The 55,421-nt window shown below is 70.3% G+C and carries 57 protein-coding genes (2 of these 57 only partly in view); 40 read left to right on the top strand and 17 right to left on the bottom strand.

What is annotated here, in order from left to right:
* The 4 genes from ACQCO7_RS29550 to ACQCO7_RS29565 all read left to right on the top strand — a co-directional run.
* A protein-coding gene (locus tag ACQCO7_RS29550; RefSeq protein ID WP_464074658.1) for a helix-turn-helix transcriptional regulator crosses the window boundary here: on the top strand, nt 1–58 show its final stretch. Its footprint begins 611 nt before the window's first position; 58 of the gene's 669 nt are visible here — the last part of the coding sequence; its start codon lies beyond the left edge, outside the window; the stop codon is at nt 56–58.
* 164 nt (nt 59–222) lie between these two features.
* Nucleotides 223–3,375, top strand: a complete 3,153-nt coding sequence (locus ACQCO7_RS29555) for a hypothetical protein (protein ID WP_464074659.1) — start codon at nt 223–225, stop codon at nt 3,373–3,375.
* Nucleotides 3,372–4,076, top strand: a complete 705-nt coding sequence (locus ACQCO7_RS29560; RefSeq protein ID WP_464074660.1) for a Pvc16 family protein — start codon at nt 3,372–3,374, stop codon at nt 4,074–4,076. The genes ACQCO7_RS29555 and ACQCO7_RS29560 overlap by 4 nt, the downstream gene beginning before the upstream one ends.
* A complete protein-coding gene (locus tag ACQCO7_RS29565; protein ID WP_464074661.1) occupies nt 4,073–6,262 on the top strand; it encodes an ATP-binding protein in 2,190 nt (729 codons plus the stop codon). The genes ACQCO7_RS29560 and ACQCO7_RS29565 overlap by 4 nt, the downstream gene beginning before the upstream one ends.
* A gap of 8 nt (nt 6,263–6,270) precedes the next feature.
* Here the strand turns inward: ACQCO7_RS29565 and ACQCO7_RS29570 are convergent, their stop codons facing one another.
* Entirely contained in the window at nt 6,271–8,043 is a 1,773-nt protein-coding gene (locus ACQCO7_RS29570; protein WP_464074662.1) for an eCIS core domain-containing protein, read from the bottom strand.
* 247 nt (nt 8,044–8,290) lie between these two features.
* Between ACQCO7_RS29570 and ACQCO7_RS29575 the strand changes: the two genes are divergently transcribed.
* The 12 genes from ACQCO7_RS29575 (at nt 8,291) to ACQCO7_RS29630 (ending at nt 20,673) form a co-directional block, all read left to right on the top strand.
* Nucleotides 8,291–9,832 (top strand): phage tail sheath family protein, encoded by a 1,542-nt coding sequence (locus ACQCO7_RS29575; RefSeq protein WP_464074663.1) that lies wholly within the window; start codon nt 8,291–8,293, stop codon nt 9,830–9,832.
* A gap of 34 nt (nt 9,833–9,866) precedes the next feature.
* Complete coding sequence (locus ACQCO7_RS29580; protein WP_010353296.1) at nt 9,867–10,307, top strand: phage tail protein; 441 nt, start codon at nt 9,867–9,869, stop codon at nt 10,305–10,307.
* Nucleotides 10,304–10,813: a hypothetical protein gene (locus ACQCO7_RS29585; RefSeq protein ID WP_464074664.1), complete on the top strand. Its 510-nt coding sequence runs from the start codon at nt 10,304–10,306 to the stop codon at nt 10,811–10,813. Before ACQCO7_RS29580 ends, ACQCO7_RS29585 begins: the two co-directional genes overlap by 4 nt.
* Nucleotides 10,810–10,968: a DUF6760 family protein gene (locus ACQCO7_RS29590; RefSeq protein WP_010353294.1), complete on the top strand. Its 159-nt coding sequence runs from the start codon at nt 10,810–10,812 to the stop codon at nt 10,966–10,968. Before ACQCO7_RS29585 ends, ACQCO7_RS29590 begins: the two co-directional genes overlap by 4 nt.
* A gap of 2,938 nt (nt 10,969–13,906) precedes the next feature.
* On the top strand, nt 13,907–14,245 hold the full coding sequence (locus ACQCO7_RS29595) for a hypothetical protein (RefSeq protein WP_464074665.1): 339 nt from the start codon (nt 13,907–13,909) through the stop codon (nt 14,243–14,245).
* Nucleotides 14,246–14,268: 23 nt separating this feature from the next.
* Complete coding sequence (locus tag ACQCO7_RS29600; protein ID WP_010353290.1) at nt 14,269–14,694, top strand: phage tail protein; 426 nt, start codon at nt 14,269–14,271, stop codon at nt 14,692–14,694.
* A gap of 36 nt (nt 14,695–14,730) precedes the next feature.
* A complete protein-coding gene (locus ACQCO7_RS29605; RefSeq protein WP_464074666.1) occupies nt 14,731–15,450 on the top strand; it encodes a CIS tube protein in 720 nt (239 codons plus the stop codon).
* Nucleotides 15,447–17,273, top strand: a complete 1,827-nt coding sequence (locus tag ACQCO7_RS29610) for a VgrG-related protein (RefSeq protein WP_464074667.1) — start codon at nt 15,447–15,449, stop codon at nt 17,271–17,273. The genes ACQCO7_RS29605 and ACQCO7_RS29610 overlap by 4 nt, the downstream gene beginning before the upstream one ends.
* Before the next feature lie 21 nt (nt 17,274–17,294).
* Nucleotides 17,295–17,612 (top strand): PAAR domain-containing protein, encoded by a 318-nt coding sequence (locus ACQCO7_RS29615; protein ID WP_464074668.1) that lies wholly within the window; start codon nt 17,295–17,297, stop codon nt 17,610–17,612.
* A gap of 57 nt (nt 17,613–17,669) precedes the next feature.
* Nucleotides 17,670–18,092, top strand: a complete 423-nt coding sequence (locus tag ACQCO7_RS29620) for a GPW/gp25 family protein (RefSeq protein WP_010353286.1) — start codon at nt 17,670–17,672, stop codon at nt 18,090–18,092.
* Nucleotides 18,092–20,062, top strand: coding sequence for a putative baseplate assembly protein (locus ACQCO7_RS29625; RefSeq protein WP_464074669.1), 1,971 nt, complete (start codon nt 18,092–18,094; stop codon nt 20,060–20,062). Before ACQCO7_RS29620 ends, ACQCO7_RS29625 begins: the two co-directional genes overlap by 1 nt.
* A 47-nt stretch (nt 20,063–20,109) precedes the next feature.
* Nucleotides 20,110–20,673 carry a phage tail protein gene (locus ACQCO7_RS29630; RefSeq protein WP_464074670.1) on the top strand — a complete coding sequence of 188 codons (564 nt, stop codon included), beginning with the start codon at nt 20,110–20,112 and terminating at the stop codon, nt 20,671–20,673.
* 582 nt (nt 20,674–21,255) lie between these two features.
* On the opposite strand, the gene ACQCO7_RS29635 is transcribed toward ACQCO7_RS29630, so the two are convergent.
* Nucleotides 21,256–21,603 carry a hypothetical protein gene (locus tag ACQCO7_RS29635; RefSeq protein WP_464074671.1) on the bottom strand — a complete coding sequence of 116 codons (348 nt, stop codon included), beginning with the start codon at nt 21,601–21,603 and terminating at the stop codon, nt 21,256–21,258.
* 445 nt (nt 21,604–22,048) lie between these two features.
* Here ACQCO7_RS29635 and ACQCO7_RS29640 point away from each other — a divergent pair, with 445 nt between their 5' ends.
* The 4 genes from ACQCO7_RS29640 (at nt 22,049) to ACQCO7_RS29655 (ending at nt 24,748) form a co-directional block, all read left to right on the top strand.
* On the top strand, nt 22,049–22,555 hold the full coding sequence (locus tag ACQCO7_RS29640; protein ID WP_464074672.1) for an NADase-type glycan-binding domain-containing protein: 507 nt from the start codon (nt 22,049–22,051) through the stop codon (nt 22,553–22,555).
* Between the two features lie 96 nt (nt 22,556–22,651).
* A complete protein-coding gene (locus ACQCO7_RS29645; RefSeq protein ID WP_464074673.1) occupies nt 22,652–22,927 on the top strand; it encodes a hypothetical protein in 276 nt (91 codons plus the stop codon).
* A gap of 23 nt (nt 22,928–22,950) precedes the next feature.
* Nucleotides 22,951–23,712, top strand: a complete 762-nt coding sequence (locus tag ACQCO7_RS29650) for a hypothetical protein (protein ID WP_464074674.1) — start codon at nt 22,951–22,953, stop codon at nt 23,710–23,712.
* A gap of 292 nt (nt 23,713–24,004) precedes the next feature.
* Nucleotides 24,005–24,748, top strand: coding sequence for an SDR family NAD(P)-dependent oxidoreductase (locus ACQCO7_RS29655; RefSeq protein ID WP_464074675.1), 744 nt, complete (start codon nt 24,005–24,007; stop codon nt 24,746–24,748).
* A gap of 143 nt (nt 24,749–24,891) precedes the next feature.
* On the opposite strand, the gene ACQCO7_RS29660 is transcribed toward ACQCO7_RS29655, so the two are convergent.
* Both ACQCO7_RS29660 and ACQCO7_RS29665 read right to left on the bottom strand, forming a co-directional pair.
* Nucleotides 24,892–25,086: a DUF397 domain-containing protein gene (locus ACQCO7_RS29660; RefSeq protein WP_464074676.1), complete on the bottom strand. Its 195-nt coding sequence runs from the start codon at nt 25,084–25,086 to the stop codon at nt 24,892–24,894.
* A complete protein-coding gene (locus ACQCO7_RS29665) occupies nt 25,083–25,949 on the bottom strand; it encodes a helix-turn-helix domain-containing protein (protein ID WP_464074677.1) in 867 nt (288 codons plus the stop codon). The genes ACQCO7_RS29660 and ACQCO7_RS29665 overlap by 4 nt, the downstream gene beginning before the upstream one ends.
* A gap of 164 nt (nt 25,950–26,113) precedes the next feature.
* On the opposite strand from ACQCO7_RS29665, the gene ACQCO7_RS29670 reads away from it, so the two are divergent.
* From ACQCO7_RS29670 to ACQCO7_RS29680, 3 genes are read left to right on the top strand one after another with little or no spacing between them, the layout of a single operon-like run.
* Nucleotides 26,114–26,533 carry an ATP-binding protein gene (locus tag ACQCO7_RS29670; RefSeq protein WP_464074678.1) on the top strand — a complete coding sequence of 140 codons (420 nt, stop codon included), beginning with the start codon at nt 26,114–26,116 and terminating at the stop codon, nt 26,531–26,533.
* On the top strand, nt 26,523–26,849 hold the full coding sequence (locus ACQCO7_RS29675) for a hypothetical protein (RefSeq protein ID WP_464074679.1): 327 nt from the start codon (nt 26,523–26,525) through the stop codon (nt 26,847–26,849). Before ACQCO7_RS29670 ends, ACQCO7_RS29675 begins: the two co-directional genes overlap by 11 nt.
* Complete coding sequence (locus ACQCO7_RS29680; protein ID WP_464074680.1) at nt 26,846–27,409, top strand: ATP-binding protein; 564 nt, start codon at nt 26,846–26,848, stop codon at nt 27,407–27,409. The genes ACQCO7_RS29675 and ACQCO7_RS29680 overlap by 4 nt, the downstream gene beginning before the upstream one ends.
* On the opposite strand, the gene ACQCO7_RS29685 is transcribed toward ACQCO7_RS29680, so the two are convergent.
* Nucleotides 27,393–27,980, bottom strand: a complete 588-nt coding sequence (locus ACQCO7_RS29685) for a TetR/AcrR family transcriptional regulator (RefSeq protein ID WP_464074681.1) — start codon at nt 27,978–27,980, stop codon at nt 27,393–27,395. The two genes, ACQCO7_RS29680 and ACQCO7_RS29685, sit on opposite strands and share 17 nt — an antisense overlap.
* 113 nt (nt 27,981–28,093) lie before the next feature.
* On the opposite strand from ACQCO7_RS29685, the gene ACQCO7_RS29690 reads away from it, so the two are divergent.
* Complete coding sequence (locus tag ACQCO7_RS29690; protein ID WP_464074682.1) at nt 28,094–29,437, top strand: MDR family MFS transporter; 1,344 nt, start codon at nt 28,094–28,096, stop codon at nt 29,435–29,437.
* A 75-nt stretch (nt 29,438–29,512) separates the two neighbouring features.
* On the opposite strand, the gene ACQCO7_RS29695 is transcribed toward ACQCO7_RS29690, so the two are convergent.
* The 3 genes from ACQCO7_RS29695 to mce all read right to left on the bottom strand — a co-directional run bounded on the left by ACQCO7_RS29695 (nt 29,513) and on the right by mce (nt 35,168).
* The gene (locus tag ACQCO7_RS29695) at nt 29,513–30,451 is read right to left on the bottom strand and encodes a coiled-coil domain-containing protein (protein ID WP_055720167.1); all 939 of its coding nucleotides are present in this window, start codon (nt 30,449–30,451) and stop codon (nt 29,513–29,515) included.
* Between the two features lie 214 nt (nt 30,452–30,665).
* The gene (gene scy, locus ACQCO7_RS29700; protein ID WP_464074683.1) at nt 30,666–34,514 is read right to left on the bottom strand and encodes a polarized growth protein Scy; all 3,849 of its coding nucleotides are present in this window, start codon (nt 34,512–34,514) and stop codon (nt 30,666–30,668) included.
* Between the two features lie 213 nt (nt 34,515–34,727).
* Nucleotides 34,728–35,168: a methylmalonyl-CoA epimerase gene (mce, locus tag ACQCO7_RS29705; RefSeq protein WP_464074684.1), complete on the bottom strand. Its 441-nt coding sequence runs from the start codon at nt 35,166–35,168 to the stop codon at nt 34,728–34,730.
* A 153-nt stretch (nt 35,169–35,321) separates the two neighbouring features.
* Here mce and ACQCO7_RS29710 point away from each other — a divergent pair, with 153 nt between their 5' ends.
* Nucleotides 35,322–36,509, top strand: coding sequence for an acetyl-CoA C-acetyltransferase (locus ACQCO7_RS29710; RefSeq protein WP_464074685.1), 1,188 nt, complete (start codon nt 35,322–35,324; stop codon nt 36,507–36,509).
* Nucleotides 36,510–36,617: 108 nt separating this feature from the next.
* Nucleotides 36,618–37,574, top strand: a complete 957-nt coding sequence (gene meaB, locus ACQCO7_RS29715; protein WP_464074686.1) for a methylmalonyl Co-A mutase-associated GTPase MeaB — start codon at nt 36,618–36,620, stop codon at nt 37,572–37,574.
* A 44-nt stretch (nt 37,575–37,618) separates the two neighbouring features.
* Here meaB and ACQCO7_RS29720 read toward each other — a convergent pair whose 3' ends face one another.
* A complete protein-coding gene (locus ACQCO7_RS29720) occupies nt 37,619–38,242 on the bottom strand; it encodes a PepSY domain-containing protein (protein WP_464074687.1) in 624 nt (207 codons plus the stop codon).
* Nucleotides 38,243–38,352: 110 nt separating this feature from the next.
* Between ACQCO7_RS29720 and ACQCO7_RS29725 the strand changes: the two genes are divergently transcribed.
* Both ACQCO7_RS29725 and ACQCO7_RS29730 read left to right on the top strand, forming a co-directional pair.
* Nucleotides 38,353–39,018 (top strand): response regulator transcription factor, encoded by a 666-nt coding sequence (locus ACQCO7_RS29725; RefSeq protein WP_464074688.1) that lies wholly within the window; start codon nt 38,353–38,355, stop codon nt 39,016–39,018.
* On the top strand, nt 39,015–40,376 hold the full coding sequence (locus tag ACQCO7_RS29730) for a sensor histidine kinase (RefSeq protein ID WP_464074689.1): 1,362 nt from the start codon (nt 39,015–39,017) through the stop codon (nt 40,374–40,376). Before ACQCO7_RS29725 ends, ACQCO7_RS29730 begins: the two co-directional genes overlap by 4 nt.
* Here ACQCO7_RS29730 and ACQCO7_RS29735 read toward each other — a convergent pair.
* The 4 genes from ACQCO7_RS29735 to ACQCO7_RS29750 form a co-directional block, all read right to left on the bottom strand.
* Nucleotides 40,373–40,849, bottom strand: coding sequence for a MarR family winged helix-turn-helix transcriptional regulator (locus ACQCO7_RS29735; protein WP_464074690.1), 477 nt, complete (start codon nt 40,847–40,849; stop codon nt 40,373–40,375). The two genes, ACQCO7_RS29730 and ACQCO7_RS29735, sit on opposite strands and share 4 nt — an antisense overlap.
* Before the next feature lie 88 nt (nt 40,850–40,937).
* Nucleotides 40,938–41,738, bottom strand: coding sequence for an AIM24 family protein (locus ACQCO7_RS29740; protein WP_464074691.1), 801 nt, complete (start codon nt 41,736–41,738; stop codon nt 40,938–40,940).
* Nucleotides 41,735–42,385 carry an AIM24 family protein gene (locus ACQCO7_RS29745; protein ID WP_464074692.1) on the bottom strand — a complete coding sequence of 217 codons (651 nt, stop codon included), beginning with the start codon at nt 42,383–42,385 and terminating at the stop codon, nt 41,735–41,737. The genes ACQCO7_RS29740 and ACQCO7_RS29745 overlap by 4 nt, the downstream gene beginning before the upstream one ends.
* Before the next feature lies 1 nt (nt 42,386).
* Complete coding sequence (locus ACQCO7_RS29750; protein ID WP_464077318.1) at nt 42,387–43,019, bottom strand: AIM24 family protein; 633 nt, start codon at nt 43,017–43,019, stop codon at nt 42,387–42,389.
* Nucleotides 43,020–43,230: 211 nt separating this feature from the next.
* Here ACQCO7_RS29750 and ACQCO7_RS29755 point away from each other — a divergent pair, with 211 nt between their 5' ends.
* Nucleotides 43,231–43,575, top strand: coding sequence for a DUF3817 domain-containing protein (locus ACQCO7_RS29755; RefSeq protein ID WP_464074693.1), 345 nt, complete (start codon nt 43,231–43,233; stop codon nt 43,573–43,575).
* Complete coding sequence (locus ACQCO7_RS29760) at nt 43,572–43,865, top strand: MTH1187 family thiamine-binding protein (protein WP_464074694.1); 294 nt, start codon at nt 43,572–43,574, stop codon at nt 43,863–43,865. Before ACQCO7_RS29755 ends, ACQCO7_RS29760 begins: the two co-directional genes overlap by 4 nt.
* On the opposite strand, the gene ACQCO7_RS29765 is transcribed toward ACQCO7_RS29760, so the two are convergent.
* Entirely contained in the window at nt 43,862–44,317 is a 456-nt protein-coding gene (locus ACQCO7_RS29765; protein ID WP_464074695.1) for a hypothetical protein, read from the bottom strand. The genes ACQCO7_RS29760 and ACQCO7_RS29765 overlap by 4 nt on opposite strands.
* A gap of 64 nt (nt 44,318–44,381) precedes the next feature.
* A complete protein-coding gene (locus ACQCO7_RS29770; RefSeq protein ID WP_464074696.1) occupies nt 44,382–45,134 on the bottom strand; it encodes a matrixin family metalloprotease in 753 nt (250 codons plus the stop codon).
* A gap of 174 nt (nt 45,135–45,308) precedes the next feature.
* Here ACQCO7_RS29770 and ACQCO7_RS29775 point away from each other — a divergent pair, with 174 nt between their 5' ends.
* The 3 genes from ACQCO7_RS29775 to ACQCO7_RS29785 are packed head-to-tail and all read left to right on the top strand — an operon-like array spanning nt 45,309 to nt 47,367.
* Nucleotides 45,309–46,049 carry a hypothetical protein gene (locus tag ACQCO7_RS29775; RefSeq protein ID WP_464074697.1) on the top strand — a complete coding sequence of 247 codons (741 nt, stop codon included), beginning with the start codon at nt 45,309–45,311 and terminating at the stop codon, nt 46,047–46,049.
* Nucleotides 46,046–46,726, top strand: a complete 681-nt coding sequence (locus ACQCO7_RS29780; protein ID WP_464074698.1) for a DUF4166 domain-containing protein — start codon at nt 46,046–46,048, stop codon at nt 46,724–46,726. Before ACQCO7_RS29775 ends, ACQCO7_RS29780 begins: the two co-directional genes overlap by 4 nt.
* The gene (locus ACQCO7_RS29785; RefSeq protein WP_464074699.1) at nt 46,723–47,367 is read left to right on the top strand and encodes a TetR/AcrR family transcriptional regulator; all 645 of its coding nucleotides are present in this window, start codon (nt 46,723–46,725) and stop codon (nt 47,365–47,367) included. The genes ACQCO7_RS29780 and ACQCO7_RS29785 overlap by 4 nt, the downstream gene beginning before the upstream one ends.
* 243 nt (nt 47,368–47,610) lie before the next feature.
* Here the strand turns inward: ACQCO7_RS29785 and ACQCO7_RS29790 are convergent, their stop codons facing one another.
* A complete protein-coding gene (locus ACQCO7_RS29790; RefSeq protein WP_464074700.1) occupies nt 47,611–48,813 on the bottom strand; it encodes a helix-turn-helix transcriptional regulator in 1,203 nt (400 codons plus the stop codon).
* A 188-nt stretch (nt 48,814–49,001) separates the two neighbouring features.
* Between ACQCO7_RS29790 and ACQCO7_RS29795 the strand changes: the two genes are divergently transcribed.
* The 7 genes from ACQCO7_RS29795 (at nt 49,002) to glxA (ending at nt 55,151) form a co-directional block, all read left to right on the top strand.
* A complete protein-coding gene (locus ACQCO7_RS29795) occupies nt 49,002–49,250 on the top strand; it encodes a hypothetical protein (RefSeq protein ID WP_464074701.1) in 249 nt (82 codons plus the stop codon).
* Nucleotides 49,247–49,459, top strand: coding sequence for a hypothetical protein (locus tag ACQCO7_RS29800; protein WP_464074702.1), 213 nt, complete (start codon nt 49,247–49,249; stop codon nt 49,457–49,459). The genes ACQCO7_RS29795 and ACQCO7_RS29800 overlap by 4 nt, the downstream gene beginning before the upstream one ends.
* The gene (locus ACQCO7_RS29805) at nt 49,446–49,637 is read left to right on the top strand and encodes a hypothetical protein (RefSeq protein ID WP_464074703.1); all 192 of its coding nucleotides are present in this window, start codon (nt 49,446–49,448) and stop codon (nt 49,635–49,637) included. Before ACQCO7_RS29800 ends, ACQCO7_RS29805 begins: the two co-directional genes overlap by 14 nt.
* A 178-nt stretch (nt 49,638–49,815) precedes the next feature.
* Nucleotides 49,816–50,715, top strand: coding sequence for a radical SAM/SPASM domain-containing protein (locus ACQCO7_RS29810; protein ID WP_464074704.1), 900 nt, complete (start codon nt 49,816–49,818; stop codon nt 50,713–50,715).
* 27 nt (nt 50,716–50,742) lie between these two features.
* Nucleotides 50,743–51,090, top strand: a complete 348-nt coding sequence (locus ACQCO7_RS29815) for a hypothetical protein (protein WP_464074705.1) — start codon at nt 50,743–50,745, stop codon at nt 51,088–51,090.
* 342 nt (nt 51,091–51,432) lie between these two features.
* Nucleotides 51,433–53,199, top strand: a complete 1,767-nt coding sequence (locus ACQCO7_RS29820) for a glycosyltransferase family 2 protein (protein WP_464074706.1) — start codon at nt 51,433–51,435, stop codon at nt 53,197–53,199.
* Nucleotides 53,200–53,201: 2 nt separating this feature from the next.
* Entirely contained in the window at nt 53,202–55,151 is a 1,950-nt protein-coding gene (gene glxA / locus ACQCO7_RS29825) for a radical copper oxidase GlxA (protein ID WP_464074707.1), read from the top strand.
* Between the two features lie 76 nt (nt 55,152–55,227).
* Here glxA and ACQCO7_RS29830 read toward each other — a convergent pair whose 3' ends face one another.
* Nucleotides 55,228–55,421 carry the 3' end of a glycoside hydrolase family 6 protein gene (locus ACQCO7_RS29830; RefSeq protein ID WP_464074708.1) on the bottom strand. 793 nt of this gene lie beyond the right edge of the window, so 194 of the gene's 987 nt are visible here — the last part of the coding sequence; its start codon lies off the right edge, out of view; it ends in the stop codon at nt 55,228–55,230.

The following is a 55,421-nucleotide window of genomic DNA, read 5'->3' on the forward strand; positions in this document are numbered from 1 at the left end:
CCAACTGCGCAACCGGGCCCACGCGGTGGGCTACGCGCTGCGCAACGGGCTGATCTGACCGCACGCGTGGCGGGCCGGTCCGGCGGCCCGGTACGCGGGCGGTGCCCGAAAGCGCAGGGGGAGTTTCCCCCGGGTACGGCTGCCAGGACCTGGTGCGGCCGAGGGCGGTGGGAGCAGGCTGGCGGCGGGAGAGCCGCGTCGTACCGAACTGTGAGGTGGACCTTGACGAGCACCGCCGGCCCGGGAGGGCGCTGGCGCCCGGGGAGGATCGGCGCGGCGTTGCTGCTGCTGATCCCGCTGCTCACACTGACGGCCGCCTCGGGGCAGGGCAGCGCCGAACCCGGCGTGGGCGTGACCGCCGCCGGGGACACCCGGGTCGCGTACGCGGGCACCCGGCACCGCAGCCTCGGCGATGTGACGGGCTCCACCACCAGCACCCCGGTGTTCGGCGGGGGTGCCGTCCACTACGACACCCAACCCTCCGCGCTGGGCGACCAGTTGGTGTTCACGAGCCTGCGCGACGAGAAGACCCCGCAGGTCTACCTGCGCGCGGCGGACGGCACCGTACACAAGCTCACCACCGGCATGGACGCGGCCCATCCGCAGCTGACGCCGGACGGCCGGTCGGTGGTGTTCGACGCCGGGACGACGCAGCGGGACCTGTGGCTCGTGCGGACGGACGGCAGCGGGCTGACGCGGCTGACCGACACCCCCGCGAACGAGACGGACCCGACGGTCTCCCCGGACGGCAGCCGCATCGCGTACGTCAGTGATACCGCGTTGGGCGGTACGCAGATCTACGTCCGTCCCCGGGACGGCGGTTACGCGAACCAGATCACCTTCGCGGCGAACGGCACGGCGTCCGAACCCGCGTGGAACCCCGTGGACGACGACGCGAACCGGGACTGGATCGCGTACACCGCGACGACCGACGGCGTGGGGCGGCTGCGGGTCGTCAACGCGAACGGCGGCGGCGACGAGACGCTCCTCGCGGGTGACCGGGCGCAGTGGCGCGGACATTCGGTGGCCTGGAAGCCGGACGGGGACGGGATCGTCTTCCTCAGTCCCGAGATCACCTGCGACTGCGAGGGGAACCGCGACCACCTGTTCGCCTCGGAGGCCCACTCCGACAAGGTTCCCGACGTGCTGAACCAGGAGGACCGCGAGCTGCGGACCCCGACCTGGTCCGGGCCCCTGAACGGCGGCCACGCGATCCTCGAACACACCACGGCCGCCACCCCGCACACCGTGACCCTCCAGGACGTCCGCTCCGACGGCGTCGACCCGCGCGACCTCAACCTGGTGATCCTGAACGAGGATCCGGCCGCCGACACCAACACCGACCCCACCAAGGACCCGCTGTTCCAGCCGGGGCCGGACTTCGACCCGTGGACGGAACGGCAGAACTACACGCCCGACGGGCGCCGCATCGTCGTCACCCGCTTCGAGGGGACCGCGCCGAACCGCGTCGAACGCATCTGGATCGCCGACGCGGACGGCACGAACGAGCGGCCCATGGAACTCGCCGACCGTGAACCCACCGACTGGGACACCGACCCGACGTTCTCCCCGGACGGCAAGTTCCTCGCCTTCACCCGGACTTCGCCCGGTGGCCTCGGGCAGCCCAGCCGCATCCTCATCGCCGACGCGACGACCGGCGCGATCACCGGGCGGATCACCCCGCCCGAGGGCGAGCAGACCGGCCGTGACGCGCAGCCCACCTGGTCCTCCGACGGGAAGACCCTCGCGTTCACCCGCAGCGAGGTCATCGAGGGGGGCGGCGGCAACAAGCACATCTGGACCGTGCCGGTGAACAGCCTTTCCCAGCAACGGGACCTGAGCGAGACCGCCTGCCCCGGGAACTGCCAAGTCATCGACGACAGCCCGGCGTTCTCGCCGGACGGGCTCAGCATCGCGTTCAACCGGAAGAACGGGGGCGGGGCCGTCGACGAGCGCAACGGGCTGCTGCTGACGTCCCTTTCGGGCACCGGGTGCCGGGTGCTGCTGCCCGCCGGGGCGCCGGGGTGCACCGCCCAGCTGCCGGACACGACCCTCACCGGGCCGTTCCAGCCGCGTGACGCCGCGTGGACCGCCGACGGGAAGTCGCTCGTGTTCTCCTCGCGGGAGACCGTCGCCGGCAACAGCCCCGAGAAACTCCGCACGGTGGACATCGCCAGCGGGGAAGTGACCTCGCTGACCTCGCAGTTGGACGGGCGGCAGAAGGAGCCCAGCGTCCAGCAGTCCGTGGACCTCGCCGTCGAGGCGCCCGGGACCGTGCCGACGGTCATCGTCGGGACGTCCACGACGATCGGGGTCGACCTGGTCAACAACGGGCCCGCCGCATCGCCGGGTACGACGTTGACGGTCGCGCCGCCCGCCGGGGTGCAGATCACCGGGCTGACCTATCCCGGGGGCAGTTGTGTCGCCGCGTCGCTCCAGTGCGACGTCGGGGTGGTGCCGCCCGGGGAGACCGTGCGGGTGACGGTCACCGTCACCGGGGTCATCGTCGGGGACGCGCCCATCGACTGGACGGTCACCGGGACCGTGCTCGATCCGCAGCCGACCGACAACACGGGGCGGACCGTTGTGCCGGTGGGGGAGGAGCCGCCCTCTTCGCCCACGCCGACGCCTACTCCGACGCCCACACCTACGCCGTCCCCCACGCCCCCCGCGTCCCCGACTCCCCGGCCCACCCCGCCTCCCACCACGCCTCCGGCTCCTGAGCCCCAGGCCGGGCCCGGACTGAGTCTCACCGCTCAGCCCAACCCCGGGTACGTCGGGGGGCGGGTCGTCGTCAGCTACACCGTGCGCAACGGGCGCAACGCCCTTGCCACCGGGCTGCGGTTGAGGATCGGGCTTCCCGCGAACATCCCCAACAACGGGCCGCCCGCCGGGTGCGACGCCAACTGGAGTTGTGCGCTGCCCGACCTGGCGCAGGGCGCCAGCACCGTCGTACGAGTGGTGCTGAGCCCGGACAAGGCGCTCACCGCTCAGCTCACCGGGACGTTGACGACCACCGGGACCGACGCCGATCGCGGGGACAACACGGCCCGGGAGCGGTTGCGGATCTTGCAGCCTCGCATCGTCGCCGTGCCGGAGATCGGGAAGCCCGGGTTCGTGACCTCCGTGCGGGGGAAGGACTTTCCGCCCGGTGTGCCGGTGAAGTTCACCTGGAAGCCCGGGATCACGGCCGCCGCCGCGCCGACGATTCCGCTCGCCAATGGGACGTTCATCGGGCAACTGCTCATCCTCGCCAAGGACCAGACCGGGCCTCGGATCATCACCGCCAGTGGGCCCGGGTTCTCGCCGGTGACCACCGACTTCCTGGTGGTCCTCGGGACCGTTCAGCCGCCGGACGAGGTGACCCGCCGGTGATCCACGAGGTCGACGAGGGGCTGCGGCGGCTGCTCGGGGAGTCCGGGCTCGAAGCGTCCGGGGTGGACGTGGTGTTCGACGCGCCCACCCGGGACTGGGCCGCCCGGCGCAGTGCGCCCACGGTCTGCGTGTTCCTGTACGACATCCGCGAGGACGCGACCCGGCGGGGGAGCGGGGCGGGGGAGGTGTACGACGACGAGGGGCACCTCGTCGCCCGGCGGTCGCCTCCCCGGTGGTTCGATCTCACGTACCTCGTGACCGCCTGGGCCAATCGGCCTCAGGACGAACACCGGCTGCTGTCACAGGTGTTGACGACGCTGGTCGCCAACGATGTGCTGCCCGCGCGGATGTTGAGCGGGTCGCTCGCCGAACTCGGGTTCACCGTCGCGCTCGACACGGCCGGGACCGGGCTCGACGGGCCCGCCGCGTCCGATGTGTGGTCGGCGCTCGGCGGGGAGCTGAAGGCGTCGCTGGGGCTGCGGGTCCGGGCTCCGCTGGCCGGGGCGACCCGGGCTTCCGCGCCGCCTGTCACCGAGGGGCTCGTGGTGCGGTCCGCCGCGCTGAGCGGGGACGGCGAGGTGGAGCCCGGACGCCGGTTGCGGTACCGGGAAGTCAGTGATCCGGGGGCCGACGGGTTCTCCGGGCCCAGGGAACGAGGGGCGGCGCCGGCTCGGCGTCGGCGGGGGGATCGGCAGCCTTGACGTACGAGGACGCGGAGTTGTGGGACCGGCTGCGGCTCGTCGAGGAGCGGGTGCGGGGCGCTGTCGCGGCGCGGCGGGCCGGGGATCCCGATCCCGACGATCCGTATCGGGGGCAGTACCTCACGCCGGACGCCGTGGAGCGGATCCTCGGCGGGGCGGGTGGGCTCGATGTGCCTCCGTACGAGGCATGGGAGCCGGGTGCCTCGTCCGTACTCGGGGTGCTGGCACGGCGGTTCGGGTTGTCGCCGCTCGATCTGGATCTGTTGCTGGTGGCCGTCGCGCCTGATCTCGACGCGCGGTTCGAGCGGTTGTACGGGTACCTGAACGACGATCTCACCCGACGCCGGCCCACTGTGGGACTGGCGTTGGAGCTGTGCGGGGTCGCGGGGGCGTCGGCTGTGCGGTTCCGGCTCGGGGCGGGGGCGCCGCTGGTCGAGGGCGGGTTGATCGAGGTTGCCGAGGGTGAACGGCCGCCTCTGTCACGGGTGTTGGTCGTGCCGGACCGGGTCACCGGGTATCTGCTGGGGAGCGGGGCCGTTGATGTGCGGCTCGGTGGGGTGGTGGGGGAGGGGCGGGAGGATCCGACCGCCGACGCCGGGGAAGTGCGGGTGGCCGCGGAGGCGGTGGGGACGGGGTTCGTTCAACTGCGCAGCCGGGGCGGGGATGTCGAGGGGCTGGCGGTCGCGGCGTTGCGGGCGGCGGGGGTCGGGGCGCTGGTGCTGGACGCGGGGGTGTTCGGGCGGCGGGGTGCCGATGTGCCGGTGCTTGCCAAGGTCGTCGCTCGGGAAGCCCGGTTGAGCGGGGCGGGGGTGGTGCTGGGGCCGCTGGAGGCGCTGCCCGATGAACCCGGTGAACGGGCGCGGGTGCTGCGGGAGTTGAGCGGGGCGTTGCGAGGGGTGCCGCTCTTCGTGCATGGCCGGGGTGGGTGGGATCCGGGGTGGGCTGCGCGGACTCCGGTGGTGTTGACGGTGGGGGCGGCTTCGGTGGAGCGGCAGGTGGAGAGGTGGCGGTACGCGTTGGAGGGGGCGGCGCGGGGGGTTCTCGGGGTGGGCGTGGGAGGTGGGGCCGGGGGGCCCGATGTGAGTGTGGGGCGTGCGGTCGGGGAGGCCGGGGGGCCCGATGTGGGTGTGGGGCGTGCGGTCGGGGGGATCGGCTCGGCTTCGGACGTCGTCCAACCCGCCCACGACACCCCCGACTTCGACGCCCTCGCCCGTGCCGTCGCCGCTCACCGGCTCGACTCCGGGCAGATGCGACGCGCCGCCGACGTCGCCGTGCGGTCCGCCGCGCTCGCCGGGCACCCCGTCGGTCCCGACGATCTCCGTGTCGCCGTGCGCGCCCAGAACGGTGCCGGGCTGGAGCGGCTCGCGCGGCGGGTGGAGCCCGGCGTCGGGTGGGACGACCTGGTGCTGCCGCCCGGGACGTACCGTCGGCTGCATGAACTCGCCGTACGGGCGCGGCACCGGGATCAGGTGCTCGGGCAGTGGGGGATGCGGCCCGGTGGGGGCCGGGGGCGCGGGGTGATCGCCCTGTTCGCCGGGGAGTCGGGGACCGGGAAGACCATGTCGGCCGAGGTCGTCGCCGCCGATCTCGGCATGGATCTGTACGTCGTCGACCTGTCCACCGTCGTCGACAAGTACATCGGCGAGACCGAGAAGAACCTGGAGCGCATCTTCACCGAGGCGTCCGCCGTCAACGCCGTGCTCCTCTTCGACGAGGCCGACGCGATCTTCGGCAAGCGGTCCGAGGTGAAGGACGCGCACGACCGGCACGCCAACATCGAGTCCGCGTACCTCCTCCAGCGCATGGAGTCGTTCGACGGCATCGCGATCCTGACGACCAACCTCCGCGCCAACCTGGACGAGGCGTTCACCCGCCGCCTGGACGTCGTCGCCGACTTCCCCGTCCCGGACGCCGTACACCGCCTCGACCTCTGGGACCGCTGCCTCGGCAAGCGCCTCCCCCGGGCCGACGACCTCGATCTCCCGTTCTGCGCCGACCGGTTCGAGCTGGCCGGGGGTTCCATCCGGGCCTGCGCGGTGACGGCGGCGTACCTCGCGGCGGAGTCCGAAGGCCCGCTCACCATGCGGCAGTTGGTGACGGCGATCGCCCAGGAGTACCGCAAGCTGGGCCGGTTGGTGCTGGAGAGCGAGTTCGGGCCGTATCTCGCGGAGGCGATCGGCGCCTGAGCCCGGGGCTACGCGGCGTCCCCCCGCGCCTGCCGGAGGGTCTCGGTCAGGTACTCCCGCAGCTCCTCGCGTCCGCTGGGCTCGGTGATGACGGCCGGGCCCGGGGCGCCCAGCTCCTCGTCGAAGTCGTAGTCGGCTTCGACGAGTTCGGGGCCGGGGCCGCCCAGGCCGGGGATGAAGAAGTCCTGCTCCCTGGCCTGCTGACCGAACATCCGGGAGGGCGCGTCGTCCGTCGTCCCCATCGGTCCGAAGTCCGGTATCTCGATGGTGCCGGTGGTCTGCGGCCTGGGCGCCGGCTGGTTCCTCCGCCACCAGTCGGCCTCGTACTTGGGGGCCGTCGCGGTGATCTCGTCGGACAGCAGGTCCATGGCCTGGCCGGACTCCAGGGCGTCGGCGATCTGTTCCAGCGACCTGCCGCCCTGGAACAGCTCCTCCATGTCCTTGAAGATCACCGGCCGCAGGCCGGACGCCAGGAGCAGCCGGGGGAGCAGCACATGGACGTTCAGGCGCCGGTTGGTGTCGTCGTACGGGTGGATGATGTGGATGGTCCGCACCACCCAGCCGATGGCCTTCAGCCGGTCGCGCAGGGTGCTCGCCGCGTCGAGCTTGCCGTAGAAGCGGCTCAGGACCTCGTCGACCAGTTCCTGGACCTCGTCGCCCTTGTAGAGGGTCTGGTTGAGCATCATGTCCACCCCGGGCTCGAAGTGGCCGGTCCAGGTGAGCGCGTTGGGCGGCCGGATGCCGTAGGCCAGCAGCGCGTCGGCCTTGACCATGAGTTTCTTGCCGCCGACCTCCTCGTCGAGCACGGAGGGCGTCGGGGAGTCGGCGCGGAGCGGATAGCTGGTGACGAAGTTTCCGGTACCCGACTTGTCCGTCTTCTCGGTCAGCTGGGAGCCGACGGCGTTGTGCATCCCCTCGTACATGGCGAAGTCGACCCGCTTGTCGAGGGTCGCCGGGTCGTTGAGGTACGTCTCGTAGGCGGCGGTCATGCCGCCCTGGAACCCCGGCGACTTGTCGTGGTCGTACAACTCGCCCGGGTTTGCGGGGAACTTCTCGCGCGCCTCTTTGTGGTGCAGGGGGTCGAGGTAGGTGCGGTACCACTCCTCGCGGGGCAGTACGTCCTCCAGCTTGGCGCGCTGTACCGCCGTCCGCTGGACCGGTTCCTGGTCGGGCGTGGCGGGGGCGGGGTCCGGCTGGGGGGCGGGGCCCGCCAGGACGCGGTGCGCGTTCGCCTCCGCCTCGCGTTCGAAGCGGTCCGAAGGGTCGGACATGTGCAGCCCGTTGCCCTGGTCGGTGCCCGCCACGGGCCCGCTGCGCTGCTGGACGACGTGGGTCAGCTCGTGCGCCAGAGTGTGCCGGTTGCCACCGCCCGCACCGAGGACGACGTGGCTGCCCGAGGTGTAGGCGCGGGCCCCGATGGCGTCGGCCGAGCCGGCCGCTGCGGGGCCGGTGTGCAGCCGTACGTCGGAGAAGTCGGTGTCGAAACGGGCCTCCATGTCCTTGCGGACCGGCCCCGAGAGGGGCCTGCCCGCCGAGGCCAGGACCTTGTGGACCCCGTGGTCCTGCTGCTCCGGCTGCTCCTGATCGGCGGCCGGGCGGACGCGGCGGGCGATCATCGCGGCCACCGCCGCGTTGCCGGCGCCGCGCTGGGCGGCCCGGAGCGTGTCGGCGCTGAGGGGCGGCGGTACGGCGGCCCCGGCGGACGGTGTCTTCCGGCGGGTGGCGGAGGCGGGTCGCGGTGAGGCCTCGGGCTGGTCGTCGCGTGACCTGGACGTACGCATCCGCTGTCTCCCACAGGTGTATCGGACGGTAGGCGCTCAGGGTGGACCGCGCGCGCGGGGCCGTCCAGGTCTCCAGGGGAGTCCGCGAGGGGCGTGCGGACGGTCCGGAAAGGCAGCGGGACTGCCCTCGGGTGTGGACTCGTGCCCCTGCCGCCCCACCCCTCCCGTCAGCACAATCGGCCTGGGCACAGGTGCCCGCACGAAGAACGTCCCGCAGAGACCCCGTACGGAACGCGAAGGAGCCAGCATGCCGACGTACCTCACCCCGGGCGTGTACGTGGAGGAGGTGCAGTCCGGTGCCCGACCGATCGAGGGGGTCGGCACGGCCGTCGCCGCGTTCGTCGGGTTCGCCGGGCAGGGGCCCTTCCATACGCCGACGCTGGTGACCAGCTGGGACCAGTACACCCAGTTGTTCGGCGGGTTCGTCGAGGGGACGTACCTGTCCCTCGCCGTGTACGGGTACTTCTCCAACGGGGGCGGCGCCGCGTACATCGTGCGCATCGGCGGCGCCGCCGAGAGCGACGGCGGCGGGTCGACTCCCGCCCAGCCGAAGGCCGTTGAGCCGGTCGAGGTCGGCGGCTTCCTCGTCGCCGCCAAGCCCGGTGTGACCGGCGTGAGTGTCGAGGTCGTGGACGCGGACGGGGAGAACCCGCCCGAGGACCGCTTCAAGCTGCTCGTCCGCAAGAACGGCGACGTCGCGGAGACGTACGACGCGTCCTCGCGCAAGAACGTCAAGGGCTACCTCGTCACCCAGGCCCGCGCCTCCAAGCTGATCGACGTCACCGAGCAGCGCGGCGCCACCCAGACCCGGCCCGCGAGCGCGACCCTCGCCGTCCCGGACGCCCCGGCCGCGCCGTCCGTGAACGGGGCCGTCGCACGCCTCGACCCCGCCGAGTACGTCGGCGACGCCGCCGCCCGCACCGGGTTCGGCGGGCTGGAGACCATCGACGAGATCACGATGGTCGCCGTACCCGACCTGATGAGCGCCTACCAGCGCGGCGACATCGACGACGAGGGCGTACGGACCGTGCAGCTCGCCGTCATCTCGCACTGCGAGCAGATGGGCGACCGGGTCGCCGTACTCGACACGCCCCCCGGGCTGAACGCGCAGCAGGTGCGCAACTGGCGTAACGACGAGGCGGGTTACGACTCGCGGTACGCCACCCTGTACTACCCGTGGGTGCGGGTCTTCGACCCGGCCGTCGGGCGCAACGTCACCGCCCCGCCGAGCGGTCACGTCGCCGGTGTGTGGGCGCGCAGCGACGCCGAGCGCGGTGTGCACAAGGCGCCCGCCAACGAGGTGATCCGCGGCGCCGTCGACCTCGAACTGCGGCTCAGCAAGGGCGAACAGGACCTGCTGAACCCGATCGGCGTCAACTGCGTCCGCGCCTTCCCCGGCCGCGGCATCCGGATCTGGGGTGCGCGCACCCTGTCGTCCGACCCGGCCTGGCGCTACCTGAACGTGCGGCGGCTCTTCAACTACCTCGAAGAGTCCATCCTGTTGGGCACCCAGTGGGTCGTCTTCGAGCCCAACGACGACCGCCTCTGGTCCTCGATCCGGCGCAACGTCACCGCGTTCCTCACCGAGGAGTGGCGCCGGGGCGCGCTGTTCGGCCGTACCGCCGAGGAAGCCTTCTACGTGAAGTGCGACCGCGACAACAACCCCCAGGAGTCCATCGATCAGGGGCGCGTCGTCTGCGAGATCGGCGTATCGCCGGTCAAGCCCGCCGAGTTCGTGATCTTCCGGCTGGCCCAGTTCTCCGACAGCACCAGCCTCATCGACGAGTAACTCGCGGGCTGAACAGGAAGGTTGACAGACAGTCATGGCAACAGGTGACGCTCTTTCCACCCACGTCTTCGGCGTACAGCTCGGCGGCTATCTCGTGGAGTCCATCCAGGAGATCAGCGGGCTGACCGTCGAGGAAGAGGTCGTCGAGGTCCGCCAGGTCAGCGCCGAGGGCAAGCAGATCATCCGCAAGCAGCCGGGTGCCCGGCAGGCCGGCGAGATCACGATCACCCGAGGGCTCGACCAGAGCAGCGAGTTCACGTCGTGGATCAAGGAGACGCTCAACAACGGGGCCGTCAACTCCGCCCGGCAGAACCTGACGATCGAGATCAAGGACACCGAGGGCAACACGGTCCGCCGGATCCAGCTCATGCAGGGCTGGGCCTCCAAGTGGGAGGGCCCCTCCCTCAAGGCGGGCGAGTCGGCCGCGGCCACCGAGTCCGTGACGATCGTGTTCGAGGAGATCATCGTCGAATGAGGCGACGTACGGTCACGGCCGGGAACCTGGAGGAGATCCTCCAGGCGACCGCGCCCGCCGCAGGCCAGACGCAGTTGCCGGAGCAGGCCACCGCGCCCGCTCCGGCGCCGGTCCGGTCTGCCGCTCAAGACACCGGTCTGCGCACCGAGTTCGAGTTCGAGCTGCCTCGCGGGTACGTCGATGAGGCGGGCACCGTCCATCGGTACGGCGTGATGCGGCTCGCCACCGCCCGCGACGAGCTGCGTCCGCAGATCGACCTGCGGGTCAAGGAGAACCCGGCGTATCTCAGCGTCGTCCTGCTCAGCCAGGTCATCACCCGGCTCGGCACCATCAGCGACGTCCACGCGGGCGTCGTCGAGCGCATGTACGCCACCGATGTCGCCTTCCTCCAGGACTTCTACCGGCGCATCAACAGCGAGGGGCACACCCGCGCGGCCGTCACCTGTCCGCACTGCGAGGGCGGCTTCGAGGTCGACCTCTCGGGTGGGCGCCTGGGGGAATCGTGACGTACGCGCTTCCCCGGCTCCGGGAGGAGATCGCGTACGTCGCCTATCACTTCCACTGGCAGCGCGAGGAGATTCTCGATCTGACGCATGATGAGCGGCGGCAGTGGGTTGCCGAGATCGCTCGGATCAACACGCGTGTCAATGAAGGCGGTTGAGTAGATGGGGTGGCGGGACTGGCTGGGGCGCCGGGCCGTTGCGCAGGGTTCTTCCGGCGCCGAGGGGTCTGACGCGGGGGGCTCCGCCGTGGGGGCCGAAGCTGGGGCGGATGGGTCCACGCTGCCCGGTGACTGGGACGGGGGGTGGCGGCGTACCTCGCCGCCTTCGCTCACTGTTTCCCGGGCGCCGCTGGGGGTCAGCGATGGGCTGACGTTCCGTTCCGGGCTGGCTTCCTGGCAGGATCCGTCCTTTGATTCCGGGCTTGGGCATGCTGTGTTGCCTTCTGCGCCGGGGGGATTGGTGCGGGGGGTTGCGCGGGTGGCTGGGCCTCGGTCTGCGCCGGTTGAGGGTGGGCCGTTGTTGTTGCGGTCCGTGCAGCGTGCTGGCGAGTCTGCCGAGGGGGAGGCTGGGTCTGCGGGGGGTTCCGTTGTGGGGGCCTCTGGTTCTTCGGTTGTGCGGCGGGTTCAAGAAGGTGTGCATTCGGGCCGGGTGGGGGTGGGGGCTGGGGCTGTTCGCGGGGAGGCGGGTGGGGGTTCGGTTCCGGTGGTGCGGCGGGTTGCTGTGGTGCCGGGGTCGGGGGTGGGGGATCGGGCCGGGGCCGGGGCTGTGGGAGTGGGGCGGGCTGTTGGTGGGGATGTTGGGGGGGCTCCTGTTCAAGTTCGGTCTGCTGGGCCCTCGTTGACTGTGGCTCGGCGGGTTGTGGGGCCTGTGCGGCGGGTGGCTGCTGTTGTGCGGGCGGGTGCGGGTGCGGGTGCGGGTGCGGGTGCGGATTCGGGAGAGGGCGTGGGTTCGGGTTCTGTGGCGTCGGGTTCTGCGACTTCGGTGCCTTCCTCCGAGCGGTCCGTGCAGCGTGCTGCCTCGCGTGAACTGGGTTCGCTGGGGGCGTCGTTGGGGGCGCCGTTGGGGGAGCTGCCCTCCGATGCCGTGCCCCTGACGCCGGATGCGCCTTTGAGGGGCGGCGGGGTTGAGGGTGGGAGCGGGGCGGGGATGCCTGTTGTGCAGCGGCAGGTTGAGAGTGAGGGCTCCCACGAGGGGGGTTCCGGTAACTCGTCTGTGGTGCGTGGGGATTCGGGGGTTCGGGCTCGGGGTGGGTTGGGGGCTCCTATGCGTGCGTTGCCTGCTAGTGCTGAGGTGCCTGGGGTTCAGCGGAGTGCGGGGCGTGGGGGAGCTGTTGGGGCCGGGGCTGCGCCGTTGCTCGGGGAAGGTGGGGTTCAGCGTCGGCTTGCGGGGGGTGTGGAGGCTTCGGGTGGGGGGTCGGTGGCGGATGCGGCGCCGTTGGTCGTGCCGTTGCGGGGGGCTGGGGACAGTGGTGGTCGTGGTGCGGGGGTGGAGGCTAGTGCTGCTGTGCCGGGGGAGGGGCGTCCTGGGGTGGCGGGGGAGTCTCGTACTGCCGTGTCGGGTACGCCTGTTGTCGCTCGGGCGGTCGAGGGTTCGGGGTCCGTTGTTGGTGGTCGGGGTGTGGGGGATGAGGGTGGGGTGCGTTCGTCGTCTTCTCGGAGCGGTGGAGGGGCGGGGTCGGTTACGCGGGCCGGGGGTGATGGGGCCGGGCCGGGTGTCGTGCAGCGGGCTCCGGCTTCGGGGAGTGGTGCGCCGTCCGGTCGGCAAGCTTCGGCCGGTGGCGCCCAGTCCGGTCGTCAACTTCCGCAGGGGAGCGGGGAGTCCGGGATCGTTGTGACTCCGGCCGAGGCGGGGTCCGGTTCTGCCGGGGCCCACGCGTCGGGGGGTTCTGGTGCTCCTGGGCCGGTTGTCGTTGCTCGGTCTTCGAGTGAGGGTGACTCCAGTGGTGGGGCGCATGGCTCGGCTGGTGCCGGGGGTGGTGTCGTTCAGCGGGCCGAGGCGTCAACTGGGGCTGGGCGGAGTGGTGTTCGTGGTGCGGGCTCCGGTCGGGAGCGCGGGCCGTCGGGTGCCGACAGTGGCTCGGTCTCCGGAGGAACTCGCGCTCAGGGCGCGGTCGTTGTTCCGGCTGCTCCGAGGGACGCCGGGAACGTTGGTCCGGGGCCTGTTGTTGCTCGGGCTTTGGCCGACGGTGGTGGTTCGCAGGGGGAGTCGGTCTCGACTGTGCCTGGTCGTACCTCTGGTGAGGGTTCGGGTAGCGGGTCCAGCTCGTCTCGGGGGCCCGTCGTCGTTCCGGCCGCCAGTCCTGTCGCTTCCGGTGGGGGCGGTGCTCCTGGACCGGTGGTTGTCGCTCGGGCTCTCGCTGACGGGCCCGGGGTGGGGGGTAGTGCCGGGGCGCAGGATGCGTACGGTTCGGCCGGTGCCCGGGGTGCTGCCAAGCCCGGGGCTCGCCGTACCCCGACGCCGGGGGCCCCGACTCCCGTCGTCGTAGCCCGGTCCGTGACCGACAACTCTGTCATCAAGGACTCCGGGCACCGGCAATCCCGAGGCCCCGTCGGACCGTTGGTCGTCAGTCGTGCGCCCGCCGACCTCACGCCCCGCGCTCTGCCCCTGCTTCCTTCCCGGCCCCTCGCCCTCAACACCCGTACCGCACAAGGCATGGCGCCCTCCGCCGCTCCGGCTTCCAGTCGTCGTCCCGTCGTCGCCGCGCGTTGGGCCAACGCCGACGGTGCCTCGCCGAGTGAACCGGCGTCCGTGCGGCGGGCCCAGGGTGCGGCGGCGCCGGGTGCGCGGTCGGGGTCGGGGGCTTCAGGCTCGTACGTACAACGAGCCCCCGCTTCCGCGCCGCCCGCTTCCGCCTCGTCCGCCTTCGCGTCGCCTGCTCCTGCCTCGCCCGTCTTCACTTCGCCCGCTTCCACGCCGCCTGCTTCCACGCCGCCTGCTTCCGCGTCGTCCGCCTTCGCGTCGCCCACTCCTGCCTCCCCCGCTTCCGCCTCGCCCGTCTTCACGTCACCCGCCCCAACCCTCAGCGGGCCCGCCCCGGTTCAACGTGTCCCCCTCGTCCGGCCCGCCCCTCCCCGGCAGGAGCCCGCTCCCCGGATCGTGCCCGCGCGGCCCCTTCCCGCCGTCGCGCCGCAGGTGGACGCGCCCGCGTCCGTGCCGCCGCCCGTTCCCGTCGTCGCGCGGACCGTCGCCGCCGAGGCGCCCGCCGTGCAGCGGGACGCGAGTGCGGCGAAGGCGCCGGCGCCTCGGGCCGACGCGCAGCGGAACCCGGCGAAGGGGGCCGGTGGTGCCGGTGCCGCGCGGGGCAAGGACGGGCCCGGTGACCCCGATCTCGACGATCTCGCCCGGCGGCTCCTCGATCCCGTGTCCCGGCTGCTGCGTACCGAGTTGCGGCGCGGGCGGGACCGTACGGGGCGCCCTTATGACGGTCGCCGCTGAGGCATGGAACGGATGACGGACGGATGACGGACAGCATTTTCGCGACGAGTGTGTACTTCCGGCTCGCGATCGGCGGCAATGATCTGGGCGCGTTCCACACGTGTTCGGGCATGGGTGCCGAGGTCGAGATGGAGACGTACGCCGAGGGCGGGAACAACGACTTCACCTGGCAGCTCCCCGGCCGGGTCACGTGGACGAACATCACGCTGACCCGGCCGGTGACCGCCGACACCGCGAAGATCGCGCGGTGGCTGGACGAGACGCTGCGGCGGGTCGAGCCCAAGGACGGTGAAATCGTCGCGCTGCGGCCCGACTTGAGCAAGATCATCAGCTGGCAGGTGTTCGGGATCGTGCCCGTGCGCTGGCAGGGGCCGTCCTTCGACCCGGCCGACTCCTCCGCCGCCGTCGAGACGCTGGAGATCGCCCACCAGGGGCTCCGGCCCTCCTGATCCGCTCAACCACCCGAGAAAGAAAGGAGGTTCGGTATGTCGTCCGCCCGATCCAGTCGCGTCAGGGCCCAGTTGACGCTGAAGGAACCACCGTCGGCCGTCGGTGCCAAGCCCGGCGGGACCATCGCGCGCCTGGACCTCCAGTTCAACCCCTCGACGCTGCAACTGAGCAAGTCCACCGAGTGGCGCCGTACGCCGTCCCGGATGGCCGGGCAGTCCGCGCTGCCGGAGTTCGTCGGAAGTGGCCCGCGTACGTTGAGCCTTGAGGTGTTCCTCGACGCGACCGCCAAGCACGACAAGTCCGTCGAGCAGGCCGTCGAGAAGCTGATGAAGGCGTGCGTGCCGACGCCGACGAGCCTCGGCCGCAAGAAGCCCGCGAGCCCCTGGGTGCGGTTCGAGTGGGGCTCGGCGCGCACGACGTCGTTCGACGGGGTGCTGTCGAGCCTCTCCGTGTCGTACACCCTCTTCGACGTGGACGGCACGCCCCTGCGGGCGACCTGTTCCCTCACGATCGAGGAGGCGTCCGTCGACCCGGCGGGCCAGAACCCGACGTCCGGCTCCCGAACCGCCCGCTCCACGCACACCGTTGTGGCGGGCGACAGCCTCGCCATGCTGGCCTGGCGGGAGTACGGCGACGCGACGGCGTGGCGGGCCATCGCCGAGGCGAACGGGATCGACGACCCGATGGCCCTCGTCCCCGGCACCGAACTCGTGGTGCCGGGACTGCGGGACACGGGCGCGGAGGAGGAACAGTGAGCGGACCAGGACCGGGCGAGCGGGGCGGACGGGCCTTCGCCGCCGACCCCGTCATCGAGGCCCCCGGTGAACTGCCGCCCACCTGGGCCGCGCAGGTGGTGAGTTGTGTCGTCGACGAGAACGTCGGCCTGCCCGACGCCGCCGTCATCACCTTCCGCGACCCCGACCACGAGTTCCTCGCCGCGACCGGCATCACCATCGGTACGCCGCTGAAGGTGTCCGTCGTCACCGTCTCCGGGCAGTCCCGCGAGCGGCTCTTCAACGGCGAGGTGACCGCGCTGGAGATCGACCGGGACCGCACCGGGTCGTTCACCGTCGTGCGCGCCTACTCCAAGGAGCACCGGCTCCAACGCGGCCGTAAAGTCGTCGCGTTCAGGAACATGACCGCCTCGGCGATCGTCCGGAAGGTCGCCGCGAGCGCCGGGCTGGCCGTCGGTACGGTCGAGGCCGCGCCGATCACCTACAAGCAGCTCTCCCAGGCCAACGTCTCCGACTGGGACTTCCTCCAGTTCCTCGCGGCCGAGAGCGGTGCCCAAGTCCGCGTGGACGACAAGGGGTCGCTCCAGTTCACCAAGCCGAAGAAGGCGTCCGGCGCACCCGCGCCGTCCACCTCGGCCGTCAACAACCCGCTGGTCCTGGAGTACCCCCGCAACCTGTTCACGCTGCGGGCCGCCCTGTCGACGGCCGACGGCGCCTCCCAGGTCGAGGTGCGGGGGTGGGACGTCACCAACAAGAAACCCCTGGTGTCCCCGAAGCCGTCGGTCGTCAGCGACACCGTGCTCCCGGGTCTGGCGCCGTCCTCCGCCGCGAAGTTCGGCAGCTCGAAGCTGACGGTCACCGACACCCCGTACCGAACGCTGGCCGAGACCAAGGCAGTTGCCGACGCCGTCGCCGACCACGTCAGCGCCGGGTTCGCGGAGCTGGAGGTGGTCGCCGAGGGCAATCCGCTGCTGCGGGTGGGCAAGCCGGTCGCGCTCGGCAACGTCGGCAAGGCGTTCTCCGGCAAGTACACGCCGTCGGCGGTCCAGCACGTCATCGAACCGCACGGCGGCTACCGGACGACCGTCTGGGTCAGCACCAGCCCCGACCGCTCCCTCACCGGCCTCGTCACCGGCGCCAACGCGCCCTCGCGGGGGCCGCGCATGCCGGGGCTCGCGATCGGGGTCGTCACCGACGTACGCGATCCGGCGGGCGGCGAGCGGGGCGCCGTCCGGCTCAAGTTCCCCTGGCTGGACGACACTTACGTCACCGACTGGGTGCGCACCGTGCAGTGGGGCGGCAAGGGCGGGGGCGGCGTGGTGAGTCCCGAGGTCAACGACGAGGTGCTCGTCGGCTTCGAACAGGGGCTGCTCGACAGCCCTTATGTCATCGGGGGGTTGTACAACGGGGTCGACCAACCCTCCCCGCACGACGTCCCGTTGGTCGACAAGTCGAGCGGGAAGGTCAACCGGCGTTCCGTGGTGTCCCGTTCGGGGCATCGGGTCGAACTCCTCGACGCGCGGGCGCCCGGACCCTCGGGACTCCGGCTGCGTACCGCCGACGAGCGGCTCGAAGTCTTCCTCGACGACCGGCGCAACCGGATCGAGCTGACCGTGTACGCGCGCGGGAAACGGCAGTTGACGTCCGTCGTCCTCGACGACAAGGGCATCACCCTCGACGCCGGGCGCGGCGACGTGAGCGTGTCCGGGCGGAACGTGGACATCAAGGGCCGGCTCGGCGTGAAGATCGACGGACGGAACGTGAGCGTCAACGGCACCACGGGCGTCACCATCGACGGCGGTCTGCTCGGCGTCCTCAAGGCGAAGCTGATCCGGATCAACTGACCTGTGCTGAAGGAGAGTTCTATGCCGGCCGCAGCCCGTACCGGTGACCCCACCGACCACGGCGGGGTGATCGCCACGCCGCCGCCCGCCGCCGCGCGGTCCGTGGTGACCGTCCTCATCGGCGGCCGTCCCGCAGCGGTCGTCGGCAGCCTGCACACCTGCGCGATGCCCCCGCACCTGGCGCTGGGCCCGGCGAACGTGGTCATCCCGAACCCGGCCGGGCTGGCCTCGGGCGTCGTCCTCATCGGCGGGCTGCCCGCCGCGAAGGCCCGCGACAAGACGGCGTGCGGGGCGACGATCGTGATGGGCGCGATGAACGTGCTGATCGGGGGCGTGTGATGAACAAGCCTTTGAACAGGGGCCGTTGATGAACAAGCTGATGGCTGGGGGCTGTTGATGAACGAGCGTTTCATAGGCCGGGGTTGGGCCTTCCCCCTCCGCGTCGGTCCCACCGGCGGCATCGCCCTGGTCGAGAAGGACCAGGAGATCGAGGAGGCCATCCGCCTCGTCCTCGGCACCGCCCCCGGCGAACGCCCCATGCGTCCCGAATTCGGCTGCGGCATCCACGAGTACGTCTTCGCCCCCGGCGACGGCGCCACCGCCGGCCGCATCGCCCAGCAGGTCCGTGAGGCCCTGGAACGCTGGGAGCCGCGCATCGCCGTGGACGAGGTCGTCGTCGCCTACGACGCCGTCGAGGCCGGCACCCTCTACATCGACGTGCACTACTCCATACGCTCCACCAACGACCGGCGCAACCTGGTCTTCCCCTTCTACACGATCCCCTCCGAGGAGGGGGCCGAGGAAATGGTCGCCGACTGATGGCCCTCCCCTCCCCGAACCTGGACGACCGGCGTTTCCAGCAACTCGTCGACGAGGCGAAGCGGTACGTCCAGCAGCGCGCGCCCGAGTGGACCGACCACAACGTCTCCGACCCGGGCGTCACGCTCATCGAGACGTTCGCCTACCTGGTCGACCAGCTCCTGTACCGCCTCAACCGCGTCCCGGACAAGAACTACACAGCGTTCCTGGACCTGTTGGACATCCGCCTCTTCCCGCCGACGGCCGCCTCCGCCGACGTCGACTTCTGGCTCTCCGCCCCCCAGCCCGAGACGGTCACCCTTCCCGCCGGCACCGAGGTCACCACCGCGCTCGGCGAGACCTCCACCAGTGACGACTCCGTCGTCTTCACGACCGTCGACGAACTCCGCATCATCCCCAGCGAGTTGATCCGGCTCGTCACCGCGCCGCGCACCGGCGAGCAGACCGACCGGACCCGGACCCTCGCCGAGGGCGGCGACGTACCCGCCTTCCAGGCCGCGCCCGAACCCGGTGACGCGCTGCTGTTCGGCCTCCCAACTGCCGTCCCCCGCTGCATCGTCGCCGTCAATCTCGACAGCCGCGTCGAAGGCATCGGCGTCGACCCCCGCCAGCCCCCGCTCGTCTGGGAGGCATGGGACGGGGCCCGTTGGCAGGCGTGCGAGACCGGGTCCGACACGACCGGCGGTCTCAACCGGCCCGGTGAGGTCGTCGTCCACGTGCCCGCCGGGCACACCGCCTCCGTCATCGGGGGGACCCGGGCGGGGTGGCTCCGGTGCCGGGTCACCGAGGCCGAGCCCGGGCAGCCCTTCTACTCCGAGTCGCCAACTGTCCGCGAGGCCACGGTCTTCACCGTCGGCGGAACCATGACCGTCGAGCACGCCGAGACCGTTCTCGACGTACCCCTCGGTACCTCCGAAGGCGTCGCCGGGCAGTCCTTCCGGCTCGACCGGCCGCCCATTCTGCTCGACCGGTGGCTGCCCGAGGTCGAGGTGTCCTCCGCCGAAGGGTGGCAACGCTGGGACGTCGTCGAGCACTTCGGGAGTTCCGGGCCCTCCGACCGGCATGTCCGGGTCGACGCCACCAGCGGGGAGTTCACCTTTCCGCCGGTCCTGCGGGAAGCGGACGGGACGCTTCGGCAGTGCGGGGCCGTACCGTCGAAAGGCGCTCAGATCAGGGTGGTTCGCTATCGCACGGGCGGGGGGCCCGCCGGGAACGTCGCCCGGGGCGCCATCTCCGTCCTGCGCAGTTCCGTTCCGTACGTCGCCCGTGTCATCAACCGTGAGGCCGCGCTCGGGGGCGTCGCCGGGGAGACCCTCGACAACGCGAAACTCCGTGCGCCTCGGGTGCTGCGGATGCAGGAGCGGGCCGTGACCGCCGAGGACTACGAGATCCTCGCCCGGCAGGCCGCGCCCTCCGTACGCCGGGTCCGGTGCCTCCCCGTCGCCGGAGAGGTCGGCGCCGTACGGGTGCTGGTCGTTCCCGACGCCATCGCGGACGAAGGCGACGACCGGCTCCGCTTCGAGCAACTCATCCCGTCCGAGCAGGTGTTGACGTCCATCACGCGGACTCTCGACGAACGGCGGCTGATCGGTACGCGGTTGGTGGTCGAGCCGCCCGTGTACCAGGGCGTGACGGTCGTGGCCCGGTTCGCCGCGCCCGCGTCGGAGATCGACCGGGTCCGCGAGGCCGCGCTCGACGCGCTGTTCCGCTACCTCAACCCCCTCAACGGCGGCCCCGACGGCACGGGTTGGCCCTTCGGGCGCCCCGTCCAGTACGGCGAGATCTTCGGGGTTCTCCAACAGGCCACGGGGAACGTGCTGGTGGAGGATGTACGGCTGTTCGCGGCGGACCCGATCACGGGGCGGCGGGGGACACCGACGGATCGGATCGATGTGGGGGCGGGGGCGTTGGTGTTCTCGTATCAACACCAGGTGGTTGTCACGGAGTTGGAGTTGGGGGTCGGGGGATGAGCGGGTGGAGTCCGGGTGAGTCGTACCCCCGTACCGGAGGTCTCGCCATGAGCAACCGTGCCGCCGTACCCGGACTCCCCAGCCGGTACCCCATCGGTGAGCAACTCCCCGCCCTCTACGCCGAGGACGACTTCGCGCAGCGCTTCACCGCCGGGCTCGACACCGTCCTCGCGCCCGTCTTCGCTACCCTCGACAACCTTCCCGCGTACCTCGATCCCCGCGTCGCCCCCGCCGACTTCGTCGCCTGGCTCGCGTCCTGGGTCGGGGCCGAGGACGATCCCCGCTGGCCGGTCGCCCTCCGCCGGGAGGCGGTTGCCCGCGCCGTCGAACTCCATCGGTGGCGGGGGACGGCGCGCGGTCTGGTCGAGGCGCTGCGGCTCGCCCTCGGCGTGCACGCGGTGGTGACCGAAGCGGGCGGTGCGGTCTGGTCGTCGGCCCCCGGCGCCGAGCTCCCGCCCCCTGCCGACTCCCCCCTCCTCCGCGTCTGGCCCGACCGGACCCCGGCCGTCGACGCCGCCCGCGTCCACGAGATCGTCCGGGCCATGTGCCCGGTCCACACCCTCTGCCGGGTCGAGATCCTCCCCGGCGCACCCACCGACGAAGGAAGGTGACGCCGTGCGTGCGTGTCCCGCGTGCGGGGCGTCCAACGGGCCGACGGATGATTTCTGCGGCAACTGTGGGACGTACTTGGGCTGGTCGGAAGGTACGGATACGGGGAGGGCGGGGCGAGGGGGGTCGATCGACCCCACCTTGGACGCACCGACGCCGGACGAGCCCGAGCGGAGTGAGGCAACGCCGGGGGCGGCACCGGATGCGCCTGGTTCGGGCGGGTCGGGAAGCGGCGCGTCTGGTTCGGGCGGCTCGGCTTCGGCTACGTCCGGGACGGGCGGGTCGGCTGCGGCTGCGTCCGGTTCGGGCGCGGGTGCGTCCGGTTCGGGTGGCTCGGCTGGTGGAGCGTCTCGTTTGGGTGGGTCGGGCGCTGGCCTGTCCGGTTCGAGTGGGTCGGCTGGCGGCACGTCCGGCGTGAGCGGCTCGGCTGCGGCCACGTCCGGTTCGGCTGAAGGTGCGTCCGGTTCGGGTGGGTCGGCTGACGGTGCGTCCGGTCCTGACAGGTCGGTTCCGGGTACGTCCGGTCCTGGTACGGCTGCTGCGGACGCGCCGAGTTCGGATACGTCGGCTTCGAGCGCGGAGGCTCAAGGAGCACCGGCATCTTCGGCCACGACCCCTTCGGGTACGGCGTCGTCGGCGTCGGGTACGTCCGCTTCGGGCACGTCCGCTTCGGGGTCGCCGGCGTCAGGTGCGCCCGCTTCGAGCACGTCGGCTCCGGGACCGTCGGCATCAGGTGCGACCCCTTCGAGCCCGGCGCCTTCAGGGCCGTCGGCATCAGGCGCACCGGCTTCGGAGACGTCCGCTTCAGGGCCGTCGGCATCCAGCACCTCCCCCTCGGAGACGTCGGCCACCCCCACCCCGAGCGCGCCGGACCCTGCCGTACCGCCCTCGAACACCCCACCCCGCACCTCCTCCCTGCGAGCCCGCCTCACCTCCCGCACCCGAACCGGAGCAACGGGACGGACGACGCCCCCCACCCCTCCGGCACCCCCCTCCGCCGAAGCTCCCACCCCGCAACTCCCGCAGTCCCCACCACCCCTGCGCCCCACCGCACCCCGCCCCAACCCGGTAGGCCCCCGAACCCCCACCGCCCCCGAACCCCCCGCCCCCATCCAACCGGTGCTCCCGGCCAAAGCCACCACCCCCCGCCCCACCGTCCGCCCCGTCCCCGCCGAGGACGAGATAACCGGCCCCCCCTGCCCCGTCTGCGGCACCCCCAACCCCCCGGGCCGTCGCTTCTGCCGCCGCTGCGCGGCCCAGCTCACCACGACCGAGCGCCCCGCCCCCCTCCCGTGGTGGCGTACGGTCTGGCCCTTCCGCCCCCGCCGAGTACGAGCCAGCTCGGGCCGGCTGACCCGCTTCCTCGTCATCCTGGCTGTGATCCTCGCCCTCTGCGCGGCGGTCGTCTTCTTCCTCCCCGCAGGCCGAGCCCTCTTCGAAGACACCCTGGACAAACTCAGCTCGGCGCCACCCATCACCCCGGTGGACATCAAGGCGTCCACCCAAACCCCGAACCACCCCCCGACAAATACCTCGGACGGAATCAGCAACAACTTCTGGGGAGCCACCCCCGGAGCCACGATCACCTACACCTTCCGCGCCCCCTTCCGCCTGGTGGAAACGATCATCACGAACGGCGCAGGCAAAACCCCCAAGGAATACAACGCCCAGGCCCGAGCCCTGGAAATAACCCTGGAAACAACAACCTCCTCCGGCGAGAAGAAAACCAAAAAAATAACCCTCAACGACAAACCGGGCGACCAGACCTTCCACACGGCGGTCAGCGACGTAAAAACCATCACCCTCACCCTGAACTCCCCCACGGGCCTGACCCAGGGCCGCCAACTGGCACTGGCGGAAGTGGAATTCTTCAAGCGGGGCTGAGCCGAAGAGGAGACTGTCCGCTTCTCATCACTCACCCGGTCATTCACTGTTTCGCGACCTGAGGTACTTGGGTACCATGTTCTCGAGGTGATGACCATGACGACAACTGCGAAGACCGCGCGGCAGGCTCCCCTGAAGGTGGACCCGGAGACGGATCAGCTGATCAGTCAGGGTGCCCACTTCCTGGGTCTGACGAAGAAGGACCTTGTCGCCGAGGCGGTGCGGGTCTATCTGGAGCAGCGGCGGGAGGACCTGCGAGCCGGCATGGTCGAGGCGCTCCAGGTGCTGGACGGTTCCTTGAAGTCGGACGTCATGCTGCTGACCGGGCTGACCGCGGAGGAGATCGACGCGGTCGGCGGGGTCGACGAATAGCGAGAGCCGAGAGACACGAGAAGATGCGACCCGCCCGCCCCACGCTGCGCTGCCTCCGCGAGGATCTGGAACTGCCGTTACCCCCGGTCACGGTCCCGCTGGACGATGTCGCGCACCTGGTCCTGCGGAAGGCGGCGGAGCAGTTCGCCGACGCCGAGATCAAGCACGAGAGAATCCGTGCGGTCGATGACCGGGTCCTGTTCAAGGTGAAGGTGCAGCGGTGGCGCGGAGCGGTCTGGGTCGGGGAGGACCTTCCCTGGCTGGTCGCGGCCGGCCGTCGAGAGGACGGCTCGGCTGACGACTTCTACGCGGCGCTGGAGTCGGATGCCAAGGCGGCGCGGGCCCGGTACAACGCGGTTCACGCGGAGGGACTGAAGACCGCGACCTGCACCGATCACCTCTTGCCGATCCGTGAGGACCACATTCGCTACCGGGCCGAGGCGGCCGTCCGCTTCGTACGGCGCTTGCGTACGGCCCTCCGGCAACTGACCCGGGCCACTTTGTGCGACGGCCGTGAGCACGTCCAGGACTTCGACACCTTCACGCTCGGCCTACAGGTCCGCGCGGACGACGGCCACGAGACCTACCTCGCGATCCGCATCACCGGTTCCGTCCCCGCGAACCTCACGGCCGTGATCCTCGCCAACGTCCCGGGCTGCGAGAAGGACGGCTGGTACCCCGAGTACGCCCTGCCGGAACGCGATCTCCTGCCCGCCGAACAGGCATGGTCCAACCTCATGGACCCACGCGAGGCGGCCGAGGTGCTGACCGACGACGAGTCCTGACGGGAGACTGGTACGACACTGGTGTCCCGCCCTCTGAGAAGCGACACCAGGGAGCGCGAATGACCACCGTGACGGCCTGGACGAACTTGTCGTCGCCGTCCGCTTCGCGCTCAGGATCCGGCACCGCCCCGAGCCGGTCGGCGGCTGCCTGGCTGGGGCTGGACCGATCAGCCGCCCGCCCTGATCCCCGACCCCGACACCACGCGGTTCCCGGGAGTCGCGGAGGAACCTCCGGTGGTGTGATGCCGGTCATACCGTGTCACGGGGGCGGCGGGAGCGGTGTCCTGTGGGCATGACCGACACGAAGCAGTCCACAGTCCTGATCACCGGCGCCAACAAGGGCCTGGGCCACGAGGCCGCCCGTCGCCTCGGAGAGCTGGGATGGAAGGTGTTCCTCGGCTCCCGGGACGAGGCTCGTGGCCGCGCGGCCACCGAGAAGCTGGCCGCCGACGGCATCGACGTCGTCCTGGTCCCGCTGGACGTCACCTCGGAGGAGTCCGTGACCGCCGCCGAGGAACTCGTGCGCGCGCACACCGACCGACTGGACGTCCTGATCAACAACGCCGGCGCGCCGGGCCACGCGGTCCACCCCGGCGAGGCGACGGCCGCAGAGGTCCACGCCGTCTACGACACCAACGTCTACGGCCCGATCCGCGTCACCCACGCCTTCCTGCCGCTGCTCCAGGCCGCCGACCACCCCCGGGTGGTGATGGTGTCCAGCGCCGTCGGGGCGTTCTCGGTGGTGACCGATCCACAGCAGCCGGTGTCGAAGATGCACGAACTCGCCTACAGCTCCTCCAAGGCGGCGCTGAACATGCTGACCGTCCGCTATGCGCAGGCGTTCCCCGCGATCAAGTTCAACGCCGCGACCCCCGGAGAAGTCGTGAACCACACCTTCGCGGCCACGGACATGAACAACAACATGGGCCAGCTGACCGTGACCGAGGGCACAGACTCGATCGTCCGCCTCGCGCTGCTGGACCCCGACGGCCCGAGCGGGACCTTCACGGATCGGCTCGGCTCCATAGAGTGGTGACCGTCCGGCCGCCGACGGGGCTGTTGACAGTTCGTCGGCCATGTCGGACGTCGTAGCGGTGAACGAATTCGGCGTGGGCTCCGCCGGGTGCGCCGTCCTGGGCGAGGGCTTCGGGCCTCGCCCAGGTTGCGGACGCGGGATCGTCAGATGCTGCGGAGGAAGTCGGCCCAGGTGGTGCGGGGGAATGTGAGGTTCGGGCCGGTGGGGGTCTTGCTGTCGCGGAGGGCCTGGGTGCCGTTGGGGAAGGCGGCTACCTCTACGCAGTCTGCGTTGTGGCCGGAGTACGAGGACTTGACCCACTTCAGGGCGGCGGTCGTGGGCTGAGTAACTGGCTTCATCGGTCCTGTTCCACTTGGTTGATGGCGTCCTGGATGAGCGCCCGGGACTTACTGACGTTGGCGGCGGCCACGTTCAGGCGCCGGAAGAGAGTGGTGTATGCCTGCACGTCCTTGTCCTCTTCATGGAAGAGGCTGGTGGTTGCCGCCTCGGTGTAAGCAAGATCGCTCTCTGCTGCTCCGGGGAAGCTCATGATGACGAACGGCCCCACCAGGCAGGCGTTGAGGGGGTCTTCGCGCGGCAGGACCTGAAGCTCGATGTTCTGTTTCCTGCTGGCCTCGATCAGGGATTCCAACTGCGCCCGCATCACGTCGGGACTGCCGACCTGGTGGTACAGCACGCTCTCGGTGATGATTGCCCAGAGGCGCAGCGGGTTGTCCCTGGTCAGGATGTTCTTGCGCTCCCGCCGGACCTCGATCCCCGTCTTGGTCTCTTCTTCGGTGGCTTCAGGAGCCTGAAGCTTGATGAGAGCTTCGGTGTAGTCCGGGGTCTGGAGGAGGCCGGGCACCATGCTGGTCTGTACGTTGTAGATCTCCGAGGCGTCGGACTCGACGGCGGCGTACGTCGCGTAAGCCGGTTCGATCACGTCCGTGTGCTGATTCCACCAGCCCTTTTGCTTGGCCTCGCGGGACAGTTTCTCCAGGGCGGCGCGTTCGGTCGGGTCCGTGACGTTGTACGCGTCCAACAGGGCGCGCAAGTCCGGGAGTCGGATGCCGGACTGGGCGTTCTCGATGCGCCCGATCTTGGATTCCGCCGATCCGAGCACCTTCGAGACGTCGGCGTGCGTGAGTCCCGCAGCGGTTCGCAGCCCCTTGAGCGTGCGTGCGAGCCGCCTCTGACGGAACGTCGGGTTGTTGGTGGTCACAGGTTGGTCTGCCCTCCTGCCTCTTCTCGCAGGTCAAGTGTGCCGCTCGCCTGAAGTCGCGGCAACCACGGCTCGATGGTACTCAAAATGGTGACTTGACAGTTTGGTGAGCCACTGAGCTACCGTGCTGTGGGCACGACACTCATCTGCGTGAGGGGCCAAGCATGGCTGAATCCAAGGAGTTTCAGGTGTGGTACCGGAGGTTTCGCCCGTCCGTGTCAATAGCTCGCGCCGAGTCGAGGGACCTCGCTAAGCTGTGGGGCTTACCCCAGTTGATCGACCCTCTTGAACGGGTAGTCACCGAACTGGTGACCAACGCCATCATTCACGGCCAAGCCATGCGCGGCAGCCACGTCGCGGTGACCTACCACCTCGACAACACCCACCTCCGCGTAGAAGTCCGCGACGCCGCCACCGGCGTACCGACCCTCACCCCGCCCCTCCTCGGTGACGAGGACGCCGGCCGGGGTCTTCACCTCGTCGCCGCCCTCTCCGACACCTGGGGCGTCAAGCGCAACGTCATCGGCAAGACCGTCTGGGCCCACCTCGCCGTCACCCCCGAGGAGCCGCCCGATGGACGGTGACGTGATCGTCGGCTACCTGCGCCGACTCGACGGCCTCGACGACGACGCCGTACGCCAACTCGTCCTCGCGATGCGGAACTTCGCCGACGCCAAGCACCTCGTCCTGACGATGGTCTTCGTCGAGAAGGAACCCGGCCGTACGTCGACCCTCGGCACGATGACCCGGTACTGCCTCCGACACGGCATCCGCCAGGTCGTCGTACCGAGCGCACCGCACCTCAACCGCCTCCCCGGCCTCGCCGCCCTCTCCCGGGAGTTGCTCGCACAGAGCCTCGGCGGACGGGTCTGGATCGCGACGGAGGGCGAGGGCGCATGACCGTCCCCCTCCTGGTCGCCTCGGCCGGCCTCGTCGCCTCCCCCCTCGCCGTCTCCGTCTCCCGCCTGGTCGTCCGGCACACCCTCAAGGTCTGGGACCTCGACGACCACACGGACACAGCGGGCCTGGTCATGAGCGAACTGGTCACGAACGCGGTCAAGGCGACGAACGACCCCCACGGAGTGATCGGCGTCCAACTCCGTGCCGTGGCAAGCAGCTTGTACGTGGAGGTCTGGGACGCCAAGGCCGACACCCTCCCCGTACGCGGACGCCCCGAGACCGACGCGGAAGGCGGACGCGGCCTCCTCCTGATCGACGCCGTCGCCGAGACCTGGGGCGCCGAACTCTCCCGGGCGGGCGGCAAGGTCGTCTGGGCGGACCTCGCCCTCGGCTGGCCCCTGACGACACCGCTCTCCGGCACACTCCACCCGCCCCTGCAACTGCCGCCCGGCAGCAGGGCGTTGCGGGGGAGGGCGGAGGAACAGGCGAAACGAGCGCTGCACGAACGGGTGTCGACGACGGTCGGCAAGGTGCGGGGCGGAGTCAGCCGTCCCGGTTGACCGGCCCGTCGAGGCGGAAGGCCCCCACCAACGGCAGAAACACCTCGTCCACGATCGCCACCAAGTCCCCCTCCGTCACTCCCTCCAGGCTCACCAGCATGTCGTACCGCAACAGATCCACCGGCAAGCTGACCACCCGCCGGGGAAGGTCGGCCGTAGGGATCTCACCCCGGTCGGCAGCGCGGGCCAGCAGGGTCGCGAGCACCGTCCGCATCGTCTCCGAGAAGTGCGGATCCATGTCCGCGACCTCCGCCAGCAACCCCCGGAACACGTCCTGCCCGATCTCCCGCTGGCGTTCCAGAGTGAAGCGCATCAACGCCAGGACGTCCCCCCGGAGGGTCCCCGTGTCGGGGACCTGGTCGAGCAGGGAACCCCGCCGGTGGCGGAGGGCCGCGACGATCAGCTCCGCGCGATTGCTCCAGCGGCGGTACAGGACCTGCTTGCCCGTGCGGGCGCGCAGAGCCACCCCCTCCATCGTCAGGTGCGTGTAACCGACGGACCGGAGTTCGTCCCAGGCCGCGTCGAGGAGGTCGGCTTCCAGGGCGGCGCCCCGGCGGCGGGTGGGTTCCATGCGGGCTCCTTGAGAGACCTTGCGTCTCTTATAGAGGTGAGCCTATCGTCGTGACAAGAGACGCGCCGTCTCTAAAATCGAGGGCTCCGCAAAAGCCCCGAAGGGGGAGCCGTATGTCCGAGGTCGCCACCCAGCCCCGCACAAAAGACCGCCTCGACCCCGCTCTCCTCAAACTCGCCGCCGTCCTCGTCCTCGGCGCCCTCGCCCCCCTCCTCGACAGCACGATCGTCGCCGTGGCCGTCGACACCCTCGGCCACGACCTCGACGTCTCCACCTCCACCGTCCAGTGGGTCGGCACCGCCTACCTCCTCGCGTTCGCCGTCGTCGTACCGGTGAGCGGCTGGGCCATCGAAAGGATCGGCGCCCGGAAGGTCTGGCTCGGCGCGCTCGTGCTGTTCCTCGCCGGGTCCATGCTGTGCGGACTCGCCTGGGACATCTGGTCGTTGGTGGCGTTCAGGGTCGTCCAGGGCGTCGGCGGCGGGCTGTTGATGCCGGTGCTCCAGACGGTGATCCTGCGCGCGTCCGGCGGGAAGAACGTGGGCCGGCTCATGGCCGTCGTCAGCCTGCCGGCGCTGATCGGGCCGATCCTGGGGCCCGTCGTGGGCGCGCTCATCGTCGACCACTTCAGCTGGCGGTGGATCTTCTACGTCAATCTGCCCGTCTGCCTGCTCGCACTGGCCCTCGCCTGGCGTACGGTGCCTCGTCAGGAGGCGTCCCCCGCACACACGTTGGACGTCACCGGCCTGCTCCTGATCGCGCCCGCGCTCGCCGCGCTGGTCTACGGCCTCTCGCAGGACGGCGCCGCCCGAGCCGTCGGCGTACCCGTCGGCGTCGTACTCCTCGGCGTCTTCGCCCGACACGCCCTGCGGCGCACCCAACCCCTCGTGGACCTACGGCTGCTCCGCAACCGTTCGCTCGCGGTGTCGGCGACGCTGATGTTCCTGAACGGGCTCACCCTGTACGGCGGGATGTTCCTGCTGCCGCTGTACTACCAGCAGCAGCGCGGCGCGAGCGTGCTGGAAGCGGGGCTGCTGCTGGCGCCCCAGGGCGTCGGGAGCCTCCTCGCGCGGGTCGCCGGCCCGCTCGCCGACCGCGTCGGACCCCGGCCGGTGATGTTCACCGGGCTGCTGCTGACCGCCGTGACGACGATCCCGTTCACCCTGGACAACCCCTCGACGCCGTTGCTGGCCACGGCCCTCGTCCTGCGCGGACTCGGCATGAGCGCCGTGAACATCGCGATCATGGTCGGCGCCTACGCGGACGTACCCGGCGAGAGGGTCCCGCACGCCAGCACGATCGTCCGCATAGTCCAGCAACTCGGCGGTTCATTCGGCACGGCGGTCCTGGTGGGCCTTCTGACGCAGGGTTTCCCGTACGCGTTCGCGTGGGCGACGGGATTCACGGTATTCGCGTGCGCGATAAGCGTGTTGTATCCGGCGGCGACAAAGAACACCTGAAGAAAATCACGCCTCTCATGCCGAAGGGACGGCAGGACCACGAGTCCCACCGCCCCTCAGCACACACCCAACGAACTACCTGGACTGCTGAGCCGGCACCCCACGGGAGATCGGCTCGTCGTCCGTCACCGGCGCACTCGCCGCCGCGACAGCCGCACCCGTCAGCGTCGCCAGCATCTCGCGGACGTTCGTCAGCTGAGCGTTGATCGAGTCGCGGCGGTTCGTGAGAGCCGCCAGCTCGCGCTCGGACTCCGAACGGATCCGGTCCGCCTTCGCGTTCGCGTCCGCGACGATGTCCTCGGACTGCCGCTGAGCCGTCTCGACGGTCTGCCGCGCACGGCGCTCCGCGTCGGTCCGCAGCTTCTCGGCCTCAAGACGCAGCTGCTCCGCGCGGTGCTCGATCTCGGCGAGCCGCTTCTCGGCCTTCTGCTGACGCGCGGCGAGGTCACGCTCGGACTGCTCACGCCGCTTCGCGAGGTTCGTCTCGAAGTCGGCGGCGGCCTGCGCGGCCTTCGCACGGGTCTCCTCGAAGAGCGCGTCGGCCTCCTCACGCTTGGACTGCGCGTCCTTCTGCGCCTCGGAACGCAGCTGAGAAGCGTCCGACTTGGCCTTCTCGACGATCCGGACGCCCTCGTCCTCGGACTTGGCCTTGCGCTCCGCGGCGAACGACTCGGCGTCGTTGCGGACCTGCTGGGCCGCCGACTCGGCGAGCTCGCGGTGCTGCTCGGCCGCGCGGCGCGCCTCCTCGCGCAGGTCCTTCGCCTCCTCCTCGGCGAGGCGCAGGATCTTCTCGACGCGCGCGCCGAGACCGGCGTACGAAGGCTCGGCGTCGGAGACCTGCGCCTGCGCGTTCTGCGTTTCGAGGTGGAGCTCCTCGATGCGCTTCTCGAGCGCGGTGATCCGGGCCAGAGCGCTGTCACGGTCGGAGACGAGCTTCGAGATGCGTTCGTCCACCTGAGCGCGGTCGTACCCACGCCGCACAAGCTCGAAGCCGTAGGGGGAAGTGTCGCTCATGGGGTTCCTGTCGAATGAGACCGGTGAGGTGATAGGTGGAATCCTAGGGGCCGAAGCGGTGTGTCATCGAGCGGATGCGTGTTTGATCTGGAGAATGACGCCCCTTTCGAGTGGCTGATCGACCGCAGGCTTGCCAGAGTGCCGGTCGAAGTCCCCGTATTCCCGAAGACTTCAGAACAAAGCCCCCAGATTTCCCCGGAACCTGCACACTCCGCTACCCATCGGTCTGCTTGCCACCCGAACGAGGGGACCCTACCGCCGCTCCCGCCTTGACGCCCCCGTCCTTCGCGGACGACGGTGCCTCGAAAGACTCCAACGCCTCAAGGACGTCCTGGACACGGGAGATCTCGGCCTGGATGTCCTCGCGCCGCCGGACCAGCACCTCCAGCTCGCGCTTGCCCTCCTCGACGCTGCGCATCGCCTCGCGGATCGCCTCGGCCTTCAACTCCTCGGCCTCGCGCACCAGCTGAGACTTCTTCAGCTCGGCCTCCTTGAGCAGGCCCTCCGCCTTCTTGACCGCGGCGATCCGCACCTTGCCCGCCTCGGAGTTGGCCTCGGAGACCAGCTCCTTCGCCTTCGCCTGGGCCTTGTTCAGCTGCTCCTCGGCGGCCGTGATGAGCGCGTCGCAGCGGTCGCCGGTCGACTTCATCGTCTCGGCGGACTCGCGCCGGGCACGGTCGTGCAACTCTTCGATCTCGGATGTGATGCGGTCGCGCAGCTCCTCCGCGCGCTCCCTTATCGCGGTCGCGTCCCGGCGCGCCCCGACGAGGAGTTCGTCCGCGTCCGTACGGGCCTTCTCCACCCGGGAGTTGCCCTCCACGGTCGCCTCGCCGACCAGCCGGTCCGCCTCGGCGCGCGCGGCCCCGACCATCGAGTCGGCCCGCTCCTCCGCGTCGGACATCGTCTTCAGCGCCTGCTCCTGCGCCTCGCCGAGCAGCTTGTCGACCTCGGCGGTCGTCTCCGTGATGAGCGTGTCGACCTGCTCGGCCGCCTCGGAACGCCGCTTGTTGGCCTCCCGGCGCACCTCGTCCAGCGTCCGGTCCGCCTCCTCGCGCGCCGAGCTGAGGAGCCGCTCGGCCTCCGCCTCCGCCTCCGCCCGCTGCCGCGCGGACTCCGCGCGCATCCGCTCGGCGTGCTGCTGGGCCGAACCGACCGTCTCCGACGCCTCCGCGCGCATCCGCTCCGCGTCCGCGTGCGCGTCCCCGCGCACCCGGTCCACCTCGGCGGCCGTCTCCATCTGGAGCCGCTCCGCCTCCGCGAGGGTCTCCGACTGGAGCCGCTCGGCCTCGTTGCGCGCCTCGGTGATGAGGGTGTCGGCCTGCGTCGCCGCGTCCGACCGCATCCGGTTCGCGTCCTCCCGGGCCTCCGCCCGGGTGCGCGCCGCGTCCTGGTCGGCCTGCGCGATCGTGTCCGACGCCTCGGTGCGTACCCGCTGGGCGTGCGCGGAGGTCTCCGTACGCAGCCGCTCGGCCTCCGCGATGGCGTCGCCGACCGTGCGCTCGGCGAGCGCCTGCGCGGCCTCCGACTCGTCGCGCGACTGCTGCCGTACCCGCGAGGCGTCCTCGGCGGCCCGCTCCCGCTCGGCGTACGCGTCGGCGCGGACCCGGTCCGCCTCCTCCTCGGCCTCCCGGCGGGTACGGTCCGCCACGTGCTCGGCGGCCGACCGCAGACCGGCGATCTCCTCCTGCGCCTGCTCGTGGAGCCCCGCGACCGAGTCGCGCACCTGCTGGGCGTGCTGCTCGGCGGCGGCGACCATCTCCGAGGCCCGCCGGTCCGCCTCCTCGACCAGCCGCAGCGCCTCGGCCTGCGCCTCCTCGACCCGCTTGCGCGCCGACGCGAGCAGCTCCTCGCTCTGCTCGCGGGCCCGCTCCCGCTCCTGGTCGGCCTCCGCACGCGCGGTGCCCAGCGTCTCCTCGGCCTCGCGACGGCGCCGTACGGCCTCGTCCTGCGCGGCGGCGAGCGCGTCCGACGCCTCCTCGGCGAGCCGCTCGGCGGCGGCCTGCGCCTCCGCGCGGACCCGGTTCGCGGTGTCCTGCGCCTCCTGCTTGAGCCGCTCCGCCTCGGCCGCGGCGTCCGAGCGCAGCCGTACGGCGATGGACTCGCCCTCGGCGCGGGACGCGGACGCGTCGGCGGCGGCCTCGGTCCGCAGCCGGTCCGCCTCGTCGGCGGCCTGCTGCTGCAACGTACGGATCCGCTCGGCGGACTCCGCGCGCAGCCGGTCGTTCTCCTCGGAGGTCTCGCGGCGGATGCGCGCCGCCTCCTCGCGGGCCTCCGTGAGGGCCTGCTCGGCGGAGGCGAGCCGGGTCTCCGCCTCGGTGTGCAGCCGGGTCAGCTCCTCGGCCGCCTCGGTCTGCCGGGCCGCTATGGCGCGCTCGGCGTCCTCGCGCATCTCGCGCGCCGCGTCCTCCGCGTTCGCGGTGATCGTCTCGGCGAGACCCACCGCCTCGTCCCGCTGGCGCTCGGCCTCCGCGCGGGTGCGCTCCAGCGTCTCCTCGGCCTGCCGGCGCAGCGACGTCGCCCGCTCGATGGCCTCGGTACGGACCTTCTCGCTGTCCGCCGTCGCCTTCTGGCGCAGCTCGTCCGCGTCCGCCTTCGCCTTGGACAGCAGCTCCTCGGCGCTCTTGGCGGCCTCCTCGATCTGCTGGACGGCCTCCTTGCGGGCCTCCGCGCGGATCTTCTCGCCCTCGGCGACCGCCTCGGACCGCAGCTGCTCGGCCTCGCCGCGCAGCCGCCGCGCCTCCTCCTGGAGCTCGACGGTCTTGGCGCGGTACTCCTTCGTGTCGTCCTTCGCGGACCCCTTCAGCTGCTCGGCGATGTCGTGCGCCTCGGCCCGCAGCCGGTCCGCCTCCGCCTCGGCCTCGGTCCGGACCCGCTCGGCCTCCTCGGCGGCGGCCGTGATCGTCCCGCGCGCCTCTTCCTGCGCCTTGTTGAGGACGTCCTCGGCCGTCTTCGCGGCCTTCGACAGCTGGGTCGCCGACTCCTCGGCGGTGATCGTCCGGGCCTTCTCGGCGGCCTCGGCGACGATCTTCTCCGCCTCGGCGCGGGCGTCCGCGACGACCTGCTCGGCCTCCGACTTGGTGGCTTCCGCCTCCTTCGTCGCCTCGTTGACCAGCCGCGCCACCTGCTCCTTCGCGGTGCGCGTGCGCTGCTCGTTCGCCGACTCGGCACTGGACAGGGCCTTCTCGGCGGCCGTCTGCGCCTCGGAGAGGACCTTCTCCGCCTCGGCCTGCGCCTTGCGCAGCGCCTCCTCGGCGTCCGTCATCCGCTGCTCGGCCGCCCGCGACAGCTCGCTCGCCTGCCGGCGCGCCGCGTCCGACTCCGACACCGTCGACGTACGGAGCTGCTCCGCGTGGTCGGTGGCCTCCTGGGCCTGCGCGCCCGCCGCGTTCAGCAGGCGCTCCGCGTCCGCGCGGGCCCGCAGCAGGATCTGCTCGGCCTCGGTGCGCGCCGCCTCCGCGTCGCTGGTCAGGCGCTGGCGGGCCTCGTTCGTCAGGCGCTCCGCCTCGGCGCGGGCCGTCGCGAGGGCCTGCTCGGCCTCGGCGCGCGACTCGTCCATCAGCCGGCGGGCCTGGGCCTCCGAGCGGGCGCGGAGCTGCTCGGCCCACGCCACGTTCTCGTTGACGTGCGACTCGACGGTCTGGCGGCGCTCCGCCAGCTCCTGGTCGAGCTGCTGGCGCCGGGTGACCGCCTCCTGGTGCAGCTCCGCCTGGAGCCGGGCCGCGTTCTCCGCGTGCTCCTGGAGGATGCGCTGGGTCTGCGCCCGCGCCTGGCTCAGCTCGCGCTCGGCGTCCTGGCGCACCTGGTCGGCCTGCATCTGCGCGTTCCGCAGCAGCTGCTCGGCCTGGTAGTTGAGGTCGCCGCCGTCGAAGGCGGGCCGGGTCATGATGGTGCGCCGCGCCTCGTGCAGCTTGGCGCGCAGCACCTCGACCTGGTAGCCGAGGTCCTCGGCGTGCTGGATCGCCTTTTCCCGCTCGGTCTTCAGCCGTTTCATCTCGGCTTCGAACCGAGTGAGGTGGTCGACGTCAGCCGCCGGCTCTCGCTCCTGGCTCTCGTAGCCCCGCACTGCGCGGTCCCATCCGTCCCCTGGTCGCAAGCTTCTCCAATGAGCTCCCGTCCATCCGCCGGACGGGGCCCCCGGGGAATGGTGTCAGATCATCGGCGGACCGCGGACTCCCGTCCGCCTCCCGCACCCCCGAAACCCGGACCCCGGCATAGCGGTTGCCCCACCCTGCGGCGGGCAACCGCCCCCAACCCTACCGGCCCTTATGTACGTGGGTCAGTGCTCGTCGGACTCAACAGGCGCCGAAGTGACCAGTTCTGTGAGGACACCGTGGCAATCCTTGGGGTGCAGAAAGGTGATCCGTGACCCCATGGAACCGCGCCGCGGCTCTTCGTAGAGGACCCGTACGCCCTTGTCCCTGACGGCCTCCGAGTCGCTGTCGACGTCCGCGGTGCCGAAGGCGATGTGGTGGACGCCCTCGCCGTTCTTGTCCAGCCACTTCGCCACCGTGGAATCCGGGCGGATCGGCTCCAGGAGCTGGAGGTAGGAGGCGCCGCCGTCCGACGTATCGTTGATCTTGAGCATGGCCTCGCGTACGCCCTGCTCCTCGTTGACCTCGGTGTGGAAGACCTCGAAACCGTAGGTCGCGCGGTAGAACTCGACGGTCGCGTCGAGGTCGTGGCAGGCGATCCCGATGTGGTCGATTCGCGTCAGCATGGGTTCAGTGGAGCGCTGAAAGGGTGGTTGCGCAACGTGCGGGCGATCACATCGACGGCCGGGTGACGCCATGACCTACTCCTCAGTACTTTGTGAGTAAACCCTCGTTCACTTCCTCGGGCCCGTGCAGGGTCGGTAAGGGGATCGCAGCTCATGACCACATCGGTGATCGTCGCAGGTGCGCGCACTCCCATGGGGCGCCTCCTCGGCTCCCTCAAGTCGTTCTCCGGGGCCGATCTCGGCGGCTTCGCGATCAAGGCCGCGCTCGACCGGGCCGGGATCTCCGGCGACCAGGTCCAGTACGTGATCATGGGCCAGGTCCTCCAGGCCGGCGCCGGGCAGATCCCGGCCCGCCAGGCCGCCGTCAAGGCCGGCATCCCGATGAGCGTCCCGGCCCTCACGATCAACAAGGTCTGCCTGTCCGGGCTGGACGCGATCGCCCTCGCCGACCAGCTCATCCGCGCCGGCGAGTTCGACGTCGTCGTCGCCGGCGGCCAGGAGTCCATGACCAACGCGCCCCACCTGCTGCCCAAGTCCCGCGAGGGGTACAAGTACGGCGCCATCGAGATGCTCGACGCGATGGCGTACGACGGGCTCACCGACGCGTTCGAGGGCGTCGCGATGGGGGAGTCCACGGAGAAGCACAACACCCGGCTGGGGCTGAACCGCGAGGACCAGGACTCCGTCGCCGCGCTCTCCCACCAGCGGGCCGCCGCCGCGCAGAAGAACGGGCTCTTCGAGGCGGAGATCACGCCCGTGGAGATCCCGCAGCGCAAGGGCGACCCGATCCTGTTCAGCCAGGACGAGGGCATCCGCGCCGAGACGACCACCGAGTCCCTCGGCAAGCTGCGCCCCGCGTTCGCCAAGGACGGCACCATCACCGCCGGGTCCTCCTCCCAGATCTCCGACGGCGCCGCCGCCGTCGTCGTCATGAGCAAGGCGAAGGCCCAGGAGCTGGGGCTCGACTGGATCGCCGAGATCGGGGCGCACGGGAACGTCGCCGGGCCCGACAACTCGCTCCAGTCGCAGCCGTCCAACGCGATTCGGCACGCGCTGGGCAAGGAGGGGCTCTCGGTGGCGGACCTCGACCTCATCGAGATCAACGAGGCGTTCGCCGCCGTCGCCGTGCAGTCCATGAAGGACCTCGGGGTGTCGCCGGAAAAGGTGAACGTCAACGGGGGCGCGATCGCCCTCGGGCACCCGATCGGGATGTCCGGGGCGCGGCTGGTGCTGCATCTGGCGCTGGAGCTGAAGCGGCGGGGCGGCGGGGTCGGGGCCGCCGCGCTGTGCGGGGGTGGCGGGCAGGGGGACGCGCTGATCGTGCGGGTGCCGAAGGCGTGAGCCCGGTACGTTTCTGTACGTTCCAGTACGTTTCTGTACGTTGACGAGGTCGCCGGTCGGATGATCCGACTGTCGGACCGGTAACGGGCCCACCGAACGGAGCTGCTGATGCAGGACGTCCCTTCCCTGATCGCCCAGGCCCGTGACGGCCGGCCGCGTGCCGTGGCCCGCCTCATCTCCCTGGTCGAAGGGGCGTCCCCGCAGCTCCGCGAGGTCATGGCGGCGCTGGCCCCGCTCACGGGGGGTGCGTACGTCGTCGGCCTCACCGGGTCTCCCGGCGTCGGCAAGTCCACGTCCACCTCCGCGCTGGTCAGCGCTTACCGGCGGCAGGGCAAGCGGGTCGGCGTCCTCGCCGTCGACCCGTCCTCGCCGTTCTCGGGCGGGGCTCTGCTGGGGGACCGGGTGCGGATGTCCGACCACGCCTCCGACCCCGGCGTGTACATCCGGTCCATGGCGACGCGGGGACACCTCGGGGGGCTCGCGTGGGCCGCTCCGCAGGCGATCAGGGTGCTGGACGCCGCCGGGTGCGACGTCGTCCTCGTCGAGACCGTCGGGGTCGGGCAGTCCGAGGTCGAGATCGCCGCCCAGGCGGACACGTCCGTCGTCCTGCTGGCCCCCGGCATGGGCGACGGCATCCAGGCCGCCAAGGCCGGAATCCTGGAGATCGGGGACGTCTACGTCGTCAACAAGGCCGACCGCGACGGGGCCGACGCGACCGCGCGCGAGCTGAACCACATGCTGGGGCTGGGGGAGGCGCGGACACCGGGGGACTGGCGTCCACCCATCGTCAAGACGGTCGCCTCCCGGGGCGAGGGGATCGACGAGCTGGTCGCGGCACTGGAGAAGCACCGGGGGTGGATGGAGGAACGGGGAGCCCTGACCGACCGCCGCCGGTCCCGCGCGGCCCACGAGATCGAGATGATCGCGGTGACGGCGCTGCGGGAGCGGATCGGGGATCTACGGGGGGACCGGCGGGTCGGCCTGCTCGCGGAGCGTGTCGTTTCGGGGGAGCTGGACCCGTACCGCGCCGCCGACGAACTGGTGGCGGGAATCACATCGAGCTAACTGGGCACGGGGGGCTGGGGCCCCCGCCTCAGCTCTCCCGGACCTCAGTCCTCCCGGTCCGCCGTGACCGTTCCGTTCTTCGCGTTCACGTTCCAGTCCCGCTCCTTGCCCTGGGCGTCGCGGGTCTCGACCTCCCAGATGCCGCTGTGGTCGTCGTCGGAGTCGACGGAGACGACCGTGCCCTTGGGGGCGGTGGCCTCGGCGGCCTGGCGGGCGGTGAGGCCCTGGGGGGCTCGGTGGGTGTCGGGGTCGAGGTGGGTCGTGAGGACCTTGCCGGTGGCCGGGTCGACGCGGACTTCGTACGTCTTCTTGTCCCCGGCGAGGATCTCGACCTCCCAGCCCCGGCCCGCGTCATCGTCGTCGGTGTCGAGGTCGGCCGAGAGGACCGTGCCGGGGCGGGACTTGAGGGCGGCGTCGATGGCCTGGGCGACGGTGAGGTCCGAGGTGGTGACCGTCGGCCGGTCGGCCCGGCCGGTGTCGTCCGCGTCGTCCACCCGATCCGCGTCGTCCGCCCGGTCCGCGTCGGCCGCCCGCACCGCGACCCGCACATGCTCAGCCCCCTCGCGGGACTCCCCGCCCCGGGGCTCACCGTTCGTGAGGGCGAGCGCCGTTCCTCCCGCGAGGACCGCGCTCACGGCGACGGCGGCGATGGCGATGCTGCGCTTCATGGGTTCCTCCGTAAGTTCGTTGCGACGTGAGCCACCCTCGCCGACCGACCCTGAAGGCAACCTGAAGCCACCTGAAGGGATCTTCAGCTTCGGTTTGTCACCCTGGACGCATGCGCCTGCTGATCGTCGAGGACGAAAAACGCCTCGCCCTGTCCCTCGCGAAGGGCCTCGCCGCCGAGGGCTACGCCGTGGACGTCGTGCACGACGGCCGGGAGGGGCTGCACAGGGCGACGGAGATCCCGTACGACCTGGTGATCCTCGACATCATGCTCCCCGGCATGAACGGCTACCGGGTCTGCGCGACCCTGCGCGCGGCGGGCCACGACGTCCCGATCCTGATGCTGACCGCGAAGGACGGCGAGTACGACGAGGCGGAGGGCCTGGACACGGGCGCGGACGACTACCTGACGAAACCGTTCTCGTACGTGGTCCTGGTCGCCAGGGTGAAGGCGCTGCTGCGCAGGAGGGCCGGGCGGGGAGCCTCCCCCGTCCACGTCCTCGGCGCCCTGAAGATCGACACGGCCACCCGCAGGGTCCACCTCCACGACACCGAAGTCACCCTGACGGCAAAGGAGTTCGCGGTCCTGGAACACCTGGCCCGGCGCCCCGGCGAGGTCGTCCCGAAGGCCGACATCCTGGCCCACGTCTGGGACTTCGCGTACGACGGCGACCCCAACATCGTGGAGGTGTACGTCAGTTCACTGCGCCGCAAGCTCGACCCGGCGCTCATCAGGACGGTACGGGGGGCGGGTTACCGCCTGGAGGCGACGCGATGAGACCCCGTTCGGTGCGGGCCCGCACGACTTTCGCGGCGACGACGGTCGTGGCGCTGGCCCTGATCGCGGCCGGCGCCGTCGTCGTCCTGTCGCTGTGGACGAACCTCCGGGGCCAGGCCGACACCGCGGCGGAACGCACGGCCCGCACGGTCGCCGCTCAACTCGCCGCCGGTACGCCCTACGGCAAGCTCGACCTGGACGACGACGTACCGATCCTGGTCGAGACGGCGAACGGCGGCACGGTCGCGCGCAGCGAGGAACTCGGGTACGTCACCTCGAAGTTCGGCACCACGGACGACGACGTCGACCCCGGTGAGACCGGGGACGTCTCGTACTCCGGCGGCGCCGCGTCCCTCGACGGCGACATGGCGGACTACCGTTTCGCGAGCCTCACCGTCGGAACCCCGGCCCAGGGCCCGCTCACCGTCCACGCCGGCGCCCCGCTCGCCACCGAACAGTCCGCCGTCCGCACGGCGTTGACGGTCCTCCTGGTCGTCCTGCCCCTGCTGCTGGCCCTGGTCGCGGGAGTCACCTGGCTGGTCACCCGGCGTGCGCTGCGCCCCGTCGAAGGCATCCGCCGAGAGCTCGCCGCGATCACCGCGTCCCAGGACCTGACCCGCAGGGTCCCCGAACCCCCGGCCGACGACGAAGTCGCCAGGCTGGCCCGCACGACGAACGAGACCCTCGCCGCCCTGGAAGCCTCCGTGGACCGCCAGCGCCGCTTCGTCGCCGACGCCTCGCACGAACTCCGCAGCCCCATCGCCTCGTTGCGCACGCAACTCGAAGTGGCCGCAGCCCACCCGGACCTGCTGGACCTGGACGGCGCGGTGGAGGACACGGTCCGCCTCCAGCACCTCGCGGCGGACCTCCTGCTGCTGGCCCGCCTGGACGCCGGCGAGACCCCGCACCGCACTCCGGTGGACCTGGGAGCCCTGGCGAGGGAGACGACGGCACCCCGCGAGGGAACGCGTCTCGACACCGAACCCGGCGTCGAAGTCACCGGCTCCCGCAGCCAGTTGACCCGAGTCCTGGCCAACCTCCTGGACAACGCGGCCCGTCACACCCGTACGGAGGTGGAAGTGACGGTCCGCACGGAAGGCGAGGACGCCGTCCTCACGGTCACGGACGACGGCCCCGGAGTCCCGCCGGAGCACAGGGCCCGCGTCTTCGAACGCTTCGTCCGCCTGGACGACGCCCGCAGCCGGGACGAGGGCGGCGCGGGCCTGGGCCTCGCGATCGCCCGCGACATCGCCGTACGCCACGGCGGAACCCTCACGGTGGGGGAGGCCCCGACGGGCGGCGCGAAGTTCGAACTGCGCCTGCCCGCAAGGGACTTGAGCCTGCCAGTAAGGGACTAGGGCCGGCCCCGGTTCTCCCGGAGGTGGTCGGAGACCGGCCCCAGCGCCGCGGAGAGCTGCGCCATCCCCTCGGGCGAGAGCAGGTCGATGAAGTGGCGGCGGACGGACGCGACATGATGCGGCGCGACCCGGCGCATCATGTCGAGCCCCTGATCGGTGAGGACCGCGTACAGCCCCCGCCGGTCGGACTCGCAGTTCTCCCGGCGGACCAGGCTCGCGTTCTCCATGCGGGTGATCTGGTGGGAGAGGCGGCTCTTGGACTGGAGGGTGGCGGCGGCGAGGTCGCTCATCCGCATACGGACGTCGGGGGACTCGGAAAGGTTGACGAGGATCTCGTAGTCGTTCATGGTCAGCCCGAACGGCTGGAGATCCTTCTCCAGTTGGTGCATCAACAGCCTGTTGACCTCCAGCTGGGTGCGCCAGGCGCACTGCTCCGCCTCGGTCAGCCAGCGTGTGGCCGTCTCGGTCTCCATAGAAGAAGTCTACCTAAAAAGTTGAAATGTTAATGAGAAGAGTGTGACGCCGCGCACCCGTTCGACGTCACACTCCGCAGGTTACCGCTCACAGCCCGAAGCGACGCTGGAGATCGCCGAGCTGTCCGGGAAGGCGCTGTGTCCCCTGCTGCCCGCCGTACCCCTGCCCGGGGTGCGCCCCGCCGCCCGGTACACCCGGCTCGGACGGCACGACGCCCGTCGCCTGCTCGGCCATGAGCGCTTCGGAGGACTGGAGCAGGACCGTCCCGGCGCCCACGAACTCGAACTGGTGCTCCTCGCCCGAGGCGCCGCCCAGGCCCGTCATCGCACGTAGACCGCCCAGCAGGCCCGTCATGTAGCCGTGGTCGTAGTGGTGGCACGGCGAGGGGCAGTCCGCCCAGCCGACCAGCGCCTGCGGGTCGACCCGGATCGGCGGCTCCATGAACACCACCGGACCGTTGGACGCGGCGACGAACTTGCCCGTCCCGATCAGCGTCAGGAACCCCGGCACGATCGACTGCTTGAGGGCCAAACTTGGCTGAAACGCGAGGAGGTTGCCGGAGCGAATGGTCAGGTTGCCGTCTTCGAGGTCGTACGAGTTGACGTCGAACGCCCGGTCCGCGAGGAGCATCTTGCCCGAGCCCTCCGCCACCACCCAGTCGCTCGCGTGCAGAGGCGAATGGAACGACGTCCGCACCAGGCGGTCGAGGCGGCCGTGCCCGATGCCGTTGAAGTCGATCGACCCGTAGTAGGCGATCATCTTCCCCTTCTGGAGGAACCACTGGCTCCCCTTCAGCTCCACGCAGAAGGTGTACGCGTTGACGCTGTCGTCCACCGGCAGCGTCATCGGGTCGTAGACCACCGGGCCCGCGCCCGCGTAGTGGTTCACAGTTTCTCCTCGGATGCCTGGACGTACACCGCGCCGTTGCCGCTCAGTTCGAGCTGGAATGCCTCGCCGGAACCCCGCCCGACCATGTCGCGCCAGCCGAGGGCGGTCGAGAGTTTGTTCCGTACGTCGCCGTGGTGCGCGACGTACGCCTGGGGGTCCACGTGGACCGGGCGCTGCGGGGTGATCGGGACCTCGAAGACGCCGCCGTGCGCCATCACCGCCACCGCGCCGTGCCCCTTCAGCGTGGTCGTGAACAGGCCCTGGCCGCTGACCTGGCCCCGGACCATGCCCATGACGCCGCCCTGGGAGCCCAGGAACATCGTCCCCTGCTGGAGCGTGCCCTCGAAGGCGAGCAGGCGGTCCGCCTCCACGCACAGGGTGTCCTCGGCGAGGTTGATCACCTGGACGTGGTGGCCGCCGTGCCCGAACAGGACCGTGCCGCTGCCCTCGACCGTCATCAGCGGGGTGTCCTCGTTCGCCAGCCTGCGGCCGATCATCGACATGACGCCGCCCTGGCCGCCCTGGATGTTCGGCGTGAACGACACCTCGCCCTTGTACGCGAGCATCGCGCCGCGCTGGCTGAACAGGCGCTGGCCGGGGGCGATCGTCGCCTCGACCATCTTGGAGTTGAGCTCTCGGAAGGTCATCTCACACGTCCCCCGCGATCGTGTTCCGCTCGCTGGGCTGGACGTACACCAGGCCGTCCCCCTCGAAGCGGATCTGGAATGCCTCGCCGCCGCCCTCGCCCATGAACGTGCGGAACGTCACACCCGCCTGGAAGGACTGGCGGAGGTTGCCCTGGTGCGCGACGTACGCCCCGGGGTCGACGGTCAGGGGGTACTGGGGAGTGACCCGCAGGACCACCGCCGGGCCGTCCGACATGATCGCCGCCTGGCCGTGGCCCTCGACGGTCGTCGTGAACAGGCCGTTGCCCTGCGAGGCGCCGCGCAGGCCCGTGAACGTCGTCCCCGTCCTGAGGCCCGCGTCCGTCGCGAGCAGGTTGCTCGACTCGACGTACAGCTTGTCCCCCTGGAGAGCTACGAGGTTGATCTCCGAGGCGCGGTCCGCGAACCAGCAGACGCCGTGTCCCTTCACCTCCATCATCGTCATCTGCTCGCCGGTCAGCCGCCGGGTCACCATCCCGCGCAGACCCTCACCGCCGCCCGAGAGCTTCTTGAACGCCATCTGTCCGTCGTACGCGACCATCGAGCCGTTCTTGGCCTTCACGCCGTCGCCGGTCATCTCGACGGCCAGCACCTTGCTGCCTTGCAGTCGGAACATCGCCACGACGCCGAAGGTATCCGGCCGGGGGGTGGAGAGACCAGGGCCCACGGGTGGATATCGGGTGGATCCCCACCCTGAAAGAACCCCTGGGCGGGGGGTTTGCCACAATGGACGAACGCTTGTGCGTGCGTTCACAAGGCGCGCGGCAGGTGTGCGACGCAAACCGCCAGCTCAGCACCGTGACGACCCCCTTCTTTAAGGTGACCCCGTGGACCTGAAGACAGCCTCCGCCCTCCGCCGCCTCCGCCTGGTCTCCGCCCCCGAGGCCATCTCCTTCCTCCTCCTGCTCGTGTGCTCCGTCCTCAAGCGGACCACCGACTTCAACGCGGTGCCGGTCATGGGCATGGTCCACGGCGTGCTGTTCATCCTGTACGTGCTCTTCTGGGCCGACGCGTGGAACCGTACGAGGTGGCCCCTCAAGACGGGCCTCCTCTACTTCGTCCTCTCCGTCCTGCCCCTCGGCGGCTTCTTCGCCGAGCGCAGGCTCCGCCGTGAGGCCGAGGATGCGGTCGTCGCCTCCCGCGCCCGCCAGGAAGGTGCCGTGAGCGCATGATCGTCGCCTTCTCCGTCACGCCGCTGGGCGTCGGCGAGGACGTCGGGGAGTACGTCGCCGACGCGGTCCGCATCGTCCGCGAGTCCGGCCTCCCCAACCGCACCGACGCCATGTTCACGTCCATCGAGGGCGAGTGGGACGAGGTCATGGCCGTCGTGAAGCGCGCGGTGGCCGCCGTGGAGGAGCGCGCGCCGCGCGTCTCCCTGGTCCTCAAGGCGGACATCCGTCCCGGGGTCACGGACGGACTGACGTCGAAGGTGGAGACGGTCGAACGCCACCTCGGCGGCTAGACGTACGCCCGGATCTGCCGTACGGGGTGCCCGAGCGCCTCGGCGAGAGCGCCGAGTTCGCCGTCGTCGAACCACCGCTCGGCATCCCACACGGCGATCCGGAACCGCGCGAACCCACAGGGGTGGTCGAAGTCGAGGCTGTCCAGCGGCAGTACGGCCCCGCAGCAGGGCACGGCGACATCGAGACTGGCGAACCCGCTCTCGCTGTGCGCCTCCTCCAGGTCGAACCACCAGTCGAGGTCGACCTCCTCGCCGCACGCGGGACACCCGATGCGATCGAGGTTCTGCCCGGAACCGACAGCCGTGACGGTGGCGTACCACTTCACCTCGACGTACGTCGCCGAGCCTTCCGGGAACCACGAGGCGACGAGTGCGTTGGCGCGCTCGGCCGCCTTCTTGCCGGGCTGCCAGTGCGGATCGGCCGGAATGGCGGAGAGAACGTCCTGACTCATGCGGGCACCTTACAAATCCGGTGCACGCTGACGCCGTCAGGGGCGTGGGGTCGCAAGGCGCACCTCACCGGTACAACGCCCGCAGCCCCAGCACATCTCCCCTGCCCAGACTCCGCGCCCGCGAGGAACACGCGAACGAATTCGTGTACATCGTCAGGTTCTCGTGCCCAGCCCCCACATGCCCCAGCCCGAACACGTGCCCCGCCTCATGCGTACCGACCGCCCGCACGTCGTACGCGTCGGCGCACCGCACCCCCGGCGCGTCCGTGAACCGGTGATGCCGCGTGTTGAAGCGGACGTCCGCCTCGATCAGATCGTTCGGCCCGCCGTCCGGCATCGTCACGGCCCACGAACACGTGACGGCGACGACATCCTCGGGCAGTTCCCCCGCGTCCCACACGCTCACCCCGTCCCGCGAGGCACACCTCCCCTCCCGGTCGATGCCGGCCTCCCGGCCGGTCGCGGAGAGGAACCGCGCCCGGGCCCCGTCCCCACCGCCGATCCCGCAGTCGTTGCGCTCCCCGGTGATCGTCGAGATCGCCTCCTCGAACACCTTGCGCGCGGCATCCCGGGACAGCCCACCGGGCATCGCCCCGTCCCCTACATGCCAGAGGTACGTCCCGTACTCCTTGTGCCCGGCGGTCGAGTACGCCGTGTCCGCGCAGGCGGCCCGCGCGACGACGGCACCGGGCTCCGGCACCCCCGCGATCTCCGTCGCCTCCCGCTCGTACACCACGGTCCCCTCCGCCGGACGGCTCGCCACCAGCGACCCCAGCAGCACGACTACCGCCCCCACCCTGCCCAGCAGCCCCAGCACTGCGACGCCTCCCCTGATCCGGCCTCGTGACGAACGCGGCAGAGCCTAACCGCGTTCACGCACAGGTCCGTTCACCCGGAAACCGGCGTTGAGCGACCGCTCAAACCGGTGTACCGTCACGCGCAGAGAGTTTGAGCGAGTGCTCAAAGTCCGTCTCCACCTGGGGGATTACCGATGGGGCTCTACATAGAGGCGCACATCCGCGCCGACATGGACGACCTGTGGACCCGTACACAGACCCCGTCCCAGCATCAGCGCTGGGACCTCCGGTTCACCACAATCGACTACCTCCCGCGCGCACAGGACGAGCCGCAGCGCTTCCGGTACGCCACCCGCGTACTGCCGTTCGTGACCGTCTCCGGTACGGGAGTTGCCGCCGGAGAGCGCGAACGCCCGGACGGCACACGGACGTCGGCGCTGCGGTTCGCCTCCCCGCATCCGCTGTCGCTCCTCAAGGAGGGGAGCGGGTACTGGCGTTACGTCCCGGACCGGGACGGCGTGCGGTTCCTCACGGGGTACGACTACCGGCCGCGCTGGGGGTGGGCGGGCCGGTGCGCGGACCGTCTCCTCTTCCGCCCGCTGATGGTGTGGGCGACGGCGTGGTCGTTCGACCGGCTCCGGCTGTGGCTGGAGAAGGGGATCACGCCGGAACGGGCGTTGTGGAACTGGATCGCCGAACTCGCCGTCAGGATGGCCGTGTTGGTGACCGCCGCGACGGGCCTGGGCCTCGGCCCGCTCGCCCCCTACGCCCCGCCGCTGTTCTACCTCATCCCCCAACTCCTCCTGGTCGCCGCCTGCCTGGCCGTCTTCAAGGCGCCCCTGTCCTGCGTCCCGGCCGCCCGCCGCTGCGTCCGCCGCGCACCCGACCGCGCGCGGGCGCCCCGGCTGATGCGCGCTCTGGAGACCCCGCGATGACCTCCATCTTCCGTACGGCCATGGGGGACGCCGCGTTCTCCCGCCTCCACCCCGAGCTGCGCCGCCGCTTCTCCGTGGGCCTCGCGAGCGGTGAGGCATGCACGGGGCGGGGCGTCATGTCCCGGATCTGGCACGGGCCCGCGTTCGTGAAGCCGTTCCTCGCGCTCGGCACGACCCGCAACATCCTCGTGCCCCGCGCGGGCCGCGATGTCCCGTTCGTGATCGAGAACGTCCCCTATCTCGACTCCTACGGCCGTGAAACGGTCACGTTCGTACGGACGTTCAGCTTTCCCTCCCGTCAACACCGGTTCGACGCGCAGATGGTCCTCGGTTCCGGCGGCACGATCCTCGACTACCTCGGCACCCACCAGCACCTCGCCACCGACCTCAGCTTCCACGCCGAGCCCGACGGCTCCCTCCTCATCCGCTCCGGCCAACACCGGTTCCGCGAGGGGCCCGTGGACGTCCGGGTGCCCCAACTCATCGGCGCCGACGCGGAGGTCCGTGAGTCGTACGACGAGGCCGCCGGGGTCTTCCGGATCCAAGTCCGCGTCGTCAACCGGTGGTTCGGGCCGCTCTTCGGGTACGAGGGGTGGTTCCGGGCGGCGTACGGCGACGTACGAGACTGCGGGGTACGGGCCGGGCTGCGGCCGGTGAGAGAGGAAGCACGCGTATGAGTCCCTCGCAGGAGACCCGGGGCAAGTTGCTGGAGGGGGCGCTGAGGACTCTCACGGAGCAGGGGATCGCCAAGACCTCGGCGCGGTCCGTCGCCGCGGCTGCCGGTGTCAATCAGGCGTTGGTCTTCTACCACTTCGGGTCGGTCGACGAACTGCTCGCGGCGGCGTGCCGGTACGGGGCCGAGCAGTCCGTCTCGCGGTACCGGGGGCGGTTCGAGGAGGTGGGGTCGCTGTCCGAACTCCTCGCGCTGGGGCGGGAGATCCACGCCGCCGAGCAGGGGTTCGGGCATGTGGCCCGGCTGGGGCAGTTGCTCGCGGGCGCGCAGACGCATCCCGCGCTGGGGCCGGCCACCGCCGCAGGGCTCGATCTGTGGATCGTCGAGATCGAGAAGGTGTTGCGGCGGGTGCTCGGGGGGACGCCGGTCGGGGAGTTCACGGACCCTGCGGGGCTGGCGCGGGCGGTGGCCGCTTCGTTCGTGGGGATCGAGCTGTACGAGGGGGTGGACTCGGCGGGGGCTGCTTCGGCGCTGGACGCGCTGGAGCAACTGGGGCTGCTGGTGGGGGCGCTGGAGGAGCTGGGGCCGATTTCCCAGCGGGCCGTGCGGCAGTATTTGCGGCGGACTTCGAGGCAGGAGCGGTGAGTTGCCGGGTGCTGTTCGTCGCTGACCAGGACTACGGCGCTGGTGGGGCGGGCAAGCTTGCGCGACGGCTTGGCGGCGTGCTCGCAAGCGCGCTATCTCCGGGAATCCCTGCGTTGTGGTTATGTGGTCAGGTAGCCGACCTTCTTTGACGCGTTCGAACAGGCTGGTCACGACACTTGAATCATTCGCTTCTCTGAGCGCGATGGTCGCCGATACGGGGTTTTGTTTCCCTGGGATGGAAAGTCAGGGATTCAAGCCTTCGTATGCTTCGCGAAGGTCTTTCGCCTCTGGTAGAGATCGGCGTTCTACAGCAGCAACGACTTCCAATGCGCGCCAGTGGTTTGAAGGGACGACACGGCCACTCAGTATGGCTTTCTGGACCGCGTCGCACGCTTCGTCGAGGCGATTCTCGTTCAACAAGCCAAGCGCGAGATCGATGTTCGCTGAGGCTACCCTACGGGGCCATTTCAGGAAATCTCCGGACGGGCTCAGTTGAGTGATCACTTCTCGCGCGTAAGGCTCTGCCGCTGAATCGCCAAGCCAAGCAAGAGTGGTCGCCGTGTACGAGAGGGCTTTCGCTGGGTCGTACTGGTAGTGATGCTCCTTCGGGTGAAGTGGGGAGCCTAGCGAATCGGATAGGGCTTGTACCCGGTTGATTGCCGTGTAGGTCTCGGTGTCATTGTGCAAACGCGCCTGCGCTCGCCCCTCTTGGGCCGTGGCTTGGATTAGGGCTGAAGTTCCAGCAGGGGCAATTGCTTGCGCGATTCGAGAAAGCTCAACTGCGCGGTTGTAATCACCATCCGTGAGTACGCGCCAAGCATCCGTTTCGAAGCACCAAGCTTCGATCTCCGGATACTCGGCTTCTCTTGAAAGAGTCACCGCTGTCTGAAGGTGGGCCACGGCTCCAACGTCGTCCTTCAGATCGATATGCAGAGTAGCTGCAAAAAGCGAGAACCATCCGCCGACAAGTAGAAGTCTCCGATGTTCGGAGAGCGTCTTTTTTCCGTCAAGTAGATGTGCTACGTAAGAAATGTGACGCCTGGATTTATCTAGTAGCACTTGCGGTGGCGTCGTCGGATAGGCCATGGCCAACTCGTCAAATGAACGCTCAAGTCGGCTTAGGGTCTCCCGCCCTACATCGCTTGCCTGGACTCGGCGAGCCAATTCCCAAGCGTCTATCTCGTCATCTTGGGGTTCAGCGTTGGAAGTACATGAGTCGACAGATTCGATAGGTCGTGCATCGAGCGTGAGGAGTTCTTCGAGATCTTTTGAAGTGACCTCTAGAAGCTTCGCGATTTTGGGTCGTTGGTGTGGCTGCGGATCGCCTTCGCCGCTTTCCCACCGCTGCACCGTGCTGGTAGCCACCCTCAGCTTCTCGGCGAAGCTTTCTTGAGTGAAACCGCGTGCCTTGCGGCGTGCGGCTAGCTGGGTCCGCCTGCCTGCCATGCCCGTTCTCCGTCCGGCTTGACATCCTCCCTGGTCAGGGTACCCGGCGCGGTCAAAGTGCGGTTCAAATGCGGTGAAGACGCTGTGGTGTTGCAGGTCGCTGAAGAGAAGCGTGGGACGACGCAAAGACCCCCGCACCGTGCGACCGGCCGGGGGCGTGGCCACCAACCACATGGAGGTTGACGACAGTGCCCAACGGTACAAGCGAAAAGCCCGAACAGCCGTACCCCTGGGAGCCGTTCATCACGCCCGAGATCATCGGCGACTGTGACGGCTGCAAGGCGTACGTGGACGAGTGGATCAAGCGCATGGCCAAGACCGCGCAGAACGGGGAGCGCAGCAAGGACTACGACCCGTCGGCCGCCAGTGACGCGGCCGTGCTGTGGAAGCGGCACAAGGCCGAGGTCCACGGCAAGACCGAGACGGCGACCCCGTGAAGTTGCCCAACGCCCGCGTAAGCGCCCTGGGACCCCCCGCGCTTGTCCAGCTCCTGGACGGCACCGAAGAGCCCGACTGGCGAACCGAGTACGGCGGTGTCCGCAACGTCCAGACCGGTGAGATCGAACTCCCCGCACCGACCTTCGCCCCCTGCCCCTACGAGAACTGTCCCGACTGCAAGCGGGAGACGGCCCATGGTGACCGCTGAGCACATCGGGGAGACGGTCACGGACGGCGTGCGTACCGGCGTCCTCATGGCCATCTGTGAGGACGTGGACGAGACTCGGCTTCCCGCGTACCGGAAGCCGATTCTCATGGCATGGGTACGGCCCGAACGCGGCGGCATCGAGTGGAACACGCGGCCGTCCGTGCTGGAACTCGCATGAGGGCCGTGTGCACCGTCGTGGTTGTCCTCGCTGCGGCCGTGTGGACCCTCGTCGTGGCGTGGGCCGTCGCCCGTTTCGCCGCCTGATCCACCCTCAAGCGACCCCGCCCGTTGCGTCATTCCCCCGAGACCAGCGGGCGGGGTCTTCTCCGATCGGACCCAACCTGTAAGGAGGATGGATGGACGTTGCCGAAAACCCGCTCAAATTCGCGTGGTTAGAGGTGACAGGGCTCTGCAACGAGTTCTGTGACCACTGTTACGCGGACAGCGGGCCCAAGGGAACGCACGGAACCATGACCGTGAAGGACTGGGTGCGCGTCATCTCGGAACTCTCCGAAATCGGTGTGCGTGACGTCCAGTTCATCGGCGGGGAGCCGACCTTGTATCCGTACCTTCCCACGCTGATCCGGCACGCGCACGCGTCCGGCCTGTCCGTCGAGATCTTCTCGAACATGACCCACATTCGCGCTGAACTGTGGAACGTGATCCGCGAGTGCGGGGTGAAAATCGCCACCTCGTACTACTCCGACAGTGCCGAGAAGCACGACGCCGTGACCAACCTCCGAGGCTCTCACAAGCGCACTCGGGCCAACATCGAAAAGGCGCTGAGTCTCGGTGTTCCGGTCCGGGGTGGAGTCGTCGCTGTGCAGACCGGACAGCGCGCGTTCGAAGCGACACAGGATTTGCTGAGTATCGGAGTCGAACAGGTCGGCGCAGACCGTATCCGCGCCTTTGGCCGGGGAAGCGACGGAGCGGCGCCGACCATCGTTGATCCCTGCGGTCACTGCGCTCACGAGAAGTGCGCGATCGGTCCGGACGGCAACGTGTGGCCCTGTGTTCTCGGGCGCTTCCTGACCATCGGGAACGTACGGGAATCACCCCTGTCCCAAGTCTGGGGCGGTCTTCGCATGGGAGAGGTATTGGCGGACATTCGGGCTGTCCTGGGCGACGGAGCACAGTCCTGCACACCCCCTCAGTTCCTGCCCATGTGTGGCCCTTGCGGCCCGTGCGCGCCGTCCGTGGGTCACTGTGATCCCGGCGAGGCAGGCAACCCGGCTACGCTCGGCGCACCGGTTTAGTTCGCCGCGATGATCAGGAGCGCGCACATGGACGACCACGGAGACGACTTCGGGCCGTGGGGCTGGGAGAGCAACAGCACCGCCGTACAGCGGACCGAAGAGGAATGGGCGATGATCGCTCGCTATGTTCGGCACGCGGCGAACAAGCTGAGCCCGGCACTTCCGCTCTGCCTTCCCGGTGAGCCTCAGGAATGCGGTCGTCCCGCTCAACAACACGTACTGGCGTGGTCGGCGTACCTCAAGGCCGTGGCGCACCATCTGATCGAGCAGTCCACGCCGAGTGAAGCGCGGGGAGCGCACGCGGTCGGCCCGCTGTATCAAAGGCGGCTGGCCGGTCTACGAGCCCACGACGACTCGGAAACCGTCTCGTCCTGATCGACACACCCCGGCAACGGCCCCGTCCGTACGTCTCTTCATGGCGCACGGACGGGGCTTTTCTGTGTTCGGGTCAGACCGCGAGAGCCACGGTCCCAGGGAGCTTGTCACCCGTCCGTCGACGCCCGCGCCCCTTGAGAGCGCGCCCCCGGCGCACATATAACCCCCCGTCCGATGAAAATCCCACCGTTGGACGAAAGTCCCACCCGGCTGGCCCCACCCCGTTCGACAGTGTCCGATATGTCCATTTTTGTGTGGGTATTGGCCCGTCGGGTTCGCCCTGACAAAAACCACTCAGCGCGAACCCCGGGCCTCGACCACTCCCACTTCTTGGAGGGCGTTGTGCGGCCTGAGGGCTACGACTACGACACCCACAGCAGGCTGGCCGGGCCGCTCACGGAGCCGGCCGCGTCGTACCGGGTGCAGTACATATCGCTGCTCTCCCGCGAGCCCCACCGAATACGCGCCATCCTGCTGATGAGCCTCGCGCCGGTGCTGACGGCGCTGCTGCTCGTGTACCTGGTGTGGCCCAGCCACTGGGTGGAGCGCGAGGGCGGAGACGCGTGGATGGTCGGCCTCGACATCGCGATGCTCATAGCCATCGGGCTGATCGAGCTGTTCATGGTCGTCAACGTCGCGTCCGTGGCGCACGCGACCCTGGTCGCCAGGGACCCCGTACCCGTCATACCCGAGAGTGGTACCCGCGTCGCGTTCCTGACGACGTACGTCCCCGGCCGTGAGCCCCTCGCGATGGTGCGGGCGACTCTCGAAGGCGCCGTACGCATCCACCACCGAGGGCCGCTGGACGTGTGGCTCCTCGACGAGGGGGACGACGAGCAGGTCAAGGCGCTCTGCGCGGAGCTGGGGGTGCGGCACTTCACCCGGCACGGTGTCCCGGAGTGGAACCGGCCGAAGGGGGTGCACAAGGCCCGGACCAAGCACGGCAACTACAACGCCTGGATCGCCGCGCACGGCGACGAGTACGAGTTCTTCGCCTCCGTCGATACCGACCACGTACCCCACCCGGACTACCTCGAACGGATGATGGGGTACTTCCGGGACCCGGACGTCGCGTTCGTCGTAGGACCCCAGGTGTACGGGAACTACCACCATCCGGTGACGAAGGCCGCCGAGTCCCAGCAGTTCCTCTTCCACGCGCTGATCCAGCGCGCGGGCAACCGCTACCGGGCGCCGATGTTCGTCGGCACCAACAACGTCGTACGGATCGCGGCCGTGCAGCAGATCGGCGGGCTGTACGACTCGATCACCGAGGACATGGCGACCGGGTTCGAACTGCACCGGCGGCGCAACCCGGTGACCGGGCGCAGGTGGCGGTCGGTGTACACGCCGGACGTGCTGGCCGTCGGCGAGGGGCCCGCGTCCTGGACGGACTTCTTCACGCAGCAGATGCGGTGGTCGCGCGGGACGTACGAGACGCTGTTCAAGCAGTACTGGAAGGCGCCGTTCACGATGCCTCCCGGAAGGCTGTTCTCGTACACGATGATGCTCGTCTACTACCCGATGACCGCCGTCAACTGGCTGCTCGGCATGGTGAGTTGCGTGCTGTTCCTGTGGTTCGGCGCGTCCGGCACCCAGGTCGCCGCGTCCGTGTGGCTGATGCTCTACAGCGACGCCGCCGCCCTCCAGATCGGCCTGTACCTCTGGAACCGCCGCCACAACGTCTCCCCGCACGAACCCGAGGGCTCCGGCGGACTCGCCGGGATGGGCATGTCGGCCCTCTCCGCGCCGATCTACCTCAAGTCCTTCGGCGCGGCCCTGCTGCGCCGCCCCAGCCGGTTCGTCGTCACCCCGAAGGGCGCCGGCGTCAGCGCCGACCGGCTCATGACCTTCCGTATCCACCTCTTCTGGGCGGCCGTCCTCATCGCGTCCCTCGCCGCCTCCGCCGTCCTCGGCCACACCCACGTCGCCATGCGGACCTGGGCGGTCCTCGCGACGGCGATCTCCCTGGCGCCGGTCGCGGTGTGGATCGGCACGGCGGTGCGGGAGCGGCTCGCCCGGCCCCGTACCCGTAGCTCTCGGGCGGTAGAGGCGCCCGCCGTCGAACCCGCCCTCGCCCCCGTCTCCGGCACCCCGACAGGAGGCAACTAGCCATGGCCTTCCCGCAGAAGACCAAGAAGACCGTCCTGGGCATCGGCGGCGTCGCGATCCTCGCCAGCCTCAACGCGCCCGCCGCGCTGGACTTCGTCGGCGAGCAGTACCACGCGTACAAGATCGCCCAGCCCGAGTACCGGGCCAAGTACGGCAGTTGGGCCCAGGTCGACATCCCCGAGCAGTACCGCACCAACGCGATCCACGCGGCGCTGCTGCACACCGGGAAGGTCCTCATCGTCGCCGGGTCCGGCAACGAGCAGAAGAAGTTCGACGCCGGGTCCTTCGACACGGTGCTGTGGGACCCGAAGACCGACACCTTCAAGAAGATCCCCACCCCCGAGGACTTCTTCTGCTCCGGACACGCCCAACTCCCCGACGGGCGGCTCCTGGTGGCGGGCGGCACGGCCCGCTACGAACTCCTCGACGGGGAGATCGACCGGGCCGCCGGCGGGATGCGCGTCAAGAACGAGAACCCCGACAAACCCGTCGTCCTCAAGAAGGGCACCCGCTTCCGCTCGCCGGCCGGGGTCGAGTACGTCAGCAAGTTCGACGTCACCGTGCCCAAGGCCAAGCGCGGCTTCAAGGTGACGTACAACCGGCGCGGCGTCATGCAGCCCTGGCAGACGCAGGTCACCGCCAGCGAGGTCCGCGTCTTCGTCGAGGCCGCCGAGAGCGGGCCCATGTCCGTCACCGAGAAACGGGCCCAGTACGAGATCGTCGGGCTCACCGGCAAGGACGCGGACAACACGTACGGGCTCAGCGAGAAGATCACCTTCGACAAGCAGGACTTCCAGGGCATCCGCGCCGCCTACGAGTTCGACCCCCTCGCCGAGCGGTACATCCCCGTCGACCCGATGAAGAAGGCCCGCTGGTACCCGACCCTCGTCGGGCTCGACGACGGGCGCGTCCTCGCGGTCTCCGGGCTCGACGACGTCGGCGTGGTCGACCCCGGGGACAACGAGATCTACGACCCGCGCACGAAGAAGTGGACGCCGGGTCCCAAGCGGTACTTCCCGACGTATCCGGCGCTGTTCCTCACCAAGGGCGGGAAGTTGTTCTATCCCGCCTCCAACGCCGGGTACGGGCCCGCCGATCAGGGGCGAGAGCCGGGGATCTGGGACCTGAAGACCAACACGTTCCAGAAGGTGCCCGGGCTCAAGGACGCGGACGCGACGGAGACTTCGGCGTCCGTGCTGCTGCCGCCCGCGCAGGACCAGCGGGTGATGATCCTCGGTGGCGGGGGCGTGGGGGAGTCGAAGAAGGCGACGCCCCGGACGGCCGTGGTGGACCTCAAGGAGGACAACCCGGTGTTCAAGGAGGGCCCCGACCTGCCCCAGGGGACCCGGTACTTGAACAGCGTCATCATGCCGGACGACACCGTCTTCACCTCCAACGGCTCCGCCGACTACCGGGGGCGCAGCGCCAGCAACATCCTCAAGGCGCAGTTCTACGACCCCAAGGGCAACGTCTTCCGGGAGGCCGCCGAACCCGTCGTCGGCCGCAACTACCACTCCGAGGCCCTGCTGTTGCCCGACGGGCGGGTCGCCACCTTCGGCTCCGACCCCCTCTACGACGACCAGCAGAACACGAAACTCGGGCACTTCGAGCAGCGCATGGAGGTCTTCACGCCGCCCGCGCTGCACAGGAACGGCAAGGACCGGCCCGTCCTCGACGACGGACCCGGGCTCCTGCCCGACGACCGCAAGGTCACCTACCGCACCGCACACCCCGAGCGGATCGTCTCCGCCCGGCTGATGCGGCCCAGCGCCGTCACCCACACCACCGACGTCGAACAGCGGTCCATCGCGCTGGAGTTGACGAAGGAGGGGCGGGCCGTCACGTTCACCGTGCCGGACGACCCGGCGCTGGTGCCGCCCGGCTGGTACATGCTGTTCGCGACGGACGCGGCGGGGACACCGTCGGAGGCGAAGTGGATCCAGGTCAAGTGAGCCGGGGCGAGCGGGAGTTGGCGTGGGGTGAAGTGGGCGGCGCCGGGCGGGAGTTGCCCGGCTCCGGCCGCCCCGTTCACTTCGAGTCGCGCGCCAGCTCCAGTGCGTACGCCGGCCACCACTGGCCCGCGTCCGGCCCGCCCTCGCACGTGCCGTCCGACTCGCCCGGCCGTTTGATCCACAGGTAGGCATCCAGAGCGGGTTCCCCGGTTTCGGTGGTCGGCCGGGTGCCCAGGGCCCGCCCCGGAGGGTTGCACCACACCCCCGGGA

It is taken from the genome of Streptomyces saintjeani, assembly GCF_055409605.1.

Bases quoted from the DNA above. Each gene is read 5' to 3' on its own strand.
- ACQCO7_RS29720 (WP_464074687.1), bottom strand. From the start codon at position 38,242: ATGAAGCGCAGCATCGCCATCGCCGCCGTCGCCGTGAGCGCGGTCCTC.
- ACQCO7_RS29790 (WP_464074700.1), bottom strand. From the start codon at position 48,813: ATGGCAGGCAGGCGGACCCAGCTAGCCGCACGCCGCAAGGCACGCGGT.
- ACQCO7_RS29605 (WP_464074666.1), top strand. From the start codon at position 14,731: ATGTCGTCCGCCCGATCCAGTCGCGTCAGGGCCCAGTTGACGCTGAAG.
- ACQCO7_RS29660 (WP_464074676.1), bottom strand. From the start codon at position 25,086: ATGAAGCCAGTTACTCAGCCCACGACCGCCGCCCTGAAGTGGGTCAAG.
- ACQCO7_RS29805 (WP_464074703.1), top strand. From the start codon at position 49,446: ATGGTGACCGCTGAGCACATCGGGGAGACGGTCACGGACGGCGTGCGT.
- ACQCO7_RS29670 (WP_464074678.1), top strand. From the start codon at position 26,114: ATGGCTGAATCCAAGGAGTTTCAGGTGTGGTACCGGAGGTTTCGCCCG.
- ACQCO7_RS29775 (WP_464074697.1), top strand. From the start codon at position 45,309: ATGGGGCTCTACATAGAGGCGCACATCCGCGCCGACATGGACGACCTG.
- glxA (WP_464074707.1), top strand. From the start codon at position 53,202: ATGGCCTTCCCGCAGAAGACCAAGAAGACCGTCCTGGGCATCGGCGGC.
- ACQCO7_RS29690 (WP_464074682.1), top strand. From the start codon at position 28,094: ATGTCCGAGGTCGCCACCCAGCCCCGCACAAAAGACCGCCTCGACCCC.
- ACQCO7_RS29620 (WP_010353286.1), top strand. From the start codon at position 17,670: ATGAACGAGCGTTTCATAGGCCGGGGTTGGGCCTTCCCCCTCCGCGTC.
- ACQCO7_RS29580 (WP_010353296.1), top strand. From the start codon at position 9,867: ATGGCAACAGGTGACGCTCTTTCCACCCACGTCTTCGGCGTACAGCTC.
- ACQCO7_RS29710 (WP_464074685.1), top strand. From the start codon at position 35,322: ATGACCACATCGGTGATCGTCGCAGGTGCGCGCACTCCCATGGGGCGC.
- ACQCO7_RS29615 (WP_464074668.1), top strand. From the start codon at position 17,295: ATGCCGGCCGCAGCCCGTACCGGTGACCCCACCGACCACGGCGGGGTG.
- mce (WP_464074684.1), bottom strand. From the start codon at position 35,168: ATGCTGACGCGAATCGACCACATCGGGATCGCCTGCCACGACCTCGAC.
- ACQCO7_RS29675 (WP_464074679.1), top strand. From the start codon at position 26,523: ATGGACGGTGACGTGATCGTCGGCTACCTGCGCCGACTCGACGGCCTC.
- ACQCO7_RS29815 (WP_464074705.1), top strand. From the start codon at position 50,743: ATGGACGACCACGGAGACGACTTCGGGCCGTGGGGCTGGGAGAGCAAC.
- ACQCO7_RS29685 (WP_464074681.1), bottom strand. From the start codon at position 27,980: ATGGAACCCACCCGCCGCCGGGGCGCCGCCCTGGAAGCCGACCTCCTC.
- ACQCO7_RS29780 (WP_464074698.1), top strand. From the start codon at position 46,046: ATGACCTCCATCTTCCGTACGGCCATGGGGGACGCCGCGTTCTCCCGC.
- ACQCO7_RS29785 (WP_464074699.1), top strand. From the start codon at position 46,723: ATGAGTCCCTCGCAGGAGACCCGGGGCAAGTTGCTGGAGGGGGCGCTG.
- ACQCO7_RS29680 (WP_464074680.1), top strand. From the start codon at position 26,846: ATGACCGTCCCCCTCCTGGTCGCCTCGGCCGGCCTCGTCGCCTCCCCC.
- ACQCO7_RS29765 (WP_464074695.1), bottom strand. From the start codon at position 44,317: ATGAGTCAGGACGTTCTCTCCGCCATTCCGGCCGATCCGCACTGGCAG.
- ACQCO7_RS29600 (WP_010353290.1), top strand. From the start codon at position 14,269: ATGACGGACAGCATTTTCGCGACGAGTGTGTACTTCCGGCTCGCGATC.
- ACQCO7_RS29735 (WP_464074690.1), bottom strand. From the start codon at position 40,849: ATGGAGACCGAGACGGCCACACGCTGGCTGACCGAGGCGGAGCAGTGC.
- ACQCO7_RS29730 (WP_464074689.1), top strand. From the start codon at position 39,015: ATGAGACCCCGTTCGGTGCGGGCCCGCACGACTTTCGCGGCGACGACG.
- ACQCO7_RS29625 (WP_464074669.1), top strand. From the start codon at position 18,092: ATGGCCCTCCCCTCCCCGAACCTGGACGACCGGCGTTTCCAGCAACTC.
- ACQCO7_RS29695 (WP_055720167.1), bottom strand. From the start codon at position 30,451: ATGAGCGACACTTCCCCCTACGGCTTCGAGCTTGTGCGGCGTGGGTAC.
- ACQCO7_RS29650 (WP_464074674.1), top strand. From the start codon at position 22,951: ATGCGACCCGCCCGCCCCACGCTGCGCTGCCTCCGCGAGGATCTGGAA.
- ACQCO7_RS29725 (WP_464074688.1), top strand. From the start codon at position 38,353: ATGCGCCTGCTGATCGTCGAGGACGAAAAACGCCTCGCCCTGTCCCTC.
- ACQCO7_RS29645 (WP_464074673.1), top strand. From the start codon at position 22,652: ATGACGACAACTGCGAAGACCGCGCGGCAGGCTCCCCTGAAGGTGGAC.
- ACQCO7_RS29585 (WP_464074664.1), top strand. From the start codon at position 10,304: ATGAGGCGACGTACGGTCACGGCCGGGAACCTGGAGGAGATCCTCCAG.
- ACQCO7_RS29760 (WP_464074694.1), top strand. From the start codon at position 43,572: ATGATCGTCGCCTTCTCCGTCACGCCGCTGGGCGTCGGCGAGGACGTC.
- meaB (WP_464074686.1), top strand. From the start codon at position 36,618: ATGCAGGACGTCCCTTCCCTGATCGCCCAGGCCCGTGACGGCCGGCCG.
- ACQCO7_RS29750 (WP_464077318.1), bottom strand. From the start codon at position 43,019: ATGTTCCGACTGCAAGGCAGCAAGGTGCTGGCCGTCGAGATGACCGGC.
- ACQCO7_RS29655 (WP_464074675.1), top strand. From the start codon at position 24,005: ATGACCGACACGAAGCAGTCCACAGTCCTGATCACCGGCGCCAACAAG.
- ACQCO7_RS29810 (WP_464074704.1), top strand. From the start codon at position 49,816: ATGGACGTTGCCGAAAACCCGCTCAAATTCGCGTGGTTAGAGGTGACA.
- ACQCO7_RS29575 (WP_464074663.1), top strand. From the start codon at position 8,291: ATGCCGACGTACCTCACCCCGGGCGTGTACGTGGAGGAGGTGCAGTCC.
- ACQCO7_RS29745 (WP_464074692.1), bottom strand. From the start codon at position 42,385: ATGACCTTCCGAGAGCTCAACTCCAAGATGGTCGAGGCGACGATCGCC.
- ACQCO7_RS29630 (WP_464074670.1), top strand. From the start codon at position 20,110: ATGAGCAACCGTGCCGCCGTACCCGGACTCCCCAGCCGGTACCCCATC.
- ACQCO7_RS29570 (WP_464074662.1), bottom strand. From the start codon at position 8,043: ATGCGTACGTCCAGGTCACGCGACGACCAGCCCGAGGCCTCACCGCGA.